This window comes from Algoriphagus alkaliphilus (assembly GCF_900103735.1).
GTDB classification, from domain to species: domain Bacteria; phylum Bacteroidota; class Bacteroidia; order Cytophagales; family Cyclobacteriaceae; genus Algoriphagus; species Algoriphagus alkaliphilus.
The window spans coordinates 1-54,023 of sequence record NZ_FMXE01000011.1; the positions used below are offsets into that span (position 1 = coordinate 1).

62 protein-coding genes and 1 tRNA gene are annotated in these 54,023 nt (G+C 43.1%); 33 read left to right on the forward strand and 30 right to left on the reverse strand.

The window, feature by feature from the left end; genetic code table 11:
* On the forward strand, positions 1-305 hold a 305-nt coding region (locus BLQ81_RS09015; RefSeq protein WP_139183600.1), incomplete at its 5' end, for a transposase.
* Between the two features lie 130 nt (positions 306-435).
* Here BLQ81_RS09015 and BLQ81_RS22940 read toward each other — a convergent pair.
* From BLQ81_RS22940 to BLQ81_RS09025, 3 genes are all read right to left on the reverse strand, one after another.
* A complete protein-coding gene (locus BLQ81_RS22940) occupies positions 436-570 on the reverse strand; it encodes a hypothetical protein (RefSeq protein WP_262481048.1) in 135 nt (44 codons plus the stop codon).
* Positions 571-661: 91 nt separating this feature from the next.
* Positions 662-1,552: a Fic family protein gene (locus BLQ81_RS09020; protein WP_092729630.1), complete on the reverse strand. Its 891-nt coding sequence runs from the start codon at positions 1,550-1,552 to the stop codon at positions 662-664.
* A gap of 139 nt (positions 1,553-1,691) precedes the next feature.
* The gene (locus tag BLQ81_RS09025) at positions 1,692-1,955 is read right to left on the reverse strand and encodes a hypothetical protein (RefSeq protein WP_317042025.1); all 264 of its coding nucleotides are present in this window, start codon (positions 1,953-1,955) and stop codon (positions 1,692-1,694) included.
* A gap of 213 nt (positions 1,956-2,168) precedes the next feature.
* Between BLQ81_RS09025 and BLQ81_RS09030 the strand changes: the two genes are divergently transcribed.
* The 4 genes from BLQ81_RS09030 (at position 2,169) to BLQ81_RS09055 (ending at position 4,933) form a co-directional block, all read left to right on the forward strand.
* Positions 2,169-3,080 carry an ATP-binding cassette domain-containing protein gene (locus tag BLQ81_RS09030; protein WP_092729631.1) on the forward strand — a complete coding sequence of 304 codons (912 nt, stop codon included), beginning with the start codon at positions 2,169-2,171 and terminating at the stop codon, positions 3,078-3,080.
* Positions 3,068-3,325 carry an HTH domain-containing protein gene (locus BLQ81_RS09035; RefSeq protein ID WP_092729632.1) on the forward strand — a complete coding sequence of 86 codons (258 nt, stop codon included), beginning with the start codon at positions 3,068-3,070 and terminating at the stop codon, positions 3,323-3,325. The genes BLQ81_RS09030 and BLQ81_RS09035 overlap by 13 nt, the downstream gene beginning before the upstream one ends.
* Before the next feature lie 271 nt (positions 3,326-3,596).
* Positions 3,597-4,028 (forward strand): hypothetical protein, encoded by a 432-nt coding sequence (locus BLQ81_RS09045; protein ID WP_092729634.1) that lies wholly within the window; start codon positions 3,597-3,599, stop codon positions 4,026-4,028.
* Positions 4,029-4,414: 386 nt separating this feature from the next.
* Positions 4,415-4,933 carry a hypothetical protein gene (locus BLQ81_RS09055; protein WP_139183601.1) on the forward strand — a complete coding sequence of 173 codons (519 nt, stop codon included), beginning with the start codon at positions 4,415-4,417 and terminating at the stop codon, positions 4,931-4,933.
* A gap of 160 nt (positions 4,934-5,093) precedes the next feature.
* Here BLQ81_RS09055 and BLQ81_RS09060 read toward each other — a convergent pair whose 3' ends face one another.
* Positions 5,094-6,218, reverse strand: coding sequence for a sugar phosphate isomerase/epimerase family protein (locus BLQ81_RS09060; protein ID WP_092729637.1), 1,125 nt, complete (start codon positions 6,216-6,218; stop codon positions 5,094-5,096).
* A gap of 123 nt (positions 6,219-6,341) precedes the next feature.
* On the opposite strand from BLQ81_RS09060, the gene BLQ81_RS09065 reads away from it, so the two are divergent.
* Positions 6,342-6,557, forward strand: a complete 216-nt coding sequence (locus BLQ81_RS09065) for a hypothetical protein (RefSeq protein ID WP_092729638.1) — start codon at positions 6,342-6,344, stop codon at positions 6,555-6,557.
* A 1-nt stretch (position 6,558) separates the two neighbouring features.
* Positions 6,559-6,867, forward strand: a complete 309-nt coding sequence (locus BLQ81_RS23095) for a type II toxin-antitoxin system RelE/ParE family toxin (protein ID WP_092729639.1) — start codon at positions 6,559-6,561, stop codon at positions 6,865-6,867.
* Position 6,868: 1 nt separating this feature from the next.
* Here the strand turns inward: BLQ81_RS23095 and BLQ81_RS09075 are convergent, their stop codons facing one another.
* From BLQ81_RS09075 to yihA, 3 genes are read right to left on the reverse strand one after another with little or no spacing between them, the layout of a single operon-like run.
* The gene (locus BLQ81_RS09075) at positions 6,869-7,174 is read right to left on the reverse strand and encodes a hypothetical protein (RefSeq protein WP_092729640.1); all 306 of its coding nucleotides are present in this window, start codon (positions 7,172-7,174) and stop codon (positions 6,869-6,871) included.
* 38 nt (positions 7,175-7,212) lie between these two features.
* On the reverse strand, positions 7,213-7,665 hold the full coding sequence (locus BLQ81_RS09080) for a DUF5606 family protein (RefSeq protein WP_092729641.1): 453 nt from the start codon (positions 7,663-7,665) through the stop codon (positions 7,213-7,215).
* A gap of 40 nt (positions 7,666-7,705) precedes the next feature.
* Positions 7,706-8,317, reverse strand: a complete 612-nt coding sequence (gene yihA, locus BLQ81_RS09085) for a ribosome biogenesis GTP-binding protein YihA/YsxC (protein ID WP_092729642.1) — start codon at positions 8,315-8,317, stop codon at positions 7,706-7,708.
* A 122-nt stretch (positions 8,318-8,439) separates the two neighbouring features.
* On the opposite strand from yihA, the gene ubiE reads away from it, so the two are divergent.
* The 9 genes from ubiE (at position 8,440) to BLQ81_RS09130 (ending at position 16,061) form a co-directional block, all read left to right on the forward strand.
* A complete protein-coding gene (ubiE, locus tag BLQ81_RS09090; RefSeq protein ID WP_092729643.1) occupies positions 8,440-9,162 on the forward strand; it encodes a bifunctional demethylmenaquinone methyltransferase/2-methoxy-6-polyprenyl-1,4-benzoquinol methylase UbiE in 723 nt (240 codons plus the stop codon).
* Positions 9,111-9,911 carry a type IX secretion/gliding motility protein PorT/SprT gene (gene porT, locus BLQ81_RS09095; RefSeq protein WP_092729644.1) on the forward strand — a complete coding sequence of 267 codons (801 nt, stop codon included), beginning with the start codon at positions 9,111-9,113 and terminating at the stop codon, positions 9,909-9,911. Before ubiE ends, porT begins: the two co-directional genes overlap by 52 nt.
* A 169-nt stretch (positions 9,912-10,080) precedes the next feature.
* Positions 10,081-10,293: a hypothetical protein gene (locus tag BLQ81_RS09100; RefSeq protein ID WP_092729645.1), complete on the forward strand. Its 213-nt coding sequence runs from the start codon at positions 10,081-10,083 to the stop codon at positions 10,291-10,293.
* Entirely contained in the window at positions 10,290-11,702 is a 1,413-nt protein-coding gene (locus BLQ81_RS09105) for a sodium:solute symporter family protein (RefSeq protein ID WP_092729646.1), read from the forward strand. Before BLQ81_RS09100 ends, BLQ81_RS09105 begins: the two co-directional genes overlap by 4 nt.
* On the forward strand, positions 11,692-13,071 hold the full coding sequence (locus BLQ81_RS09110; RefSeq protein WP_092729647.1) for a glycoside hydrolase family 88 protein: 1,380 nt from the start codon (positions 11,692-11,694) through the stop codon (positions 13,069-13,071). Before BLQ81_RS09105 ends, BLQ81_RS09110 begins: the two co-directional genes overlap by 11 nt.
* The gene (locus BLQ81_RS09115; RefSeq protein WP_092729648.1) at positions 13,068-14,510 is read left to right on the forward strand and encodes an oxidoreductase; all 1,443 of its coding nucleotides are present in this window, start codon (positions 13,068-13,070) and stop codon (positions 14,508-14,510) included. The genes BLQ81_RS09110 and BLQ81_RS09115 overlap by 4 nt, the downstream gene beginning before the upstream one ends.
* A 90-nt stretch (positions 14,511-14,600) precedes the next feature.
* Positions 14,601-15,371, forward strand: coding sequence for a 3-ketoacyl-ACP reductase (locus BLQ81_RS09120; protein ID WP_092729649.1), 771 nt, complete (start codon positions 14,601-14,603; stop codon positions 15,369-15,371).
* Positions 15,372-15,513: 142 nt separating this feature from the next.
* A complete protein-coding gene (locus tag BLQ81_RS09125; RefSeq protein ID WP_092729650.1) occupies positions 15,514-15,750 on the forward strand; it encodes a hypothetical protein in 237 nt (78 codons plus the stop codon).
* Positions 15,750-16,061: a PIN domain-containing protein gene (locus BLQ81_RS09130; RefSeq protein ID WP_245693223.1), complete on the forward strand. Its 312-nt coding sequence runs from the start codon at positions 15,750-15,752 to the stop codon at positions 16,059-16,061. Before BLQ81_RS09125 ends, BLQ81_RS09130 begins: the two co-directional genes overlap by 1 nt.
* 154 nt (positions 16,062-16,215) lie before the next feature.
* On the opposite strand, the gene BLQ81_RS09135 is transcribed toward BLQ81_RS09130, so the two are convergent.
* A complete protein-coding gene (locus tag BLQ81_RS09135; protein ID WP_092729651.1) occupies positions 16,216-17,358 on the reverse strand; it encodes an acyl-CoA dehydrogenase family protein in 1,143 nt (380 codons plus the stop codon).
* A 238-nt stretch (positions 17,359-17,596) separates the two neighbouring features.
* Between BLQ81_RS09135 and BLQ81_RS09140 the strand changes: the two genes are divergently transcribed.
* The 7 genes from BLQ81_RS09140 (at position 17,597) to BLQ81_RS09170 (ending at position 27,109) form a co-directional block, all read left to right on the forward strand.
* Positions 17,597-19,537 carry a tetratricopeptide repeat-containing sensor histidine kinase gene (locus BLQ81_RS09140; RefSeq protein WP_092729652.1) on the forward strand — a complete coding sequence of 647 codons (1,941 nt, stop codon included), beginning with the start codon at positions 17,597-17,599 and terminating at the stop codon, positions 19,535-19,537.
* Between the two features lie 223 nt (positions 19,538-19,760).
* Positions 19,761-20,072, forward strand: a complete 312-nt coding sequence (locus BLQ81_RS09145; RefSeq protein ID WP_092729653.1) for a hypothetical protein — start codon at positions 19,761-19,763, stop codon at positions 20,070-20,072.
* 40 nt (positions 20,073-20,112) lie between these two features.
* Entirely contained in the window at positions 20,113-20,781 is a 669-nt protein-coding gene (locus BLQ81_RS09150) for a competence protein CoiA family protein (RefSeq protein WP_092729654.1), read from the forward strand.
* A gap of 75 nt (positions 20,782-20,856) precedes the next feature.
* A complete protein-coding gene (locus BLQ81_RS09155) occupies positions 20,857-22,491 on the forward strand; it encodes a type I restriction-modification system subunit M (protein WP_092729655.1) in 1,635 nt (544 codons plus the stop codon).
* A gap of 3 nt (positions 22,492-22,494) precedes the next feature.
* On the forward strand, positions 22,495-22,839 hold the full coding sequence (locus BLQ81_RS09160; RefSeq protein WP_092729656.1) for a hypothetical protein: 345 nt from the start codon (positions 22,495-22,497) through the stop codon (positions 22,837-22,839).
* Entirely contained in the window at positions 22,839-24,110 is a 1,272-nt protein-coding gene (locus BLQ81_RS09165; protein WP_139183602.1) for a restriction endonuclease subunit S, read from the forward strand. The genes BLQ81_RS09160 and BLQ81_RS09165 overlap by 1 nt, the downstream gene beginning before the upstream one ends.
* On the forward strand, positions 24,107-27,109 hold the full coding sequence (locus tag BLQ81_RS09170; protein ID WP_092729658.1) for a type I restriction endonuclease subunit R: 3,003 nt from the start codon (positions 24,107-24,109) through the stop codon (positions 27,107-27,109). Before BLQ81_RS09165 ends, BLQ81_RS09170 begins: the two co-directional genes overlap by 4 nt.
* A gap of 31 nt (positions 27,110-27,140) precedes the next feature.
* On the opposite strand, the gene BLQ81_RS09175 is transcribed toward BLQ81_RS09170, so the two are convergent.
* From BLQ81_RS09175 to BLQ81_RS09185, 3 genes are read right to left on the reverse strand one after another with little or no spacing between them, the layout of a single operon-like run.
* Positions 27,141-27,569: a protein-export chaperone SecB gene (locus tag BLQ81_RS09175; protein ID WP_092729659.1), complete on the reverse strand. Its 429-nt coding sequence runs from the start codon at positions 27,567-27,569 to the stop codon at positions 27,141-27,143.
* Positions 27,541-27,813 (reverse strand): hypothetical protein, encoded by a 273-nt coding sequence (locus BLQ81_RS22230; RefSeq protein ID WP_092729660.1) that lies wholly within the window; start codon positions 27,811-27,813, stop codon positions 27,541-27,543. The genes BLQ81_RS09175 and BLQ81_RS22230 overlap by 29 nt, the downstream gene beginning before the upstream one ends.
* An 11-nt stretch (positions 27,814-27,824) precedes the next feature.
* Positions 27,825-28,397: a hypothetical protein gene (locus tag BLQ81_RS09185; protein WP_092729661.1), complete on the reverse strand. Its 573-nt coding sequence runs from the start codon at positions 28,395-28,397 to the stop codon at positions 27,825-27,827.
* 205 nt (positions 28,398-28,602) lie between these two features.
* On the opposite strand from BLQ81_RS09185, the gene BLQ81_RS09190 reads away from it, so the two are divergent.
* Positions 28,603-29,232 carry a hypothetical protein gene (locus BLQ81_RS09190; RefSeq protein WP_092729662.1) on the forward strand — a complete coding sequence of 210 codons (630 nt, stop codon included), beginning with the start codon at positions 28,603-28,605 and terminating at the stop codon, positions 29,230-29,232.
* A 29-nt stretch (positions 29,233-29,261) separates the two neighbouring features.
* Here BLQ81_RS09190 and BLQ81_RS09195 read toward each other — a convergent pair whose 3' ends face one another.
* From BLQ81_RS09195 to BLQ81_RS09220, 6 genes are all read right to left on the reverse strand, one after another.
* On the reverse strand, positions 29,262-30,572 hold the full coding sequence (locus tag BLQ81_RS09195) for a DEAD/DEAH box helicase (RefSeq protein WP_092729663.1): 1,311 nt from the start codon (positions 30,570-30,572) through the stop codon (positions 29,262-29,264).
* 353 nt (positions 30,573-30,925) lie between these two features.
* Entirely contained in the window at positions 30,926-31,801 is an 876-nt protein-coding gene (locus BLQ81_RS09200; RefSeq protein ID WP_092729664.1) for a glycoside hydrolase family 16 protein, read from the reverse strand.
* A 33-nt stretch (positions 31,802-31,834) separates the two neighbouring features.
* Entirely contained in the window at positions 31,835-33,952 is a 2,118-nt protein-coding gene (locus BLQ81_RS09205; RefSeq protein ID WP_092729750.1) for an outer membrane protein assembly factor BamB family protein, read from the reverse strand.
* Positions 33,953-34,195: 243 nt separating this feature from the next.
* Positions 34,196-34,567, reverse strand: coding sequence for a PIN domain-containing protein (locus BLQ81_RS09210; protein ID WP_092729665.1), 372 nt, complete (start codon positions 34,565-34,567; stop codon positions 34,196-34,198).
* Positions 34,568-34,774: a DUF2191 domain-containing protein gene (locus BLQ81_RS09215; protein WP_092729666.1), complete on the reverse strand. Its 207-nt coding sequence runs from the start codon at positions 34,772-34,774 to the stop codon at positions 34,568-34,570. It lies immediately after the preceding gene.
* 221 nt (positions 34,775-34,995) lie between these two features.
* Positions 34,996-35,796 carry a sterol desaturase family protein gene (locus BLQ81_RS09220; RefSeq protein WP_245693224.1) on the reverse strand — a complete coding sequence of 267 codons (801 nt, stop codon included), beginning with the start codon at positions 35,794-35,796 and terminating at the stop codon, positions 34,996-34,998.
* Between the two features lie 163 nt (positions 35,797-35,959).
* On the opposite strand from BLQ81_RS09220, the gene BLQ81_RS09225 reads away from it, so the two are divergent.
* Entirely contained in the window at positions 35,960-36,625 is a 666-nt protein-coding gene (locus BLQ81_RS09225; protein ID WP_092729752.1) for a heme exporter protein CcmB, read from the forward strand.
* A gap of 189 nt (positions 36,626-36,814) precedes the next feature.
* Here BLQ81_RS09225 and BLQ81_RS09230 read toward each other — a convergent pair whose 3' ends face one another.
* Entirely contained in the window at positions 36,815-37,960 is a 1,146-nt protein-coding gene (locus BLQ81_RS09230; protein WP_175454200.1) for a DUF4221 family protein, read from the reverse strand.
* Positions 37,961-38,019: 59 nt separating this feature from the next.
* Entirely contained in the window at positions 38,020-38,214 is a 195-nt protein-coding gene (locus BLQ81_RS21975; RefSeq protein WP_139183603.1) for a hypothetical protein, read from the reverse strand.
* A gap of 579 nt (positions 38,215-38,793) precedes the next feature.
* Between BLQ81_RS21975 and BLQ81_RS09235 the strand changes: the two genes are divergently transcribed.
* The 5 genes from BLQ81_RS09235 to BLQ81_RS09255 all read left to right on the forward strand — a co-directional run bounded on the left by BLQ81_RS09235 (position 38,794) and on the right by BLQ81_RS09255 (position 43,035).
* Positions 38,794-39,555, forward strand: coding sequence for an SDR family NAD(P)-dependent oxidoreductase (locus BLQ81_RS09235; protein ID WP_092729753.1), 762 nt, complete (start codon positions 38,794-38,796; stop codon positions 39,553-39,555).
* On the forward strand, positions 39,555-40,304 hold the full coding sequence (locus BLQ81_RS09240) for a M15 family metallopeptidase (RefSeq protein ID WP_092729668.1): 750 nt from the start codon (positions 39,555-39,557) through the stop codon (positions 40,302-40,304). Before BLQ81_RS09235 ends, BLQ81_RS09240 begins: the two co-directional genes overlap by 1 nt.
* A 243-nt stretch (positions 40,305-40,547) precedes the next feature.
* Complete coding sequence (locus tag BLQ81_RS09245) at positions 40,548-41,291, forward strand: ThuA domain-containing protein (RefSeq protein WP_092729669.1); 744 nt, start codon at positions 40,548-40,550, stop codon at positions 41,289-41,291.
* 73 nt (positions 41,292-41,364) lie between these two features.
* Positions 41,365-41,946: a NifU family protein gene (locus BLQ81_RS09250; RefSeq protein WP_092729670.1), complete on the forward strand. Its 582-nt coding sequence runs from the start codon at positions 41,365-41,367 to the stop codon at positions 41,944-41,946.
* 12 nt (positions 41,947-41,958) lie between these two features.
* Entirely contained in the window at positions 41,959-43,035 is a 1,077-nt protein-coding gene (locus BLQ81_RS09255) for a DUF3810 domain-containing protein (protein ID WP_092729671.1), read from the forward strand.
* Positions 43,036-43,325: 290 nt separating this feature from the next.
* Here the strand turns inward: BLQ81_RS09255 and BLQ81_RS09260 are convergent, their stop codons facing one another.
* The 4 genes from BLQ81_RS09260 to BLQ81_RS22235 all read right to left on the reverse strand — a co-directional run bounded on the left by BLQ81_RS09260 (position 43,326) and on the right by BLQ81_RS22235 (position 46,625).
* Positions 43,326-45,032: an amidohydrolase gene (locus BLQ81_RS09260; RefSeq protein ID WP_092729672.1), complete on the reverse strand. Its 1,707-nt coding sequence runs from the start codon at positions 45,030-45,032 to the stop codon at positions 43,326-43,328.
* A 219-nt stretch (positions 45,033-45,251) separates the two neighbouring features.
* The gene (locus tag BLQ81_RS09265; RefSeq protein WP_092729673.1) at positions 45,252-46,082 is read right to left on the reverse strand and encodes a TonB-dependent receptor; all 831 of its coding nucleotides are present in this window, start codon (positions 46,080-46,082) and stop codon (positions 45,252-45,254) included.
* The gene (locus BLQ81_RS09270; RefSeq protein WP_245693225.1) at positions 46,075-46,242 is read right to left on the reverse strand and encodes a hypothetical protein; all 168 of its coding nucleotides are present in this window, start codon (positions 46,240-46,242) and stop codon (positions 46,075-46,077) included. Before BLQ81_RS09270 ends, BLQ81_RS09265 begins: the two co-directional genes overlap by 8 nt.
* The gene (locus BLQ81_RS22235; RefSeq protein WP_175454199.1) at positions 46,212-46,625 is read right to left on the reverse strand and encodes a hypothetical protein; all 414 of its coding nucleotides are present in this window, start codon (positions 46,623-46,625) and stop codon (positions 46,212-46,214) included. The genes BLQ81_RS09270 and BLQ81_RS22235 overlap by 31 nt, the downstream gene beginning before the upstream one ends.
* A 266-nt stretch (positions 46,626-46,891) precedes the next feature.
* On the opposite strand from BLQ81_RS22235, the gene BLQ81_RS09275 reads away from it, so the two are divergent.
* Positions 46,892-47,140, forward strand: coding sequence for a type II toxin-antitoxin system ParD family antitoxin (locus BLQ81_RS09275; RefSeq protein WP_092729675.1), 249 nt, complete (start codon positions 46,892-46,894; stop codon positions 47,138-47,140).
* 68 nt (positions 47,141-47,208) lie between these two features.
* On the opposite strand, the gene BLQ81_RS09280 is transcribed toward BLQ81_RS09275, so the two are convergent.
* Positions 47,209-49,293, reverse strand: coding sequence for a T9SS type A sorting domain-containing protein (locus tag BLQ81_RS09280; RefSeq protein ID WP_092729676.1), 2,085 nt, complete (start codon positions 49,291-49,293; stop codon positions 47,209-47,211).
* A 92-nt stretch (positions 49,294-49,385) separates the two neighbouring features.
* Here BLQ81_RS09280 and BLQ81_RS09285 point away from each other — a divergent pair, with 92 nt between their 5' ends.
* Positions 49,386-50,681, forward strand: coding sequence for a UDP-N-acetylmuramoyl-tripeptide--D-alanyl-D-alanine ligase (locus BLQ81_RS09285; RefSeq protein WP_092729677.1), 1,296 nt, complete (start codon positions 49,386-49,388; stop codon positions 50,679-50,681).
* Here BLQ81_RS09285 and BLQ81_RS09290 read toward each other — a convergent pair.
* Positions 50,674-51,093 carry a type II toxin-antitoxin system VapC family toxin gene (locus tag BLQ81_RS09290; RefSeq protein ID WP_092729678.1) on the reverse strand — a complete coding sequence of 140 codons (420 nt, stop codon included), beginning with the start codon at positions 51,091-51,093 and terminating at the stop codon, positions 50,674-50,676. The genes BLQ81_RS09285 and BLQ81_RS09290 overlap by 8 nt on opposite strands.
* Positions 51,083-51,349 (reverse strand): DUF6364 family protein, encoded by a 267-nt coding sequence (locus BLQ81_RS09295; protein ID WP_092729679.1) that lies wholly within the window; start codon positions 51,347-51,349, stop codon positions 51,083-51,085. The genes BLQ81_RS09290 and BLQ81_RS09295 overlap by 11 nt, the downstream gene beginning before the upstream one ends.
* Before the next feature lie 168 nt (positions 51,350-51,517).
* On the opposite strand from BLQ81_RS09295, the gene BLQ81_RS09300 reads away from it, so the two are divergent.
* The gene (locus BLQ81_RS09300; protein ID WP_092729680.1) at positions 51,518-52,195 is read left to right on the forward strand and encodes a DUF2461 domain-containing protein; all 678 of its coding nucleotides are present in this window, start codon (positions 51,518-51,520) and stop codon (positions 52,193-52,195) included.
* Between the two features lie 23 nt (positions 52,196-52,218).
* Here the strand turns inward: BLQ81_RS09300 and BLQ81_RS09305 are convergent, their stop codons facing one another.
* The 4 genes from BLQ81_RS09305 to BLQ81_RS09320 form a co-directional block, all read right to left on the reverse strand.
* Positions 52,219-53,043, reverse strand: a complete 825-nt coding sequence (locus BLQ81_RS09305; RefSeq protein ID WP_092729681.1) for a Cof-type HAD-IIB family hydrolase — start codon at positions 53,041-53,043, stop codon at positions 52,219-52,221.
* Between the two features lie 51 nt (positions 53,044-53,094).
* On the reverse strand, positions 53,095-53,520 hold the full coding sequence (locus tag BLQ81_RS09310; RefSeq protein ID WP_139183604.1) for a hypothetical protein: 426 nt from the start codon (positions 53,518-53,520) through the stop codon (positions 53,095-53,097).
* A 118-nt stretch (positions 53,521-53,638) separates the two neighbouring features.
* Positions 53,639-53,890: a GIY-YIG nuclease family protein gene (locus BLQ81_RS09315; protein ID WP_092729683.1), complete on the reverse strand. Its 252-nt coding sequence runs from the start codon at positions 53,888-53,890 to the stop codon at positions 53,639-53,641.
* A 50-nt stretch (positions 53,891-53,940) separates the two neighbouring features.
* Positions 53,941-54,014, reverse strand: a tRNA-Ala gene (locus BLQ81_RS09320).
* Between the last annotated feature and the right edge of the window lie 9 nt (positions 54,015-54,023).

A 54,023-nucleotide genomic window follows, 5' to 3' on the forward strand; every position in this document is an offset into this window, starting at 1 on the left:
TTCGAGAAAACTTCAAAGACCTTTTCGGTATATCCGACCTGTTTGCAACTTCATCCTTATATAAATGGATAACCAATGCCTACGGCAGAAAGATCGCTGAAATAGATAAGGTGGTAGATATGTTCAAAAACCATATAAGTGGCGTTTTAAACGCTTTAACCCAGCGACTCTCAAATGCCATGGCCGAACGGCTTAATGGTAAGATCCAAGAACTTAAAACAGTGGGAAGAGGATATAGAACATTCGCCAACTTTAGAAGTGCTATTTTATTCTTTAACGGTGGATTAGACCTATATCCCCACTAACTTAAGGGTAGAACCAGAAATTTTTTATTGACAATAAAAAATCTCAAGATTCTTGAACTTGACGGATCAACTTTGCAATCGATTTAAATGTAAACGCTAGTTGTAAAATAATTAGCGTTTTTTTTGTCTATTAGTAGGGATTTCGTCCTGATTCATAAGCGAAGTCAGAAATATCATCCATCGTAACCATTGGAATGTCCTTTTTGCTCAAATCCTGAAGCTCATGATATTCCGAAACTGGATAAGTCCAGCCTTCGTCAGTCAATTCCCAAAGCAGTGGTGCTAGGTTTTGAACTGCAGCTTTTCAGCCTTGTACGATAGCGCCCATTTTTTTCCAATGTATTCTAACCTGATTTTCAATTTTCACTTGGATTATATTCTTGAGCAATCATCCATTTTTCTCGGAGGCGAAAGGCAGGAATGGTTTGCCTTTTGGCTTTATTAGCGGCGACGTTTGGTTTGATGCCATTTTGCGAAGCCCATATGGAAAGCGGAATTATTTTTTTTGCCGTCAGAAGGGTTATTCGTTTGTGCAAAGTTTCTTGCAAGAGCAAGGCCAATAAACCGGTAAAGCCTCCAAATTTCAATGTTGACTGGTATTGGGTAAATAGCGGGTAATATTCGGTGAGCTTGCTTTTATTTTGAATGATAATAGGCGGCAAACCCATGTTCATTAACTGCAAGTTGATAAGCACTCTGCCCATTCTTCCATTGCCGTCAACAAAAGGGTGAATGGTTTCAAACTCTGCGTGAAAGTGTGCGATAGCATCCAAAAAATAGGGGATTTTTTTTTGATTGTATTGATCCACCAACTCTTGCACAAGTGCTGCCACAAACTGTGGATTTGCTCCCAAGTGATTACCCACGCGTACCCATTCTTTACCACTTCGAAAACGACCTGCAATGTTATCGTCAATATCGGAGAGCAAGGTTTTGTGCAAATTTAAAATGATTTTGACGCTGAGTTTTGATTCGGTTTTTTCTAATAAGGTTTCTGTGATTTTTGCCAAATTCTTGGCTTCGTAGACCTCTCGGATAGTTACTTTGCGTTCTAAACTACCTCCCGATAAAATCTTTTCGGTGTCTTCTAAGGAAAGTGTGGAGTTTTCGATGGCATTTGAGTTGTAAACCATCTCAGGAATTTCGGCAAGGGCTATTTCCTTCAGCAAAGGCTCATTGCCCTTTGCTAAGTTGATGTACTGGTTGCACAATGACTCAATTCTATCTTTTGTAGTTTGGTTAATCATTTTCCGACTTCATACTTACCGTGAAAACATGTATAAATATATGATTTTTCACGATAAGTTGGTACTAACGCCGACTTTGGTAAAGTTGAATCTGGTACGAATAGCTGCCTGTATATTCTGGCTTCGGAGCGTTTCCTTTTTATAGAAGTGTATCTATAGAAACCTCTGAAGGAGCTTTTCTGTTAAATTCCCAGAGTGCGTGGTATTCTGCTGAGGGATAAGTCCAGCCTTCCTCTGTCAATTCCCAAAGCAAAGGAGCCAAGTTTTGGACAGCAGCTTTGCAACCTTGGACAATTGCGCCCATTTTCCCGGTTTGCTTGGAGAGCTTGGCTTCATTTTCGATTTCGAAGGGGCCGCTGAATCCTCTTTCTTTAAGAATAGAACAGAATGCTCTCCAGTCCATGGAGTATCTCCCCTAAGCGTAGATTGGATCTACGCTTTTTTATTTTTTGGGAATTTATAATTCCCCCACTAGGCCGAGCCCCCCTAACTGGGAGTAGAAATGTCAGTTAGGACTGGGTGGAATTTGCAATTCCACCCTCGTATCCAAACCAATTTGTAATTGGTTTTTTTTGAAAAATATACCGGGATATAAGAGATTCTGTCCCTGATTCAGGTGGGGAGCTCGATTATTCCCGCAGTAGCAGGACTGGTTGTCGCCAATATCCAACTACAGGAAGCGAAGGTGGCTTTTGACCGGATGCATGAAGTAGCGGGATTGCCTGTGGAGGAGAATCCTCAAAAAGACGAGTCAATAATTTCCTCTTCTTCGACTCTTTTAGCTGTACGAAATCTCGCCTTCCGCTATCCAGGTCGTAGTCCGATCTTAAAAGACATTAGTTTCGAGCTAAACCCCAGAGAAAGTCTGGGACTGTTTGCTCCTGTGGGAACCGGGAAAAGTACCTTGGTGGATCTGATCCAGAAATTCTACACTCCAGAATCAGGAGAAGTCCAATTGCCATTCTTAGATAATCCAAATCCTAATTTATCCGAATGGCGGGCACAACTGGCCGTAGTCCATCAGAAAGAAAAGATATTTAACAATACCGTTCTGGACAATATCGTCCTCAGCAGCGATCCTAAAGAAATCGAAGCCAAGGTTAACCTCATGCAGGCAATGGGCTGTCTTCCACTTTTTCAGGACCTGAGTCAAAGACTACTCACCCTTTGCGGAGAAGAGGGAAGAAATCTCTCCGGGGGACAGCGGCAACTGGTCGGCTTGGTTCGGGCTCTTGTCCAGCAACCCAAGATTCTCATCCTCGATGAAGCCACGGCCGCTATGGACTACCGCATGGAGCGGGCGGTGATGGACTTGATCCGAAACTACCTTCATCTAACCGGCGCGGGGCTACTGCTAATCACCCACCAACCTACGCTGGCAAGTACCCTTGATCGCATCTTAATTCTTGAGCAAGGAAAGATTAGTGCTTCCGGAACCCCAGCCCAACTGCTGGCAACAGAAAACCCCTTCTCAGCAGCCTATCGCTACATCCTCCAACCTAAACCCAACACATCATGGCAGGTCTGAAGTACTACGAGCGCACCAAGCTACTGATCGAGCTGATTGAAAAGAGGAAGACGGGGAGTCCGGGAGAACTGGCGAATAGACTTGGAGTAAAGGAAAGAATGGTCTATCGAATCATGGATGATCTCCGCTTAATGGTGGAGGAAGAGATCATTTATTGCAAAGAATTTAAGAGCTATATTTTTCAAAAAAAATTTGCTGACTGTAATGAAATGTCAGTGACTCGAATTTATGTTTGGGTATTCTAAATCAAACTTCTAACTTTAAAACAACACGATTATGAAGGAATTAAGTATCGAACAAATGGAATCCACAAAGGGTGGTTGTTCATTCACCGAGATGATGTTTTATGCAACTGCCCAATTGTATCATATAGGCCAATTGGACTCTTCTAGTGATTATTTTTCGTATCACGCAGCTGGAGCAGGCTTCTATACAATGAAGCTCTTTGCATGTATGTGATTTTTGTGGCGGTCAAATTATTTTTGACCGCCGTTTGTTGTTTAAAAAATAAACCTAATGAAAAGCAAAATCAGTTTTCTCTTAATAATTCTATCAATTTTTCTTTCCATTAATAATGATTGCTTTCCCCAAAAAAAAGAATTGGACTTAAAAATTGTTGGGAAATGGGAGCTTCTCTTTTCTAAAGATATAGAAGGTAAATTGGTTAAAAATGAATTTTCAGGCAAGGGATATATAGAAACCTTTACAAAAAGTGGGCAATTTATGATTGATCCTAATTATTTGAGAGATGATATGAAACGTAATGGTATAAATGAACCCCTGGATTATGCATCAATACCTACCTTTTCTTGGAAGTCAATAAGTGATGGGGTATTGGAGATTCAAACAGGCCAAGGGAATCAACAAATCCGATATGGTTTCTCTGGAGACACACTTGTTTTTGGGTATCCGAATGGAAATACTAAATATTTGCTAAAGCGAAAATGATGGTAAGGTTTCGGGAAATCAATTTTAGGTTCAAATCATTTTACCAATGATGACAATCAGTAGAAAATCATTTTCACTTTTCTGTTTGTTGTGTTCTAGTATCTCTATCTCTCTCCACGCTCAAACAAGTCAAAATTCCCATACCTATTTCCCTAGAAAATACTCAGAGCAGCCAATTATTACATTCAAAGAATGCTTTTTCAATAAAACTACCTATTATCTAGATGGAGAAAAAACAAATCCAAAAGAAGTAAGAGCATTGCTAAATTCGATGCAATACGAGGATTTTGAATTCCTGCCAATTCACAGAAAAAAGAGTTGGGGAGCTGGGATTATGCTCACAGGACTGGCGGTAAACCTCGGCTCGATAGCCTATCTTTTTACCAATGAAATTACACCGGCTATTACCTTGGTATTTAGCAACATTGGGAGGTGGTATTATGCAATTTACCGGAAATAGCTTAATCCGAAATGCGGATAGAAGAATCCAACTTACGCTTAATGATTTCAATGCCTATCATTTCTCCGGAGGGACAAATGCCTATTTGAGTATGGATGTAAGTGATAAATTTCTAGGGCCACAAATCGACTTCTACGAAGGCCCGATGCTCCTCCAAAAGCATCAAGTATTATCACGCTTTCAGGCTAATGATGAAGCCTTTCAGTTATTTGAGCGTGTCCTGAAAAGGCAAAAAGTAAGTACTGTAACCAATATTGTTAATTCAGCCCTTGGATTCGGTGTTATGTTTGTTGCTGTTGGATTTGAGCGACAATCTTCCAGTCAAAATAATCTTCTCATTCCAATGACCTTAACAGGAATTGGGCTCAATATTTTCTCAGGTAATTACGAAAGGAGAACCAGAAACCTTACTAGAGAGGCTCTTTACCGCTATAATTATCAATGACATTTGATAAAAAGGATGGATGGAATAGTTAGCCACGCTGCAATGACCCGAGCATTAGAGATGGCCTAATCAATAATAGTTGGAAAGGACGAAGGGTCCTTAAATCAAGGAGGGCAAGCAGCTCAATGTGACAAATAGATTCATCAATGAATCTATTTTTTCATAAAATATCATCCATAGTTACCAGAGAAATGGCTTTCCTATCAAACTCCTGTAGGGGGTGATGTTCCCGAGTTGGGTAGCACCAACCTTCATCTGTCAATTCCCAAAGCAATGGCGCTAAGTTTTGGACAGCTGCTTTACAACCTTGTACGATCGCTCCCATTTTTCCGGTTTGCTTGGAGAGCTTGGCTTCATTTTCGATTTCGAAGGGGCCGCTGAATCCTCTTTCTTTAAGAATAGAACAGAATGCTCTCCAATCCATCGAGTCTCCCAATCCGAAACCCGGCAAAGTCGCTTCATACTGATGCCGATCCCATGAATTGGTGCTGGAGTGGATGCGAAGCTTCTCGGCCCATTCCGCAGGGATTTGCTGCATGGGATACATATTTCCCCAGAATGGATCAGGATTATTTCGGGTCGATTTGACGTGAATTCGCTTTAAGCGGCTTATATCCGTGTTTTTGATGACTTCCACAGGATCGGTGTGCTGCCAGACATCATGGGATGGATCGTAGATTTCCCCGTGATTTCTCTCTGGGACGAGTTCATACATGATTTTTCTGGCGGCTAGAACTCCTGTCAGATTGTTATAGGTGCCGGTGAATCCCGAACTCCTCCAGCCTTCCATCGGGCAGTTTTCATAGAGAACTGTCACTCCGAGATCATTGGCATAGCGGATAATCGGGCCGAAGATCCGCTGGTATTCCAGTAGATTTTTTTCAAAGCCACCTTCTTCATTGCCCAGTTCGTGGTTGTATCCGACAAAGGTTCCGACTTTGACATCATTTTCATCTCCACCGAGAAGATAAGCCATTCGGATCAGCTTGAGCAGATGATTTTGATTTTTGAGCCGGTGCATTGGGTCTCCACCGATAAGGTTTTCGAAAGCCCCGATAGAAAGCCGAAGCTGCGCGCCATTGAATTTCTCAATCAAGGCTTTGGCCTGATCCGGGCCGAAGCTTTCATAGTCCAGATGGGTGGCGACAAAATCATCCCGCGTTCCATCCTTTCTGAAGACACAGAGATCCAGTCCCTGCACGCCGATTTCTGTCGCTTTTTCGATAGTTTGATCCAAATTCAATTGGTCAAATGCCGAAGTCATGATCCAAATTGGGTTTGCCATGGTTTATTGGGTTTGGGTTAAAAATAGGGAAAGGTGAGGATTGAAAAAATGAGATTGGGATTAGTGGTTAACTTTTCTAATGGGTTTAATTCCATTATATTTAGGAAGCTAATATTGTGAAAAATGAATATTCAAAACCGGAAACTTGAACTTATTAAAAGCCTTATTTCGATTGAAGATGAGGAATCCATTGATTTTTTAGAAGCTTATTTGAAAGCCAAACCGTATCGGCTAACGAAAAGTGAGCTTTTAAATAGAGCTGATTTGGCATCCGAAAATATTGTTTCCGGAAAATATCAGAACCAAGATGATTTAGAAAAAGAATCTGAAAGTTGGTAAAATGAAGGTTTATTGGACTGATTTTGCTAAGCAAAGCTTAAAAGAAGTCTATCATTTTTATAGAAAAAATGCGAGCGAAAAAGTCGCAAAAAGAATAAAGGCTCAAATCTTTTTCAAAACAAAGTTGCTTGAGCAACAATCTAAAGTGGGTCAAATTGAGCCATTTTTGGAGGAAATAGGGTTGGATCATCGATATATACTCTCAGGTAATTTCAAGATTATTTACCTGATCCAAGGCGAGTCAATTTTTATTACTGACTTGTTTGATACCAGACAAAATCCTGAAAAAATAAACGATCCCACTAGATAACCTACCCCTCAGAATACCTTCTCCTGATCTCTACTTTTTGCTTTTGTCGCTCCCAAAGCGCTTTTGCCAAATCGGCAGCCACAGAGTCAGGCTCAGATTCATGGAGGATTTGTTTCAGTTTATTTTCAGCCAAATCGATCCGATAGCAGACTTGAAGCAGTCGTTCCAGATTTCTGTCCATCAGCTGGCTAATTGCTTTAGTTAGGACAGCCAAGGCCTTTACCTCAGAAAAATCTTCCTTGATTTCAGGAAGCTGAAAGTCTTTGGTGATCATACTGAAGGTTTCTTCCGGAAGGGTTTGGCTCATTGGTTTAAAATGAAAAAGCCCCGTTTGGGGCCAATGAATTATGCTTCTTTTTCTTCGGATTCTTCAGATTTGCTTTCCTTTTCTTCTGCGGTGCTTTCCTGCAAAACTTCGGGAGCAACAGTTCGAATGAGTTTGTACCAAGACACCAGCTTCTTGATATCTGAAGTATAAACTCTTGCAGTATCAAATTCGGGAAGTACGGATTTCAAAAATGCCCGTAACTCGCTATCATCAGCATTGGAATCCAAGCCCAAATCGCCTTGGTATTCGGCTTCGATCTTTTTCATTACAGATTCCAAAGGCTCCGCACCTTCTTCAGTCAAGGTATAAATGGAAATGTCGCTAAGGACAGAAACCCGTTGAGCCATGCCGGCAATCAGCTTGGCTTTTTTCTCGTCCATAGATTCCAATACTACTCCCGAGCGAGTCGGCTTCAAAATTTTATACAAACCCGGCTTACCGGCTACAGTGGCGATGTCTTTGAAATTCATTAGTTGTTATTTTTTCAGGCTGCAAATATAGAACTATCAATCAATTTGTCCGCTCGGATTCGTATTCAGCGACCAATTCGTCGAGGAACTTCAGTACTTCGTCTTTTCCACCTTGCTTTTCTGCAGAGGTGACAAAGTAATCCGGGTATTCTCCGAAGATCTCTTCCATTTTATTCAGAAATGCCTTCACATTTTTGTCGGTCTGTGATTTGGATTGCTTGTCAGCTTTGGTAAAAGCCAATACAAAAGGGACATTTTGCTCTCCGCACCAATTCACAAATTCCAAGTCGATCGTCTGAGGTTCCAATCGGCTGTCGATCAACACAAATACCCCACAGAGATTTGATCTGCTGGTCAAGTAAGTACTGATCATTTTCTCCCATTTTACCTTGCGATCCTTGCTGACTTTGGCAAATCCATAGCCTGGTAAATCGACCAGATACCAACGGTCATTGATCATGAAATGATTGACCAATTGGGTTTTTCCGGGTTTTTGGGAGGTTTTTGCAAGTTCTTTGACTCCGGTCAGCATATTGATCAAGGAGCTTTTGCCTACATTGGATCTACCGATGAATGCAATTTCTGCCCGATCTGGTTTTGGGCACTTGGTAGGGTCGGTGTTGCTGACAACAAATTCTGCTTTTTTGATCATGACTTTTCTGTTCGCTGCAAAAATACGTTTTTATTTCAAAAGCACTTTGGAGTCATACCTGTCAACAATTTTCGATTCCTCGGGTTTGTGTAGTATTATTGTACCCTCAACGAAGATTTCTGATGTCAGTAGTTCCATATAAAGACAAACAAGACTCCAAAAAAGATCAGGTAGCTGAGATGTTCAACAACATCAGCCCTAAATATGATTTGCTCAATCATGTGCTAAGTTTGGGGATTGATATCATCTGGAGAAAGAAAGCGATCAAATACCTCAAAAAGGATCAGCCTAAGTTGATTTTAGATATTGCCACAGGTACCGGTGATTTTGCTATTGAGGCTCTTGTCCTGAATCCTGAAAAAATTATCGGAGTGGATATTTCTGAAGGGATGCTCGCTGAAGGGAGAAAAAAAATAATCAAGCGAGGGCTTCAGGATAAAATCGAGATGCATCTTGGAGATTCGGAAGGATTATTGTTTGAGGATAATAAGTTTGATGCGGTCATCGTTTCTTTTGGTGTCAGAAACTTTGAGAATCTGGAGAAAGGATTGGCAGACATGTACCGGGTTCTTAGACCGGGAGGGAAAACAGTAATTTTGGAATTCAGTAAACCCAAGGGCTTTCCCATGAAGCAGGCCTATTCGTTTTATTCCAATAAGATCCTTCCGCAGGTCGGTAAACTAGTATCCAGAGACAATTCTGCCTATACTTATCTTCCCGAATCAGTTCAGGCCTTTCCGGATGGAGAGGATTTTCTGGCAGTATTGAAAAAAGTAGGATTTCACAGCACAGTATGCAAGCCACTCACATTCGGAATCAGTTCCATCTATATAGGTCAAAAATAGGATTCCTGATTCTGCTATTTTTAGGATTTAGTTCTTCAGGCCAGGCGCAAGGCTTGTTTGGTTTGACCAGTACCTCCGGTTCAGATGACAAAGTGTTGTCTTACGGCTTTTTCCTTGCGGGGCATACTGCCACTTACCAGATCAAATATTCGGAGGCATTTTTTGACCCAACCAATGCTGCGAATAACCAAGTGCACTCCATTTTTCCCAAATATACTCCGGGATTTTCCCTCGGCTTTATTGGTATTTTGAAATTTCATGATCAGGTAAACCTGCTTTTCATGCCTAAGATTTCATTTTACGAGTATCGGACAGATGTAAATTATTTTGTGCCTCCCACCCAGAATGTGCCTGGGAATGACAACAATCCGGGCAATTATCTAGGCTATCGCACTGAAGAGTTGATCAATGAGGTGACAATGGTTGAGCTTCCGCTCTTGTTCAAGTATCGTTCCCAGCGCTTCAACAATACACGGATGTATTTTATCGGAGGAGGAAGCTATCAGTTTAGGACAAAAGGTCAGGATGAGGCCAACTTGGATCCGATCGTAACTAGAGGTCAGGACTTCACCCTTGAGATGGGAATGGGCTTTGAGATTTATTTTAAGTATTTCAAGTTAGCACCCGAAATCAGGTTTTCGCATGGCTTGAACAATATTTATTATCCTGAAAAAACGCCTGCGGAAATCCGCGATGTGATTTCTTCGGTCAAACGTAAAGGAATCACCATTTACTTTAATTTTCAATAATTCCGGTCGGAAATCCCACCCGAAATTGTTTCCGTAAATTCTTGGGCTGAATCAGTGCCCTTTGGGTCAAGCTTGGTAGCAAAGCAGAAGTTTATTCCTATTTTAACTCGGCCATCAAGTTTTCTTCATGGTTTTTTGATTTCTGCCCAAATAACCCCAAGCTAATCTCATGAAGTACAAAATCTGGAATATTCTGGTTTTTATTGTTCTGATCCTCACAGTTGGATCATTTCTTATTCTTTTCAGAGTAAATAAAGTTGATCCAACCCTCGCCAATGTTCCTTATGTCTTTTGGACAGGGTTTTTGGTGACTGTTGTGATTGTGGTTTTGACCTTTTTAGCTTCCCGGTTTTTCCCACACCAAGAATCTAAAAAACAATGACAGGCTGGCTGATTTTCTTTTTCGCACTCTTTTTGGCCTCGCTTGGCTATGCCTCTTATAAATCGTACAACAAAAACAGAAGCTCGGATGAGTTTATGTTGGCCGGATCCAACATTGGAACCATACTCGGGTTTTTGACCTTTTCGGCAGCTTTGTTCAGTGCATTTACCTTCATGGGAATGCCGGATTTTTTTCGGACTCATGGTGTAGGAGCATGGGTATTTTTGGCCTTTTCGGATGCCTTGATGGTTTTTTTTCTTATTTGGTTTGGATACAAGCTTCGCAAAAGGGCATCAGAGGTTGGGTATAAAGGTGTGGCTGGTTTTATCCAAAGTTGCTTTCGAAACAAATGGGCAGGGTACCTGATTTTCATAAGCTCTTTCCTTTTCCTTATTCCTTATGTCGCCATTCAAATCCGGGGCATTTCCATATTCCTCAACGCAGCATTTCCAGACCTGATTCCCTATTGGGGTTGGTCGGCAATTTTGGTTGTGATTATGCTGATTTACTCTGAAATCGGAGGCTTGAAGGCTATCATGTACAGCGATGCAATCCAGGGAGTGATTTTGTTGGTTGTGATTTGGATTATCGGTGTGACCTGCCTGAAGATGGCAGGAGGCTTGGATTCAGCTTTGGAAAGAGTAGCTGAAAGTAATGCAGGCTTACTGTCACTTCCCGGGCCCAAAGGATTATTCAGCAGTCCGTTTTTGATTGCTTCTGCGATTGCTATTGTGATGATTCCTGTTTCCCAGCCGCAGTTTACCACCAGATTGGTGGTCATGAAAAACCTGAAATCCGTCCATAAAATGGCCTATGCCGTAGGGATATTTGCCATTTTGGTGATTCTCCCGACTGCATTTATCGGGCTTTACGGAGCAGTAAAATACCCGGACAGCACGACAGCAGATTTTCTATCTGCAGCATTGTTGTTTGACCAGGCGAATCCGGTTGCAGCATTGGCTGTGGTCGGACTTTTTGCTGCTTGCCTTTCTACTACCAATGCTCAGATTTTTGCTTTAGGTACGGAATTACGCTCCTTATTGACAGGTTCTGACAAGCAAAATATGCGAATTACCCAAATTGCAATTTTGGTGTTTTCAATGATCGTGCTCGTATTTTCCACTTATATGAGTGATGAATTGGTGCTTTTGGCTAGAGTGAGTTTTGCAGGTACATCCATGATCGCTCCGGTGGTATTGGGAGCTGTGATTTTCAAAAATCCCCCTAAGTCTTTGCTTGTTATCTCTGCAATTGCCTTGAGTTATTTCGTTTTGTCTTTGCTTGAGGTGGTTCCGGCGGGATTTTCCGGTTTGCCTACCGACGCAGCGATGTATTGTATTCTGATTCCGGTGACGGCCATACTCATGATCGCTCACTATTTTACCCAAAAAACTACACATGAAGATTGATTCGCACTTTTCAATTTCTGATTTAAAATCTCCTTTGGAGCGATTTTGGAACCTTTCCGGACAGAAAATCCGCTCAATTGAAGATTCATTTGACACCAAAAATGGAGCACCCGTATTTACCGAAAATGGTAAATACGTCACCCGGGGCTGGACCGAGTGGACGCAAGGCTTCCAGTTTGGATCCGCTTTACTCCAATTTGATGCTACTGGAGAAACAGAATTTCTCGAAATCGGCCGAAAAAATACGGTTCAAAAAATGGCTCCGCACCTGACCCATATCGGGGTGCATGATCACGGCTTCAACAATGTCAGCACCTACGGAAATCTACTGCGCCTGATCAACGAAAGCAAAATTCAGAGCTCAGAATGGGAAAAAGAATTCTATAAACTGGCATTGAAAGTAACCGGTGCAGTACAAGCCACCCGATGGACATCTATTCCAAACGGTGGATTTATCTATTCATTCAATGGCCCCCATTCGCTTTTTGTAGATACCATCCGCAGCTGCCGGGCATTGGTTGTCTCGCACCAATTGGGGCATGTGCTTCAAGGGGAAAATGACAGGAGAATCTCGTTGATTCAGCGGGCTATCCAGCACATTTTGAGCACGGTTCGATTTTCGATTTTCTACGGTAAAGGAAGGGATAGCTACGATGTGGCAGGAAGGACAGCTCACGAAATCATCTTCAATACCAATGACGGGAACTATCGCTGCCCCAATTCCCAGCAAGGCTATACCGGATTTAGCACCTGGACGAGAGGATTGGCTTGGGCCATTTGCGGCTTGGGTGAGACTTTGGAAATTCTTGACCAGATTTCTGAATCGGATTACGCTGAAGTTATTTCTAAAAAAGATCTGATCGCCGAGCTTAATGAAGCGGCTATTGCGACATCGGAATTTTATCTGGCAAACACGCCCACCGATGGAATTCCCTATTGGGATACCGGAGCCCCAAGTTTGCATAAAATGGGGGATTACCTCAACAGACCCTCTGAGCCTTTCAATGCCTTTGAACCGGTGGACAGTTCCGCCGCATGTATCACAGCGCAAGGTCTGATTCGCATCGGGAATTGGCTTAAAAATAGTGACCCTAATCGTGCAGAAAAATATCATAAAGCCGGAATTCAGATTGCTGGAGCACTTTTCTCCCAGCCTTACCTTTCTACTGACCCAGCGCATCAGGGTCTGATTTTGCACTCGATCTATCATCAGCCAAATGGTTGGGATTATGTGCCTCAAGCAGGAAAAGTCGCTCATGGAGAATCCAGCATGTGGGGAGATTATCATGCGCGTGAGTTGGCATTACTGGTGCATCGGATGATGAAAAATGAGCCGTATTATTCTTATCTAAACTGTGTGCCAGCATGAGCGGAAAATACAAACCACAGTTTCCTCGGGTTGCCCAGCTAAAAACTGCTGAGCTTTTCAGTGCTCATCTGGAAAAAGAAAGAATCGAACTGGATTTTGATCAGGAGTTGATTTCGGGATCTGATTCACCCTTTGCAGTATCCCATACGCTTCGCTCCAGCCGGAAAATCGGGAATGCGATGTGTATTTTGCCTATGGAGGGCTGGGATGGAACGGAAGACGGCCGTCCTACCGAACTGACCAAAAGGCGTTGGAAAAACTTTGCCATCAGCGGAGCCAAACTACTTTGGGGGTGTGAAGCGGTCGCTGTCCGACCTGAAGGCCGAGCGAATCCAAACCAGTTGATGCTGAATCAACAGACTTTTCAGGACTTCGTCGATCTTTTCCAACTCTTACAAACGACCCATCAGGAGCATTTTGGGGACACTTCCGATTTACTGATTGGACTGCAGCTCACTCACTCCGGTCGCTTCTGCAAGCCCAATGATAAGAAGCGGATGGAGCCAAAGATCCTTTACCCACATCCTGTTCTGAACAGGAAATTTGGTTTGGCGGAAGATTATCCGATTATGTCCGATGAGGAAATTGACTCAATTATCAAAGATTATGTGAATGCCGCTATTTTGGCTCAAAATGCAGGGTTCCATTTCGTGGATATTAAACATTGTCACGGCTATCTGGGGCATGAATTTTTAAGTGCATACGACAGAGAGGGAAAATATGGAGGAAGTTTTGAAAACCGTACCCGCTTTCTTCGGGACATAGTAGCGGGCATCCGGGAAGCTGCACCGGGTCTGGAAATTGGGGTGAGGATGAGCATTTTCGACTGGGTACCCTTCCAAAAAGGTCCCGAGGAAACCGGAATTCCTGCGCAAAATGATTCCTATCGGTATGCTTTTGGAGGAGATGAAAGTGGTACAATCACCGATTTGAGTGAGCCTTTTCTTTTTCTTCAGGAACTGGAAAAACTCGATATCGAGCTCCTCTGTACCACCGCCGGAAGTCCTTATTACAATCCACACATTCAGCGCCCGGCATTATTCCCGCCTTCTGATGGGTATCAGCCCCCTGAAGATCCACTGCATGGGGTAGCGAGACAGATTCAAGCTACAGCTGAAATCAAAAAGGCTTTTCCGGGATTGTATGTCATAGGATCAGCCTATTCCTACCTGCAGGAGTGGCTGCCAAATGTGGGGCAAAATGTCCTGAAAAGTAAAAAGGCCGACTCGATCGGTTTTGGTCGAATGGTGCTAAGCTATCCGGATATGCCTGCAGATATTCTTTCTGGCGAAGGACTTAAAAGGGCAAAAATCTGCCGTACCTTCTCCGACTGCACCACAGCACCGAGAAACGGGATGATTTCAGGTTGCTTTCCACTGGACCCGCTCTACAAGAAAATGCCGGAATACGATCAACTTAAATCCTTGAAAGGAGAATGAAATCAAGCATGACCCCGAGCGACACACAGAAAGATGAATATAATTCATGCGAAGATTCCATGTGGCCTTTAAAAATCAATTTATAAACACATGAAAAACGTAGCTTTGATCACAGGAGGAACCCGAGGAATCGGGCTTGGAATTGCCAAAAAGCTGGCCCATGAAGGTATTGATTTGGCTTTGAATGGAGTTAGGCCGGGATCGGAGGTAAAGGATGTCTTGAAAGAACTTCGCCAAAGTGGAGTTCGGGTGGAATATTTTCAAGGAAATATTGCTGAAAAAGCCGACAGAGAAAACGTTGTAAATGAAGTAAAAGAGAAATTTGGAACGATCAATTTTTTGGTCAATAATGCCGGAGTAGCACCGAGGGTCCGGGCAGATGTCTTGGAAGTGGCAGAGGCCGATTTTGATCACCTGATGGATATCAATCTGAAAGGGACTTTTTTCCTGAGTCAGGCTTTTGCCAATTGGATGGCAGAAATCCGGAGGTCTAATGCCAATACGCCGCTTTCCATCGTCAATATCACTTCAGTCTCAGCAGTACTCGCCTCTACCAACCGTGCGGTTTATTGCATGGCCAAGGCGGGGCTTTCGATGATGTCGAAAGTTTTGGCAGTAAGACTGGCTGAATTTGATATTCCGGTCTATGAAATCCAGCCGGGAGTGATCGAAACGGACATGACCGAAAAAGTGAAATTGGTCTATGAGGAGCGGATCGAAAATGGCCTGACTTTGGAAAAAAGAATGGGTCAGCCGGAAGATATCGGCAAAGTGGTTGCGGCTTTGCTGCGGGGAGACTTGCCTTACGCCACTGGGCAGATTCTTAGAATTGAGGGGGGTATGATGGTGGGGAGGTTGTAAACAGAGGTTTGGAAATTCCGTATATTTGAAAGCAATTGTTTGAAAATGAAATACCCTAAAGAAAAGCTTTTCAAACAGAGGAATGCCCCGAGCTATCGGGGCCGGGCATTCGAAGTGACCATAAAAAATCAATTATAAACAGATGAAAGCAGAAACTGAATTGGTTGAATCCTATTGGAGTATGTTGAGATTTCTAAGCGATAAGATGAAAATGGCTTTGGTAGAGAAATTGCAAAAATCAATCTCAAAACCTAAGTCTGAAGAAAAGGACCGTTTGAAACACTCATTTGGTTCTTGGGTAGGCCCGGAATCTGCGGAGGAAATTATTGATTCAATTTCCGGGTCAAGAAATTTTAGTCGAAAAGTTGAGGAGTTTTAATGTTTCTATTTGATACTAACATTTGTATTTACTACATCAAGGGCAAATATTTTTTGCAAGATAAATTTGAAAGAGTGGCTCGGGAATCACGATTTATCTCTGAGATAACATTAGCAGAATTGAAGTTTGGAATCCACAACAGTCAGAATCCATCGGCAAACGCGAAAGTTCTAAACGATTTTTTATCGGGGGTTAACATACTTCCAATCTCTCCTACACTTGATTTTTATGCCGAAGAAAAAGCTAGACTTAGAAAACTCGGAACTCCTATTGATGAGTTTGATTTACTAATTGGCGCTTGTGCATTTTAAATGATCTTTGTTTGGTGACTAATAATGAGAGCCACTTTTCAAGAATAAAAGGAATTAAAATTGAGAATTGGGTAAAATAATCTCCTCTTTCACTCATTTAAAAATAAAAAGCCGGATGCAAATAGAGAATTTCATGCACCCGGCTTTCTAAATATTATTTTAAAATCTCCCTCGAAATTACCAATTTCTGGATTTCCGAAGTTCCCTCTCCGATGGTGCAAAGCTTGGAGTCACGGTAGAATTTTTCCACCGGGTAATCTTTGGTAAAGCCATAGCCACCAAAAATCTGTACCGCCTCATTGGAAATCGAAACGCAGACTTCCGAAGCGTACAATTTAGCCTGAGCACCGGCAAGGGTTACCTTTTCTCCTCTGTTTTTCAAATCAGCAGCCTTAAAAGTCAACAGTTTTGCCGCTTCCAATTGAGTAGCCATGTCGGCTAGTTTGAAAGAAATGCCCTGAAAACTTGAAATAGGCTTGTTGAACTGATGACGTTCTTTGGAGTATTGGATGGATGCTTCGAGGGCTCCTTCGGCAATCCCCAAAGAAAGCGCCGCAATAGAGATTCTGCCTCCGTCCAAGATCTTCATGGACTGGATAAATCCATCCCCGACTTTGCCCAAAACCTGACTTTCATGGACTTTGCAGTCCTCAAAGATCATTTCAGCGGTCTCGGAAGCACGCATTCCAAGTTTATCCTCTTTTCTGCCACCCTTGAATCCTGGAGTTCCTCTTTCGATGATGAATGCAGTCATGCCGTGACTGTCGCCAACTTCACCGGTTCGGGCGATCACTACTGCCACATCTCCGGATATTCCGTGAGTGATGAAGTTTTTTGCTCCATTCAAAATGTAATATTCACCTTCTTTTACAGCAACTGTGCGCATATTTCCGGCATCGGAACCAGTATTGGGTTCTGTCAGGCCCCAAGCGCCAAGCCATTCGCAGGAAGCAAGTTTTGGAAGGTATTTGCGCTTTTGATCCTCAGTACCAAACATCATGATGTGCCCGGTACAAAGTGAATTGTGTGCTGCCATGGAAAGACCGATCGAAGGATCCATTTTGGTCAATTCCAAAATCGCAGTCACATATTCATTGTATCCAAAACCGGATCCGCCGTATTCAGTAGGCACCAAGACGCCCATCAGGCCAAGCTCACCCAGTTTTTTAAAGACTTCGATTGGGAAATGTGAATTGTCATCCCATTCCTTGCGGAAAGGTGTAATCTCTTTGGCACCGAAATTACGGACCATTTCAGCAATTAGTTGCTGATTTTCATTCAGGTTAAAATCAAACATAGGGTATTCTTGGGTTTATATTCACTATTAATACTCTAAGGTTTATAATAAGTTTTACTTCTCCAAATCGGCCAAAACGATCTTTTATTTTGAATTTTGAGTAAATTGTGAGGTGAAGTTTTGAGTTTCTAAAAAGACTTTCCCAAGTCAAGCCTATAAAGCCAAATTTCCGATAATTCCTAATTTTAATGCCAATAGACTGATTTTTAACTTATTTCCCCAGAATGATTACCAGCTCATGAAAACCCGTCTTTTTCCGATTTTAATCGTATTCCTTTTTTTCGCATTTACCAATACTTTTGCACAAAGTCCCCGCTTTATTATAGACAGCCTGAAACTTCGCGTTCAGGAGTCACTTCCATCAGACCAACTTGCAAATATGTACGGGGAATTGAGTTGGCAATTCGCCGCGATCAGTATTGATTCGGCGATTTACTATGGACAAATAGCGGTAAAAAAAGCTGAAGAGGCCTCAGATCCTAAGATTTTGGCTCAAGCCTATTCTGATTTAGGCAGTGGGATTTTGCAAAAAGGCGACTTGAATGAATCTAAAATATTGTATCAAAAATCCCTTGAGATTCGCCGGGAAATCGGTGATTCTCTTGGGATGGCTAAGTCCTACAATGCTTTGGGGTTTATTTATCAGCGGAAATATGAGACCGACACTGCCTTGGATTATTTCTTAAAGGCGCTTCCGATTTTTCAAAAATTCGATGCTCAGCTCAATGCCCCAGCAGTGCTGAATAATCTTGGAGTGATCTACCAAAACCTGCCTGATTACGAAAAAGCAGAAAAAGCCTACAAAGAAGCTATTGCTATTCGGGAACAGCTTGGGGATTTTCGATCAGCAATTGGGTCTTACAATAATTTAGGGACTATATATAAGTATCTGGGTGATTTCGATAAAGCAGAACCTTATTTTAAGAAGGCTATTTCTAAATCTTTAGAACTCGATGACCCGATGAATCAGGCGATTTCCTACCGAATTTATTCTATGTTTCTCATGGAAAAAGGCGAAATGGAGCAATTGGAAGATGTGGCTAGAAAGGGTTTGGAGGTGGCAAATCGGGTGAACACGCAATATGAAATAGCTTCGTTAGAAACAGCATTGGGGACTTCTCTTAACGCTCAAGGGAAGTTCCGGCAGGCAAAGCCTTATCTTCTCTCAGCTGCAAAAAACTTTCAAAGTCAAGGTTCTGAGGAGGATGTTTTATTCCCCTATTTTGAATTGATTTCGGTATATGCTGCTATTGGAATGGGGGACAGCTCCCGCTTTTATTCCAATCTCTATCAACAAACCCTCCGAAACAAAGTAGAAAAAGAGTCCAAGGAAATAGTAGCCGAACTGGAGACCAAATACCAAACTGAATTGAAAGACCTCCAGATCGCTGAGCAACAACTCGCCATACGAAGCAAAAACATCTTGCTTTTTGGCTCCTTAGTGATTGCTCTTTCCTTGGGAATTGTAGGGTATTTGCTCTACAATCAGCAAAAACTGAAAAATCGCCAACTCCAGCAAGAAGGTGAATTGAAGTCGGCTTTGGCGCAAATCGAAACTCAAAACAAACTTCAGGAGCAACGCCTGCTGATATCGAGAGACCTTCACGACAATATCGGTGCGCAATTGACTTTCATTATTTCCGCCATCGAAAATCTGAAATATTTTGAGCCCATCAAGGATCAACTCACACAGCGCTACGATACCATTGCAAATTTTACCAGGCAGACGATCACTGAATTGCGGGATACGATTTGGGCGATGAATCGAGGTTCAGTCACTTGGGAAGAGCTTTCAATCCGAATTAAGGAATATGTGCAAAAAGCAGGACAATCGGCTTCTACTATCACTTTTGATTATGAAATCCATGATCGTATAAATCCTGAAACTACGATGACTTCGGCCGAAAGCATCCAGATTCTCAGAATCGTCCAGGAAGCCATCCAAAATGCCATCAAATATTCGGAAGCCGATCGGGTAGAGATCAAAATTGACTCCACCGGAAAGGAGCTTTTGGTGAATATTCATGACAACGGAAAGGGATTTGTCGAATCTGAGATCAAGCCCGGTAATGGGCTTTACAACATGCGAAAGCGTGCGGAAGAACTCGGAGGAAACCTTGAGATTCACTCCGATCCGGGATCAGGAACTTCCATTTTACTGATTTGGCCAGCAGGTTAGAATCAAGAACTTTCAATAAAGATACTTTTTGGCTGAAGCACAATCTCTGAGAAAATTGGTGAGTAAAATCGCTCCTATGAATAGGAATGTGGCTTTAGCCCATTCCATCGAGAATAGAAATGTTAATCAGGCTTTAGCCAAAGTGTCTCTAAAAATGTAGGCCGTTTGTCGTATTTTCTTTGAAGTATCTCAGCGGTAGTTTTGATCTAATTAGGGACATACTATGCTGGGATTACTTGTGGAAAATGGTTTTTTGGGATTACTCGCCATTTTGGTATTGGGAAGCCTGATTTTGCTCCATTATTTACTTTTCAAAGAATATGCCCGACAGGAAAAAATCCAGATCCAACGACTCAAAGACTTTGAAAAACTGGTGAATCTGGAGATCAACCGATCTCAATCGCTTTCAAACTCAGTGCACAAACTGCAGGAGATGAAAGAAAAAACCGATGAAAAGCTGGAGGTACTTAAGCTTCAGGTGGAGGGGATACGGTTACTTGATAGAGACATTGAAAAAAAAGTAAAATTGAGTTGATTTTTATTTTGTCGACCTGATTTTTAATAAATTGACCATTATGGAGATTAAACTTCCATATGGATTAAAGGATGGCGAGATTGTAACAATAAACGATGTAGCCAGCGGGTTAGCCTGTGGGTGCGTTTGCCCTGCCTGCAAAAAAGCATTGGTGGCCAGAAAAGGTAAAATCAAAGTACATCATTTTGCCCATTATCAAGCAGACGATTGTGGAGGAGGTCTTGAGACAGCACTTCATTTGATGGCTAAGGAGGTAATTGCTCAAAGTGAAACTTTCACTACTCCAGAAGTTTACATTCTTAAAAACAGGTATAGGATTAAGGACGCGACCGAAATTCAGATCGAAAGGGTTACTCTAGAAAGCCGTATGGGAGAACTCATACCAGATATTGTTATTGAAACAAATGGGAAAAAGCTTCTAATTGAAATCGTGGTCACCAATCGAGTATCTAATTCAAAGTGGCAAAGAATCCAATCGGAAAATCTTCCTACCCTCGTTTTTTATGTGAAGAAGCTTTTTCTAGATGTCGAAGACTGCCCTTTGGAAAAGCAGTTCTGGAAAGCGGGAAGAAATCAAGGAAGGCCTCATGCGAAAATTAAAGAGGACTGTAGAAAATGTCCTTATTGTATCGAGGAAAATTTATCGAAGGTATTTTGCGTAGCTTATTTAAAAAATGATTTGAGAAAGCTTATCCCAAAGTTGGTTTGATTTGGGTAAAGTAATTTTAAAATCAAAAAAGGAAGATTTTAACTATCTTCAATTTTTTAACATTTATCCTGACCAATGGCAAAAGCCGATATCGACTTTGAAAAAGAACTCTGGGATGCTGCCAACGAACTCCGTGGTGCAGTATCTGAGAACAACTATAAAAACTACATCCTCCCCCTCGTATTTGTCAAGCATCTGAGTGAGCGCTATGAGCAAGTCCATTCTGAACTGGAGCAGCTGGTACACGATCCCAGCTCGGACTACTTCACCGCCGACCCTGACGAAATCGACTACGTCCTCGAAGACCGGGACGAATACCGCTCACGAAATACCTTCGTCATTCCCCATGCCGCTTCCTGGCAATATCTCAAAGACAACGCTGAGCAGGACGACATCAAAGTCAAAGTGGATGATGCCTTTGATGTTATTCAGGACTTGCTCACCACATACAATCCTCAGCTCGTAAATCTGCTTCCGCGGATTTTTGTGAAAAGCGAACTTTCCGCCAAGCAAACTGGAGGGATCATCAACCTGCTTTCCCATCCCAAGTTTTCTGAAAAGGAAAATCCCGAAAGTGATATTCTGGGCCGGATTTACGAATACTACATCGGCCGATTTGCCATGGCGGAAGGCTCCGGAGCGGGGCAGTTTTTCACGCCGGGAAGTATCGTAAGATTGCTCGTGGAGCTACTCGAACCCTACAAAGGACGGATCTTTGATCCCGCCTGTGGCAGTGGGGGTATGTTTGTCCAAAGTCTCAAATTCATCAAGGAGCATGGGGGCAATAAAAGCGACATATCGGTCTATGGACAGGAGATGACTGCTCAGACCCTGCGTCTCTGCCTGATGAATCTGATGCTGCGCAACCTCAGCTTCGATATCAAGCTGGGTAATTCCCTGCTCGATGATAAATTCCCAAATCTCAAGGCGGACTTTGTGATTGCCAATCCGCCCTTCAATGTGAGTAACTGGCACCCGGAAGACCTGCCCGAGGGCGACCCGCGACTCTTTGGTCCTCGGGAGGAATTCACCACCGACGGCAGTGCCAACTACATGTGGATGCAGACCTTCTGGCATCACCTAAGCGATACGGGCACAGCCGGGATCGTGATGGCAAACGGTGCCATGACCTCCAATACCAAAGGTGAGCGCAATGTCCGTCAGTACATGGTGGATCAGGGAATGGTCGATGCCATCGTCCGCTTGCCCGACAAGCTTTTCCTGACCACAGGGATTCCCGCCTGCCTCTTTATCCTGAGCAAAAACCGGGACGGCAAGGACGGAACCCACCGGGAGCGAAGAAACGAAATCCTCTTTATCGACGCTTCCAAACTCGGCACCATGGTCAGCCGCAAGCTTCGGGTGTTTTCGGACGAAGATATCCGCCGTATTGCCGACACTTACCATACCTGGCGCACCGTCCCAGCGGGAGATCCCGTCATTGCGAGCGACGCAGGAGCGAAGCAATCTCAACAAAAGCAATCCCCCTACCAGGACATCGACGGCTTCTGCAAGTCCGCCACGCGGACCGAAGTCCAAAAGCAGGACTACAAACTCACCCCCGGCATCTATGTCGGTACGGAAGCCGAAGAAGCAGACGGGATTCCTTTCGAAGAAAAAGTGGAAGGTCTCAAATCCACCTTGCTGGCCCAGTTTGAGAAAGCAGAGGAACTGAAAAAACGAATACTTGAAAATTTTGATAAAATCTAGAATGTGAAAACAATTGCTAAAATCCAGTTTTTGAGAACTGATATCTTCGATCAATTCTTTAACGGTGACCATTATTTTCTTAATAACTTAAATTTAGTCCACTCCATTGGGGATAACTGGCTGGCCTTGAAAGATCATGTTATAAATAATGATGAATCAACCGCAAGGCTAAACATTTTAAATCATGTAAAGGATAATATAGGAACATCTGATCTAATTGAAGGAAAAGAACCTCAAATAAAGTATGATATAGATTTTCAGCCAGTTAGTCTCAATGTAGATTTAGAAAACTCAGATGATATTATCATTTGTAGAATAATCGAAATATCCCAAACCGAAGAGGAGTAGTGCAAGAAAATTGGATAACATATAACTTTTCGGAGCTTTTTGACATTTCATCAGGGCTTTCAAAATCTCGTGACCAATTCGGGTTTGGACACCCTTTTGTCACATTTAAGAATGTTTTTTACAACTTTTTTCTACCTAATCAACTTGGAGAATTAGCAAACACTAATGAAAAGGAACGGATTTCCGGATCAGTTTTAAAAGGGGATATTTTTCTTACCAGGACAAGTGAAACACTTCATGAGCTTGGTATGAGTTCGGTTGCTTTAAAGGATTATCCCAATGCAACTTTTAATGGCTTCTGTAAAAGACTGAGACTAAAAAAAGATGCTCCGATCCAAGTTGATCCTGTATTTATCGGGTATTTTTTAAGAAGTCATTTCTTTAGAAATGAAGTTACCAAGCACGCAACTATGACCACACGTGCAAGCTTAAATAGTACAGCGATAAAAACCCTTCAAGTCACTTTACCTCCATATGAAGAGCAATGCGCGATTGGCCAAGTTCTAAAACCCCTAGACGACAAAATCGAACTCAATCTCCAGATGAATAAAACCCTGGAGGAAATGGCGATGACACTCTACAAGCATTGGTTTGTGGACTTTGGGCCTTTCCAAGACGGGAACTTTGTCGAATCGGAATTGGGACTGATCCCGGAAGGGTGGGAGGTGAAGAGGTTGGATGAGTTTTATAAAAATTCTCAGTATGGCTATACTCAGAGTTCTTCTTTAGAAAAAATTGGGCCAAAATTTTTGAGGATAACTGATATTCAAGGTGGGAATGTCCAGTGGGAAAATGTTCCATATTGTATATCCAGCGACAAGGATTTTGAAAAATATAGAATTGTCAAAGGGGATTTGTTCGTTGCTCGAACAGGAAATAGCACAGGAGAAAATGTTTACATCCTTAACGCTCCGGAAGCAGTATTTGCAAGCTATTTAATAAGGTTTCAGTTTGATGAACTCTTCAAATCTTTTTACGTGGCAAAAAATTTTAGAAGTAAAAGGTTTTTCGATTATGTAGAAGGAGCCAAAGTAGGATCAGCTCAGCCTGGAATAAGTGCCAGTACCTTAGGAGAGTTTCTACTCGTAATTCCTCCAGCAAAATTTCTTGTGGACTACTTTGAAAAAGCTTTCTCGTTTGAGGAGAGAAAAGAAGAAAATCTAATCGAAAACCAAACCCTTACCACCCTCCGTGACACCCTTTTGCCCAAGCTGATCAGCGGAGAAGTGCGGGTCAGAGATGTGGAAAAACAGCTAAGCGAGGTGCTATGAGCGATTTTTTGGAACATACCGTACAGCATGCCGCCATCGAATGGCTTCAGGAGCTCGGCTATACTCATCAGACAGGAAACAGTCTGACCCGGGATCTGAAGAAAGTCGTCCTGGAAGAGGAGCTTCGGAAGTTTATGAAAATCACCTATCCCGAGCTGCCCGAGACCGTACTGACGGAAGCCCTCGCGGCCTTGGTTCAGCAGCCTAGTATGGACGTGGATTACCGCAATCGGGACTTTCACTGCAAGCTGACGCAGGGCATCTCCATCGCCTGGAAGGATGCCCATGGGAAGGAATTTGCGAAGCATATCTACCCGATCAACTACGCCGAACCGGAAAAGAACAGCTTCGTCTGCGTGGATGAGCTCACCATCGTCGGCAAGAATACCCGCCGCACGGATCTCCTGATCTACATCAACGGGCTTCCGCTTGTGCTTTTTGAGTTTAAAAACATGTTTGACGCCACCGTAGGCATCGACAATGCACACGGTCAGATTGGCCATTACCTGCTGGATATTCCCCAGCTCTTTGATTACAATGCACTCACCATCGTCTCCGACGGGATGGAAGCCCTGCATGGCATGTATGGGGCGGATCTGGAGTGGTTTGCCCCTTGGAAAAGTCTCGACGGCACCGAAACCGAACAGGCGCGGGAACTCCAGTTGGAAACGCTGATCAAGGGGCTTTTCCCCAAAGAAACCCTGCTGAATTACTTGCAGCATTTCATTTTTCACGAAGATCACAACGGTAAGCTGATCAAGAAAGGCGCGAAGTACCATCAGTATTGGGGCATCGACACGGCTGTGAAATCTGCTTTGTCCAATATCAAACCCCATGGCGATGGCCGAATCGGGGTGATCTGGCATACGCAGGGTTCGGGCAAAAGCATCTCCATGGCAATCCTGACGGGGATTTTGCGACAGCTGCCCGAGATGCGCAATCCGACGATCGTGATCCAGGTGGACCGAAACGATCTGGACTTGCAGCTTTACGAAAACTTTGTGCTTGCCAAGGATCTGGTGGGAGACGTGCAGCATGCGGATACGACCGATGAACTGCGGGCCTTGCTGAGTTCGGACGGAGGTGGAGTGATCTTCACCACGATCGAGAAGTTTCGGCTCAAGGATCTGGAGGAAGGCAAAGAAAAACTCCATCCGGTGCTCTCCGAGCGGTACAATCTGATCGTGATGGCGGATGAAGCACACCGAACGCAATACGGTTTTAAGGACGGAGGTTTTGCGCAGAATATCCGCAGGGCTTTGCCCAATGCGTCTTTTATCGGATTTACCGGTACGCCCGTGGACAGCAAGGATGCCGATACGGGATTGGTTTTTGGCAAGACCATCCATACCTACGACATCAAGCAGGCGGTGGAAGACGGAGCGACTGTGCCGATCTACTACGAGCCGAGGATGGTGCCTCTGAATATCAAGGCGGAGTTTGCACAGGAACTCGAGGAAGTGGAAGAAGAAGCAGAGGAGGCGACCAATGCGGTGTGGGCAGCCATCGAAGATGCCGCCGGGGCGACTGACCGCGTTCGAAGGGTGGCGGAGGATATTTTGACGCACTTCCATGCCCGCACCCAAACGCTGGAAGGCAAGGCGATGATCGTCTGCATGAGCCGCCGCAACTGCGTCAAACTATATGATGCGCTCACCGCTTTGCCGGATTGCCCGGAAGTTGCCGTGATCATGACGAGTAATGTGGGAAAAGATCCCAAATCCTGGAATCCCCATGTACGGACAAAGGACAGTATGGAAGCGATCAAAAAACGGTTTAAAAAGGCGGACGATCCGTTGAAAATCGTGATTGTCCGAGATATGTGGTTGACGGGTTTCGATGCGCCCTGCGCCCATACCCTCTATGTGGACAAAGTGATGAAAGGTCATAGCCTGATGCAGGCTATCGCCCGTGTCAATCGTGTATTCAAAGACAAACCCAATGGCGTGGTGGTGGATTACATCGGGATTTCGGGATTTTTGGCCGAAGCCACCAAGAAATATACTGCCGGTGGAGGCGAAGGAAAGCCGACTCTGGACATGGCAGCAGCTGTGTCCCTGTGTCTGGAACAGTACGAGAAAGTCAAAAATCAAATCGGCGGTCTCGATGTGGAAAGCCTCAGCAACATGACTTCCGCCCAAAAACTCAGCTGGTCCAATCAGCTCGTGAATAGCTTACTGGCCTCAGATGAGGTGACTGATTCCTTTTTACATGAAGAGCGAAAGCTTACTGAACTGATCGCTATGACGAGTTCGGACGAGCGAATCTGGGATATTCAGGAAGGTGTCGGCATCATTCAGAAAATCAGGGAAGCCATCCGCAAGATTAAAATCCCTCCCGGACCGCAGCGGGAAAAGAATGACAAGATCAAGGACCTGATCAGCAAATCGCTGGAATCACAAAAGATCGTGGATTTGGCTGCGATGTACGATTTGGACAAGATTGACATAGCCATCATCGATGATCGATTTCAGGCCATGGTGAAGGAAAAAGGGAGCGAAAACATCAAGATCGAACTTCTCCGACGCATCATCAACGATGAGCTGAAAGTACGGATGAACAAGAATTTCAAGCGAAACCGCAAATTAAAGGATGAACTGGACCGCGTGCTAAGTGACTACCACAAAAATAGCTTGGACTCCATGGCAGCGATAAAGCATATGCTCGACATTGCCAATGAGTTTCGCAACGATGATAAACGAACCAAGCAATTGGGATTGACCGAGGATGAGTTGGCTTTTTATGATTTACTCTCATCCAATGAAAAGATCCTGAACCAAGCCGGCCCGATTCAGGACTTGGTGCACAAAGTCGTGGCATCAGTTAAGAAAAACCTTCAGCTCGATTGGACAAAGAAAGAAGAGGCGAAGGCTGCCATCCGACTTGCTGTCAAAAAGGAATTGAAAGGGAAAGTGCCATTCTCAGAACTGGACGAACTCCTCAAAGAAGTCATTCTTTATGCCGAAGGGCAGTACAAAGACTGGCCGATGGTGGGGTAATCTGTTTTTTTTAAAAAAATTGAAGCTTTTTTTAAGCAATCTCGACAGTATTTTTTCTTAGTGGCTCTTCCAGATCACTTAAGTTCAAAATTGGTAAAATGATTGGTTTCACATTCGCTTGAAGTGTCAAGTTGCTAATAAAAGCCCTCAGGTAAGGAAAGATAATTGCGATACTATTTCGATAAAAATATGGAGGAACATCGCCAAGATTTAAGTTCGCTTCAAATTGAAATTCAGTGAACAAAGATGCTGTGATCACATTGAAATTATTTTCTCCTTCAGTTAAAAAAGCCTTGAAATTAAATTTCACTTCAAAGATTCCTGTGCTTTTAGAAAAAGTGCCTGAAGGGTCGAAATCAATGGAAAGGGAATCGATTTTTGGGTTTACGGGTTCAGTGTAGGTAAAACTTTTTACCTGATACCCTTTGAAGCTAAATGCTGCTTTTTTGACCTCGCTCATACTGCGATATTACAAAAAAAAAAGACCCCGAAAAATTCGGGGTCATGTTTGATTTAACTTCAATTTCTTCAAAAGCACAGGGGCTAATTTCAGCCGAATAATGCCTGCGGAGAAACTCTACATATTCCAGAGCATTTGGTCCTTGAAGTTTTAACGCTTCAATTTCGGCCCATTCTTGCTTTAGTTTGGCTTTATCTTCATTTTTCAAATGATGACGAAGCTCTTCGATCCATGAATTTTCCATAAAAATATTAGTTAAGCATATGCACTGTCTACGTAATTATCCGGGAAAACGATAAGGTAATCTCTTAGAGATAAACTTCTTTTCTCAAATAAGCACAATTGTATTGCGGGTCGCAAATCTAAGAAAGTTTTGTTGGTTTCAATAAATTTAAGCCTAAAAACCAGTCCTTTGATACTTTGGTTCGGCGAAAAACTACCAACACCGAGAGCCCGGATGGCACTGTATGGAAACTTGCCGGTTTTTCTCAAAAATGCTATTACGTTAGGAACAAACAAAGTTTCAGATTTAGCAATTCCTTGATTTACCATTTCTTCACACACTTTTTCAAATTCTAATCTATGATTTCCGTTTCCATGCAAATCCCAACAAGTTTCGTCTAATATCCCGTAAGCTCGACAGATTACATAACCTTTTTTTAGGTAGTTGGTTTCACCCCACCAATGACCCAATTCAATGTGAGTGTCCCAAAAATAGTATCCTTCACTTAACCATGCGCCTTTGTGTCGACAGAGAAAAGGGCCTTCTGCTTCAATTTTCTCCGGATTTTCGCGATCCTCTAAAGTTTGGTAAAGGGTTATTTCCATTGCTCTAAACTAAGAAAAAAAATATTTTTAGTAGGATTCAAATTTGGGTTACTCTAGACAAATATAGAAGTTCTACAAAAATAGAACAGGGCAAAACTGAGTTCGGATTTTTTTAGTCTCATTGACACGAGAACCTAAACTTCACAAGGATCTTGGCTGTCTTTTTGCCATTCAGTTATCATACCATTTTCAATTTCCCCATTCCATGAAGCAATTCCTGCTTATCATTTTTATAACCCTCTCCATCGGATTTTCTGCAAGCGCTCAATTCGCCGAAAACAATAGCCTTTATCTTGGTTTTGGGCCCACGGTTGGGAATTACAGTGGACTTGACCTGAATTTTAATTATGCCCTACAACGAAAATGGTCTGCTCAAATCGGGATAAAATCAGGAATTCGAGGTGCAAAAAACAAACCCGATGATTTTTCAGGCGGAATTTTGGGCATACTTTCCAGAGGACTCACCAATCCTAAAGATGAGATTACCAGCTACCAATTTTTAGTGGGGAAGATGATCCTATTGGATGGGGAAGAAGGAAATTTTAGATTAAATCTGTTGACTGGTCCTTCGATCAACAAATTCAGAAACGCTGTCAATTTTCAGCGAAGCACTGAAAATGGAGTAATCTTTGGCACCTACACTTTTGAAATGGAAAAGGACTCTGGGATAGGTTGGATGCTCAAACCAACCTTTGAGATTCCCCTTGGGAAAGTGATAGGCTTTGGTGTCAGCCCGTATGCCAACTTCAATTCTAAGAACATGGCCTATGGATTGGATTTACAAGTTCTGATCGGAATCCTTCAGCCTTCGAGGCAATCCAAATCCAGGTATTAGAACGCTGGCTAGTTAAAATTGCCGGTTTTCTAAATCACCGTCACCCGTACCTTCTTTTCCTTTAATTTCATGTTGTTGACTTTGGGGAGAAGTTTCTCCAATGTCGTCGTTTTTACTCCCACAAAGGCACAATCGGTTTTCAATTCAATCACGCCCAACTGATCTTTTTCGAGATTTCCCTGCTTGAAAAACAGTCCAGCTACATCGCCTTTGGAGATTTTGTCTTTTCGACCGCCCGACACGAACAAGGTGCTCCACTCCGAAGGCGGAGGAAGTTTTGACTTGGTGAGTTTTTCGATGGGAAGATTTCCGATAAAATCCGGCAGAGGATCCCGTTCGTAATGAAGGACATAGGCTGTTCCGTCACTGTTCATCCGTGCTGTTCGGCCATTTCGATGGATAAACTCCTCGCTTCGCAGGGGAAGATGATAGTGTATGATAAATTTGATTTCCGGTACGTCAATTCCTCTTGCTGCAAGATCGGTTGCCAAGAGAATCTGATGAGTCCCATTTCGGAATTTGATCAATGACCTTTCCCGATCAGTCTGTTCCATTCCTCCGGAGAAAATCCCATGAGAAATGCCATGCTCTTCTAAGCACTCGCTTACCCGTTGGATTGAATCTTTAAAATTGCAGAAGATGATCCCGTTTTGATTTCCCAAGTGACTGATCAGTTCTACGAGAGTCTCCAGTTTGTCCTTTGTTGGAGACAAGACCTTTTTGATCTGAAGCTGTGTGATTTTATCCTCTAAAAAGTCAACGGTGACTGGTGATTTTAAGCCGACAAATCGTGGGATTTCCACGCCTTGTGTAGCAGAGGTCAAGAGCATCTTTTTTACTTTGGGCAACAAGTGAAGAATATCTTTCATTTCACTTTCAAAGCCGATTTCAAGCGATTTATCGAATTCATCAAGGACAAGCGTCCGGATAAAAGAAGTGTCAAATGCATCCCTTCTCAAGTGGTCTGACACTCGGCCCGGCGTACCAACCAATACCGCCGGTCGGTGTTTGATTTCAATTCGATCCTTGGAACCTGCCCGACCTCCATAAACGGCATTTACTTTGAATCCTGTTCCCATTTCCCGCATGACCTGCTCAATCTGAATCGCCAATTCCCGGGAAGGCACGATGACCACCTGTTGAATTTCCTCACAAGTAGCATCAAGTTCCTGGATCAAAGGAAGCAAGAAAGCAAGGGTTTTACCAGTTCCGGTTGGGGAGAGTAAAATGATCTCGTTGGAAGATTTGATTGCATTTTGTGCGGCAAGCTGCATGGGGTTTAATTGTGAAATTCCCAGTTTGGAGAGAATTTCTTCTTGGCTTTTTTGCGGGGTAGACATGCGACAAAGGTAGGGGAAATGAAATTTGAAATTAGCTGGTAGCAGAAACTGATTGAATAACGGGTTTTCTTAGGTCCCCTTCGATGTTCTTTATTTGCGATTCGAGGTTCGGAATTTTTTTAAAATTGAAATACTTTTTATCAGTTGAATAAAAAGCTCCCGCTGATTTACGCTGAAAAAAGTCGCAGAAATTCGCTGATTTTTTTAAATGATGGAGATGAACCTAGTTGATAAAGATGAAATTCAGATTTGACATAATCTTAAATCTCAAATTCTCAAATCTCGAACACCGAATGATGAATATCGAATGATGAATATCGAATCGAGATTGCTGAACTTCTAATGTCGAATATTTAAAACGCCCGATACCCCAGCCAATCCACCTCCAATTCAAATCGTTCCTTGGGTTTTTCCAGAGATTTTGAATTGGTCTCCACAGACCAGTTGTTTGTATGCCAGAAGTTCATCCGGTATTTGCTGGGATGCTGAGGAATTCCCCGTTCTCCTTTATAATCCCAAAGCACTACGGTATCGGCCGTAGTCGGATGAAGCATCCACCAGCGAATCCTGTCCGGCTGCCAGTCAAATCCATAGGTGTGAAACTGTGCCGAGGCGTCAAACCCTTCGATGGCTTCGATTAATTCGGGAAAGTTTTGGCTGCTACCGGTAAGCTTTTCTCTGGTTTTGGTATGATCCTCCCGATACTCAGTCGCGTAGATAATTCCTTTTGCCAAATTGATTGTCCTGCCAACCCGCTTCAGTTTACCGGATTCACCAGTCCAGGTGCCCATGTAGACCACTTCGGGATCGGCCAATAGCCACTCAAAGTCTATTTCGCTCAGTCCCTTTTCTTTGTCCATATGATAAGTGAAATACCCAACCACCGCACCGACATTCGGTTGGATTTCTCTTGGGTCAGGGACCTTCAGCCTTGCTGAATAGCTGCCAAAATGGGTGAATTTGCGAGAAATGATCTCAGGGCCTTTGCCGGCTCCTGCTTCTTCTTTGGGATGGATTTTGAAGGAGAGTACCTTTGAATCGGCGGTTTCTGAAGAGGTTTTGCCTGAATTCCATTTCCATCCTACCTTTTTTCCAGTCGATCCATAGTGGAAAAACTCGGATTTTCGACCTTGAAAATTCTCTAGAAAATCGTCGTGCAAGTCTACCTCTTGCGAGTCAGATTGGAGAAATATGGAGGATAAAATAATGGAAATCAAGAATATTCTCATGCAGCTAAAGCTAGGAAAAAGTAATTCAGAAACTCAATCGGGCAAGGCAAAAGCGACATAAGCATCACCGCTTTTCGTTCCTTTTCCTCCTCCGCAGGCAATGACCAAAAACTGCTTTCCATTTTTCTCATAGACCGCAGGTGTCGCATGTCCGGCGGCGGGGAGTTTTGCTTCCCAGAGAATTTTACCGGTTTCTTTATCAAAAGCTCTGATTTTTTCATCCTTGGTCGCTGCAATGAAAATCACTCCACCGGCTGTGGCAACTGGTCCTCCATAATTTTCGGTTCCAGTTGGAGCAAATCCCTGCGTACTGAGTGAATCAATTTCACCCAAGGTTACCTGCCATTTTTTCTTGCCGGTATTCATGTCAATAGCGGTAAGTAGTCCCCACGGTGGATTGGAACCGTAAAGTCCTTCCTTTGTGACCAGCTTTTTATACCCATTCATGTAATATTGAGGATAGAGTTTGGAGCTTTTGGCTTCCAGCTCCTGCTTGTCACCTGCATCCGCTTTTCCCATTAAGTAATCGATGAGAATCAATCGCTCTTCTTTGGTAATATGTCCAAAAGCAGGCATTGCTCCACGTCCCATTCTGAGAAGTTGGTCCAGGGAATCAGGCGTGTATTTATCTTTCAGCCCGATCAAGCTTGGCATAGCGGGCAGGTTTCCTTTTCGGTCTAAGCCGTGACAATTGCCGCAGTAGTTGGTGTAGATCGACTGGCCCACGTTTCCAAAACTTGCATTCGGCGTCATTTCAATCACCCAGGGAATTTGATTGGCATTGATGTACATCGTCTGAGTCCCGGGATCAAAAGATGCTCCACCCCATTCTGCACCACCGTCCATGCCGGGGAAAAGCACGATGGGTTTCTCAGGATGTGGAGGTGCCCATGTGTCCCCAAAGATTGCATTTGCGAGCTGAGAGCGGATGTCCGACTCCCACTCCGGCTTGAGATTGAGGATGTCTTTTTCCTCAAATACCATCTTCATAAATGGCTCAGGTAAACTTGGAATGGGCTGGGTTGGAGAAGTTTTTTCCCCACCCAATACAGATTGTGTGACCGGAGTTTCCACTATAGGCCAAATTGGTTTGCCGCTTTCACGGTCGAACACATAGGTCATCCCCTGCTTGGAGATCTGGGCTACTGCATCGATCCATTTGCCGTCTTTTTGGATGCGAATAAGATTGGGTGGAGCTGGGAAATCCCGATCCCAGACGTCATGATGAACGGCCTGAAAATGCCAGATTCGCTCTCCGGTTTTCGCATTCAGTGCTAAAAGTGAATTGGCGTAAATGTTATCCCCATGCCGATAGCCTCCCCAGAAATCATAGGTTGCCGAACCGGTTGGTACAAAGACGATTCCTCGATCTTGGTCGACGACCATTCCGGCCCAGTTATTTGCGGCTCCGATTTGCTTGACGTATTTGGGATCCCAAGTTTCATAGCCGGGTTCACCCTCATGAGGAATGGTATGAAAAATCCATTCCCGCTTTCCCGTTTTAATATTGTAAGCTCGAACATGTCCCGGTGCAGCATCCAAACCTTCCGAGAGGCGCATTCCCATAATCAGCAGGTCTTGATATACTACTCCTGGCGTGTTACTGACAATCAGGAAATCCTCCAAATCCGTATCCAAATCCTTTCGCATATCCACTTTTCCCTGATCACCAAAACTTAAAATTGGCTCTCCGGTCAGTGCATTGACAGCCATCAACCAATTTCCTGCTGAAAATAGGATTCGCTTGTCTTCCCCAGATTCCCAATAAGTGACTCCCCGGTTAGTTCCTGCCCAGGAATTTTCCCCGCCCAAAACCTGAAAAGGATCAAATCTCCAAACTTCTTCTCCAGTGGCAGCATCCAAGGCAAAGACATTCAGTTTGGGTGTGGAGCCATACAGCAAGCCATTGACCACGATTGGTTGGCATTGAATCTGACTTCGTTCCGTGGCGTCGCCAGTGTTGTAAATCCACGCAACTTGGAGTTGAGCTACGTTTTCGGCTGTGATTTGGCTGAGAGAAGAATATCGGGAACCGTCCTGAGGGCCTCCATAATTTGACCAGTCGGTATAGTCGATTTCAGAGGTTGATTTTCCGCAGGAAAGAAGTAGAAAAACTAAGCAAAGGCAGAAAAGCCAATTTTTGAAGGTCATTTGGGTGGTGGGTTTCGGAATGATAATATCGGATGATTTTTGAATCCTTACAAAATTTATATTCCTCGTAAGGACTTGGGTCACCCAAAGGAAGTTTTTTACCTCTTTGGCAAAATGATATCTCGCAAAGTCGGGAAGCCGCAAAGGGGGATTAAAAATTTGAAACTTGACCCTTTTGACAATGTTTTTAATGAATCTCGTAAAAAAGCTTAGCGTCTTGGCGAGAGAGCAAAATGCCGGATTTTAGAATGATGTTGAAGCCAAAAACCCATTGATCTTCTTATCAAGCGTCCAGATCTTTTTTTGGTTTTGGATGGCTGCGAAAATGATGATGGAGTCAATCAAACCGATGCCTTTGTTGAATAATTCGTTTTTTTGGGAAAAAACTCCAGCTTCAAAAATTTGGTTTGGCGCATCTAACTTGGGTAAGTTACGGTAGTAAAGTTCGATCATCTCCAATTCTCGCTTCCCTTTGGCTCCCTGCATCAATTCCGCAAAAATCACCTCCAAGGTACAGACAGACCCAGAGACTAAGAGCTGTTGACAAGGCTCGAAATACTCCGGGTTTCCTTTGAAATACTCGATCCAGATAGACGTGTCAAAGATTACCTCCATCTAGGATTGATTTTTACTCCGAAGCTGCTCAGCGGTATAATAAAACTCAAGAGGCTCGGAGACAAGAGACTCAGATGCCCGTTTGATTTTTTCAATTGCGATGTATTGGGCAAGTGCCGTTTTCAATGCATCGGTGATGGTTGCAGCACGAGATAGCTCCATTGCTTCTTTGATCATTTCTTCTGGTATTAAAGCCGTTATCTTCATTTTGGATTTTTGATACCAATATACGATAGATCATCGTATTCAGACAGCCTTGAAAGGTGTATTTGAAAATCTGTGTAAGAATGATGTTTGTACACAACTTTTACCTAATCTGAATTAAACTAAACACTGGAAGTAGTCTCGAGATAATTTCTCTTAAAATAGGGGTTGGATCTTCTTATCCAGGTTGAAATCAATCCTTCTTCAATATCGATAGCAGGAAATCAGGCCATGTGCTTCATCGAGTTTTCTTGCTTTGAGGAGGTTTTACTTTGAGTTACCTCTTCGAATTTATTTTCATAATCCTCTCGCAGTGTTCCGAAAATCCGATCCCAAATCAACGTGTACAATCCGTAGTTGCCATGGAAATACTGATGGTGCTGGTTGTGTGCCGTGCCGGTATTGATCCATCGGCCGATCCAAGTGCGCTGAAAGTTTTTGGGATAAAGTTCATAGCCGAGATGTCCGTACACATTGTAGGAGAACTGGAAAAGCATAAATAATCCGAATGCAGCCTGATGAACCGGCAGAACAAAACCCAAAACCAAGATAATTCCTGCCTCAATCACTGCTTCAAAAGGGTGAAATGCATACGCCGTCCAAGGAGAGGGATTGGTGGAATAATGGTGGACTTTATGAATAGCCTTGAAAAGTCGGGGATGATGCATCAGTCGATGTGCCCAATAGAAATAGGCATCATGAATCAAAAACATCAGGGGAAAACTGAGGTAGAAATACCCCCAACCGAATTTTTCAACGTCACGGTAGTACAGCGTGTATGGGGATAACAATACAAATACGACCGCTGCCATCGTGGCAAAGATTAGAATCGTAATGAGCGAATAGGTAATATCTCGGGAGTAATCCTTCAGTTTTGGAAACTTAGCCTGCATTTTACGACTGGCCAAAATCCCATTAAGTATGAAGTAAAACAGGAAAAATACGGTGCCTGCTATCAGGAAGTAACGGAAGGTTACATTCCCTGCGATTCTTGTCCATCTAAAGAAGAAGTCTTCCCAAATCATAGTTTTGGTGTATAAAGCCTCTCAATTTAGGAAAAGAAGTTCTTTGTCCCAAAAACTGGTTACCTTATTGAAAAGGGGTTCCAAGCTTTGTAAATTCTTAAACTTTTTAGCGCCTTTGTGCCTTTGTGGCAAATCTTTGAAGGCCAATTTTTACCTTTGGGCCATGTGGAAAGAAATCTCCGTCCTGATCCATAAGGAAATCACGCTGGAATGGCGTCAGAAATACGCCTTGAATGGGATTTTATTGTATGTGGTTTCGGCGGTTTTTATCACTTATCTCAGCGTAGGTGCCAAGATGGGGAACCTTTCCATCCCCACCTGGAATGCGCTGTACTGGATCATTATTCTTTTTTCGGCAGTCAATGCCGTTGCCAAGAGCTTTGTGCAGGAGCATCAAGGCAGACAACTTTATTACTACATGATCGCCTCGCCTGAGTCGATTATTCTTTCAAAAATCATCTATAACACCGGATTGACCTTGATTTTGGCCTTGCTTGGCTACGGAGTGTTTTCAGTGATATTGGGAAATCCCGTTCAGGATCAAGGATTGTTTCTGACCAATCTGATTTTGGGATCAGTGGGATTTTCTGCCAGTTTGACCATGGTGAGTGGGATTGCATCCAAAGCTGGAAATAACGCAACACTGATGGCGATTTTGAGTTTCCCGGTGATTATTCCAATTCTGCTGATGGCGATTCGGATTTCCAAAAATGCCCTAGACGGGCTGGATTGGAGTGTAAGTGCGGATAAGCTGCTCAGCCTTTTGGCCATCAATGCGATTGTGGGTGTGACAGCGTATATTTTGTTTCCTTATCTGTGGAGAAGCTGATAGGGAAGTACGAGGTTTGAAATACGAAGTACGAGGTGCAAAGAAGTTTCAAGCTTGAAGTATCCCATTTGGCGACTTTGCAATCTTCCAACTTTTCAACTTTTCTATCCTTCAACTCCCTCCTTTGTGAGGCAGGTCCTCAGTGTGACAGTAATTTTCCAATTTTTCAATCTTCAAATCTTACAATTCTCACTTCAACTCGCTAAAATCAAAGGTATGAATCACCATTTCATTCTCATTGAATTCAGGATTATCCGGGTGCATTGGGAAGAGATTTAGTCCTTTTTCATCAACGAAGTAGCAGTGCGCATAATATGAATTGCGAGGCATTGGGAACTCACCCAGTAACTCAAAGTTTCCACCATCATAAATGCTAAGCACAAAATAAGGAGGAGTAGCACTGAACTGCATTGGGTCTGTATTTTCGGGAATCTCTTCCCCCGGCCAGCCAAACCTGTAGAGTAGCTCACGATGAGGGTCATAAGTCAATCCGAAATTCTCAGCATTTTTGTAAAGCGCCCTCATGTTATCTTCAATAGAAAAGGAATTTTTGTCCCGTAAAAAATACTCGTTTGAATAATTTTTGGTGAAGTTAGTCTTTAGAATATGCTCTTTTATTTTTGTTTTTTGTGGCTCAATCTCATACATGATATCACTAAATGCGTGAAGTAAAAAAATTGATTTAGAGGAATTCGTCCCCGAAAAAGTAATTTTATTATTCTTTTCGATAACTGTTTTTGTTAGGGTATGTGGTAAGGCACTTAGCGTTCCGGAAGAATAATTTAAAGCTAGAAGAGGGGGATATTGATTCAGAACTGATTCATCGAGTTGATTTGGCTTTAGCATGCTCAAGGTCGAAAGCTGAGCAATCAATTGATCGTCAAATTCAAAAAACATATTTGAATATCTCGTCATAGAAGCGAGGGTCATGCCAAGAGGAGATAATTCATTGTAATCAAAGTTGCCGATGATTTTCCCTGAGCTATTGAGAAGTTTCACTTCATACACCATCGTGGGGATATAAATGCTATCAGGGGTGTGAACAAAAAATCCCAAAGGCCGCCCCATACCATTCGGTCCTTCACGCTCTAGTTTAATCGTGTTGATTAACTTTTTGGATTTTAAGTCAAAAACTCCGATGGTTTCCCTGTCTGAATTCCACCAGTATAATTTACCGCCAAGCAACTGAATAGCTCTTGTAAATGGCTCTGTTTTTCTGTCGATTTCTATTGTAGTAGTATCTGATATGTAGTCGAGCGGATTTTCAGAAAGAACCTTTGGTTGGGAACATGAAAAAAGTAATGCAATTAAGAGTATAAATGGAGATCTATTCATAAGAAGGAATAATACCATCCCTTTCAATAACAAAAGAGAAAGGGATGGAAAATTAAAATTTACTCGACTACAGGAACATCACAATTTGTTCCCGAAACAGCACATAAACCATCGTTTGCAGTCCAATTACATTCCATGTTTCGCTCATCCCACTTACACCAATTTGCAGCCTGGGCTGAAACAACTGCTGTCGATCCAAAGAAAACTACAACTAGGCCACATGCAGCCAAAAGAGATTTCATCTTGTTTTTCATATGTTTATAATAGTTTTAAGCGGCCATATGGAATCTTCGCATGTTTGATAATCATCCCTCTGTGTGACACCGAAGGGTCATGCTTGATTTCATAAAATTTGTTTTTAAAAGTTAAACATTAAATATAGTTGAAAAGTATTAACTGAATTTCAAGTTTAAAATAAAACTTACACCCCCTCCCAATATTTGGTTTGAATGGATTTAATTTAGTTTCTGTGGGAAATATGAATAGTGTGAAGTTGATGGTAGTGAAAAAAATCCTTTGATCTGGGTGGTGCGCACTTTGCAACCTATCAACTTTGCAACCTTTCCACTTACCAACTTCCCAAACCTAATTTTTCAACTCTTCGACTCCCTCCCTTCGCGAGGCAGGTGCTCAGACTGACAGTAATTTTCCAATCTTCCTATTTTTCAACTCTTCGACTCCGCTCAGAGTGACAGTAATTTTCCAATTTTTCAATTTTCCAATCTTTCAATTTTATATTTAGCTCATGAAATCGAGAATTACGATATCTTCTCACACTGGGGAATATCCAAATGCGAGATTCCATATGGCCGCTGAAAAAACATTATGATCATATGAAAAACAAAATCGCCCTGATCACCGGAGCTACGTCCGGGATCGGAAAAGCCTGTGCGTTGACCCTTGCCAAAATGGGTTTTGATATCATCGGAACCGGCCGAAGAGCTGATAGACTGGATGAGTTAGCAAAGGAATTGGAATCTGGAATTCGCTTTTTGCCCCTAGTTTTTGATGTGCGTGAGCGTGAAAAAGTCGGTGAAATCCTCGGAAATCTCCCCTCAGACTGGTCAGCGGTAGATATTCTGATCAACAATGCCGGAAATGCCCACGGTATGGATCCAATTCAAACTGGCAGCCTGGACGATTGGGATGCGATGATGGATATCAATGTGAAGGGATTACTCTATGTGTCCAAAGCGATCATTCCCGGCATGACTGAGCGCAATTCGGGGATGATTATCAATATTGGCTCCATCGCCGGCAAGGAAGTTTACCCTAATGGAAATGTCTATTGCGGTTCCAAGTTTGCTGTGGATGCGATCACCAAAGGCATGCGGATCGATTTGAATCCTTTCGGGATCAAAGTAATCGGAATTCATCCGGGTCTGGTGGAGACGGAGTTTTCTTTGGTGCGCTTTAAGGGAGATGAAACCCGTGCCGAATCGATTTATAAAGGCTTCGAACCACTTTATGCTCAAGATATTGCGGAGATAGTTGAGTTTGTGGTGAATCGACCTGCTCACGTGGTCTTGGCGGATATTGTGGTGCTGCCGACTGCTCAGGCTTCCGCTACTTTGGTCAAGAAAAATCTAGTGTGATGCGCAAATCCATTGCCTTAATTCTGGGTTTAAGTTTTGCCTGCGCTCCTCCTCAGAAAAGTGACCAGGAATTGTTCACGGAACAGCAACGCGAAGCGATCGAATCTCCACTGGAGGTGATTGAACAGGCGGAGCTACCAGAGTTGGAGAAAACATTGATCGCTCAGGGTTTGGTAGATATTGAAACCGTCATTCCAGGGGTTCGAGTGGAATTGAAGTATTCTACCGAAGATAATTTTTTCGGAAAAGATGTTTACGAAGACCATGTGCGATGCTACCTCCAGCCTGTGGTAGCTGAGATGCTCAGAAAGGCACAGGAGAGTTTGCAGCGGGATTATCCCAATTTGACCTTATTGGTTTATGATGGGGTGCGCCCTTTGAGCGTGCAACAGATTCTCTGGGATGATTTGGACAAACCGGACAGCATTAAGCCACTCTATGTGGCTGATCCCAAAATCGGTGGCTTGCACAATTATGGTGTTGCGGTGGATCTGACCATTTTCGATAAGGAATCTGGTAAGCCTTTGGATATGGGTACGGCCTATGATTACTTTGGGTATCCTGCCTATCCTGATCGGGAAAAACAGATGCTTGCAGAGGGAAAAATCACCAAAACCCATGTTTCCAACCGGGAAATCCTCAGAAAAGTGATGATCGGGGCAGGCTTTACAGGAATCGGTAGCGAATGGTGGCATTTCAATGCATTTTCACGGAAGCAAGCTGGAGAGAAATTTAAGCTTATAAAATAAGACGTTAGTATTAAGACGCAAGTATCAAGACTGAAACAATGGTCAATTACCAATGGACAATGACCAATGATCAATTACCAATGGACAATGATCAATTACCAATGATCAATGACCAATAATCAATGACCAATAATCAAATTCAATTTTCAATTTTTGAATAAACCAATAACTCAATGGTCAATGATCAATTACCAATGGACAATGATCAATTACCAATAACCAATAACCATTAACCCAAAACCTATGAATCTCAAACCCACATTTCTTACCCTTGCGCTGGTATTCACTTTCGCTTTAGGAGCTTTTGCGCAGCAAAATCCAAACATCAGAGCCCTGGTTTTCTCCAAGACGGCAGGCTTTCGTCATCAATCCATTCCGGAGGGTGTTGCTGCTTTGAAAAAACTGGGTCAAACCCATGTCTTCAATGTCTACACTACTGAAGATGCCAACCATTTCACGGATGAAAATTTGGCCAAGTATGATGTCATCATCCTGATGAGTACTACTGGAACAATCTTCAATGATGCGCAGAAAGCCGCTTTTCAGAAATTTGTCCGGAGCGGAAAGGGTGTGGTAGGAATCCATTCTGCCACGGATACGGAATACGAATGGCCTTGGTACAATCAGATGATTGGTGCTTATTTCTTGGCGCATCCGAGACAGCAGACTCTTCGACTTCAAGTTGTAGATCAAAATCACCCATCTACTTGGCATCTTCCAAAAAACTGGCTTTGGACAGACGAATTGTATGAATTCAGAAATGTTAATCCAAACATCAAAGTCTTAATCAACGCTGACGAAACAACCTACGAACCAGCAAAGGCGATGGGGGCCAATCACCCGATGGCTTGGTATCATGAGTTTGACGGAGGAAGAGTATTTTACACAGCACTTGGACATGTTGAGTCCGCATTTTTGGATGCAGATTTCCTTAAGCATTTATATGGTGGAATTTGGTATGCCGCCAAAGGACATCTGCCGAAGTGATTTTTCCAAAATTTAGAGGCTTCGGAACTTCCGAGGCCTTTTTTGGTTTGTACCTTATTATAACTTCATTCCCATGCTGAAAGCTCAAGCCCGACCCGTACACCTCTACATGGAGGCCAATCCCAATCCAAATTCACTCAAGTTTGTCGCCAACTTCATGCTGGTGGAGGATGGTGTAAGTTTTGATTACCCGGATGCCGAAAGCGCCCAAAACAGTCAGCTTGCCCGTGAACTTTTCAACTTTGCTGCCGTACAGCGGGTGTTCATCGCTTCTAACTTTGTTACGGTTACAAAAACTGAGACGGTGGAGTGGATGGAAATCCAAACTATTATCCGGGATCATATTAAGCAGTATTTAGAGTCAGGCCAAAAGGCTGTAACCGCGAGTTTTGAAAAAGATCCGCTATTTGATGAAAATGACTCTGAAGTCGTCAAAAAAATCAAAGGAATTCTCGACGAGTACATCCGGCCCGCGGTGGAGCAGGACGGTGGTGCCATAGTATTCCATTCTTTTGAGGACGGTATCGTCAAAGTGCAGCTTCAAGGCTCCTGTTCAGGATGCCCAAGCAGTACCGTAACACTCAAAGCCGGTATTCAAAACCTGTTGACCCGAATGCTTCCTGAGGTTAAGGAAGTGCAGGCAGAAGGTATTTAATTCTAACAATTCATGGGAAAAAGGGATTGGTCCTGGGCTATACTAGGTGTTGTTGCTCTGGTCATCCGCTATTTCGCGATTCAAAATCCGGAGGCAACAGATGAGATTTATTCCAGGATATTTTTTCCCGGAATCAGAAATGTCATTGACCTGACTCTCGGGAATTTGCCTTTTCCCAGTGTTTACCTTTTTATTGCTACAGTATTTTTTGTAATCGGATTATTCATCTTCAGATTTTTAAAGAGAGCAGGCTGGAAAGCAAAATCAATGTACACCCTGCAAGCCCTGACAAATGGACTGGGTGCTTTGGTGTTTTTCTTTCTGGTGCTTTGGGGTTTCAATTATCATCGAACACCAATATTCAAACAGCTTTCACTGAATCCAAAAGCACTCAATCTCGAGCAATTAAAGTCGGAGATCGAAATTACCCGAAGGCTAACGATTCAGTATCGGGCCAGAATTTCCAGCGATAGTTTGGCTATCAATTCAATTATGGATTATCCTGATTTGGAGCGATTGGTGCGGGCTAATATGTATGAAAATCTGGAAATATTAGGGCTGAATTTCACAGGAAAACCCAGGACGAAGCTGTTTCCCCCGCCGGGATTCATGCGTAAAATGGGCATTTTAGGGATTTATTTTCCTTTCACAGGGGAAAGTTACATCGACCCAACCCTTCATCCCCTGGAGCAGCCCTTTACCGTGGCACATGAAATGGCCCACAGCTATGGGGTTACAGATGAAGGGGAGGCCAACTTTATCGCCTGGGTGATCTGTACCAATTCGGAAGACCCAATTCTCCGCTATTCCGGACACATTCGGCTCTTACAATATCAGATGCGGGATCTCTATAGGATGACACCGAATGAATACAAGGAGTGGGTAAGTAGACTTCCTGTGGGGATCCGAAATGACCTGAATGCCCTCCGGGAATCCAGTCAGGCGATTAAGGCTTATTCTCTTGAATTGAGCCAAAAGTCAAATGATATTTTTCTGAAAAGTCAGGGGGTGAAAGCAGGCGTCAATTCCTATCAGCAACTTCCCATGCTTGCGTATTCCTGGCGAAAAAGAATGAATTTGGAGGATTAATTCATCTGTTTCTAACTAGTTAGAAAATAATTGATCCAGCCTAAGATTTTACCGATTGGCTTGGTTAAAAAAAATGCAGAAGACCGGGAATCTTGCCCCTCGACAATTAGTGGGGGATATTATAAAAAACAAGACCTGTCAGGATTTCGAATCCTGACAGGTCTATGATACTTTCAGCCTAACTACTGTAGGTAAACTATCTGACTTTAGCGCTCTAACCTTAGATTAAGACTGCTTCGTGCCTCACAGTGTCGCAACTACCTACTGTGACTGCCCACTGCGAGCGGAGTTTACTGCCTACTGAACACTACCTTTCCCCCCACCACAGTCATCTCCACTTTCGCATTGAGGATCTCATTTTCAGGGATTTCCATGATGTCTTTGTCAAAGACGGTGAAGTCAGCGGCTTTTCCCACAACGATCGAGCCCTTAAAATCTTCCTCAAACTCTGCATAGGCACCGTCCAAGGTGTAAGACTTAAGCGCTTGGACACGGGTCATCTTTTGCTCGGCCTCGTAGCCGCCTTCGGGAAGTCCCTGAAGGGTTTTGCGGGTAACGGAAGCAAAGAAAGAGGGAATCGGATCCACGGGCTCGACTGGGGCATCGGTTCCGTTGGTGACTACAGCACCCGTTTGCATCAGCGTCTGCCATACATAAGCACCGTCGATTATGCGCTTTTCTCCCAAGCGATCAATTGCCCAAGGCCGATCCGAACTCAAATGAATCGCCTGCATTGCTGCAATTACACCCAACTGACCAAATCTCGGAATATCATCCGGATGCAGATGCTGGGCATGCTCGATGCGGAACCGGTGATCTTTCGCTTCGGGATTCTTGGCCAAAGCTGCCTCAAATCGGTCCAAAATCTCCTGATTGGCACGGTCACCTATGGCATGTGCACAAACTTGGAAACCGAGGGGAAGTGCTTTTTCAGAAACCTCCGTTACGACAGACATCGGCAAAGTCTCATGACCTCGGTGTCCCGGTTTGTCGGAATAATCCTCCAGCAACCAAGCCCCCCAAGGCCCCAAGGCGCCGTCGCAATTGAGTTTTATGGATCGTACGGTCACAAAATGATCTGGGTCGATCATTGGACCTTTCTTGTACCACGCTTCCAAAAGTTCCGGTTGACGACCTGTCAGCATCACATACTGACGGGCTGTAAGTTTGCCTTCGGTTTTGAATTTTTGCAAAAGATCAATCACATCCTGACCCGAACCGGCATCATGGAATGACGTGATCCCCTTCTCCGCGAGTTCTTTCAGTGCCAAAGTCAGGGCTTCCTCGGCCCGCTCTGGAGTTTCTTTTGGGATCAATTTACTTACCAAAGAAGATGCTCTTTCCACCAAAACTCCTGTGGGATTTCCCAGCTCGTCGCGGAGCACTTCCCCTCCTTCGACTTCTTGAGTAGGTTTTTCGCTGCGCAAAGGCGTGATGCCGGCGAGTTCCATCGCTTTTTTGTTGACAAACGAAGCATGTCCGGAAGCATGAGCCAAGTACACAGGATTATTGGGTGTGACAGCACTTAGGGCATCGTGAGTTTGGAAGCCTTTGACGGTTTTATCCGGCATTTGCAGCCACTTGTCCTGATGCCATCCCCGACCGGTGATCCAGTCCCCCGGCTGGGCTTTGGCAGCTGCTTCAGCTATTTTTTCGATCAATTCGTCATAGGTTTTGACATACATCAGGTCGATTTCCAGCTTGTTGTAGCCGATTCCCATAAGGTGAGCGTGTGATTCGATGAACCCGGGAGTCATGGTTTTGCCTTGCAAGTCGATCACTTCAGTGGACTCGCCTACATAGGCTTGAATTTCTTCAGTGCTGCCGACGGCAAGGATCAGTCCGTCTTTTACAGCGACAGCTTCAGCTTTGGGATTGGCTTCGTCCACAGTATAGACGATTCCATTGATAAAGACTTGGTCGGCGGGATTTTCAGGGCCGGATTTGCAAGCCCAGGCAAAAATCGCCAGGAAAAGGAGGTGGTAGATGTTCTTCATGGATTTATAATTCTAAACCGAAGCTAGATGTTTTAAGGGATGTGAGCAAATGGGATTATTTGGAAAGTAGGCAACTAAAGTTAGAAGATTAAAAAATGCCCTCCCCTAAATAGTATTGGCTTTTAGCCTCAACATTCGTTTTAAAATTCCTTCGCGTAACAATAAGCCAGAGGTTCTTCTATTGAGCAATTGAGAATCACTCATTTAATTCGATCCTTCTTATTCCTTTCCTGTAAAACGATAAGAAATGCCAAATTGAACTGCTAGATTTCTATATCGAATTTCATCCTGAATTTCATACAAGATGGATGCGGCAAGGGTATTGGTCCAATAGTCATGAGGATGGTCAGAACGAAGATAGGTGGCTGCAAGGTTCATATTGAGCTTTTGAGATAGTGAGTAGGTCAGTTTGGTTTCTAATCCATAAGCAAATTCCCTGAGATTAGTCGGTACAGGCCCGTTAACAGGAAATGGCCTTAGAGGAATAGACGTGGTCTCGGAGATCTGATAGGTCCAGGAATAAAAAGGAAACTCCAGGTTATTCATCCCTGCTAATCCAGTAAACCGAACTTCCAGGCGATTAATAGGCAAACGATACCCTACTCCTATGTAAAAAAGACTAGCGCGATAAGGGTCACTTTCCAATCTTCCCGGAACTTCAAATGGGACTCCATTTAAATCGATTTCGGATTTAAAATTGGCGTCGTAATAGATTTGTTGTGGATGGGTATCTATGGTATGCTGAGTTTTAAGATAATTTAGGCTTATAAAAACCGAAGGAGTGAGATGATAGGTCAGGTTTAGTCCTAGGCTGTAGCCCAATTCTGCTTGCCCTCCTTCATTTTTGAGAAATCCCTGAAATCTCTCAGGAATAGAGCCCGGTGGGACAGGTTCTAAGGATGGAGCTATAGAAATTTCTTTAAAATGACCAACTGGTACAGCCAATCCTCCGGAAAAACCTAATTCGATTTTTTCGAAGATTTTTGTTTGAGAAAAAGCTTCTGAATTCAGTAATGAGAGGGATAGTATTAATATAAAAACCTTATTCATTTTTCATCAATCTAGATTCCAAAACTATATCCTCACCTATTCTTATTCTGACGAGGTATTCTCCCTTTGGAAGATTTTGAATGTCCACTTTTTCATCAGCAGTGATCTTAAATTCAAGAATTTTACTGCTCATAGATAGAGGAATGATCTCCAAATCCATGGATTCCTTATAGTCGCTATTAATGCTGATGGTAGAACTACTTGGGTTATTACATCCACATTCGAGAGGCTTTGACCGCAAACTTGGATATATTTATTTGAGTGTTGAAAATAATATCTGTCTGTAAAACCAGCAGATGAGGTGTAGGATGTTTTTACATTTACGATTCCGGGATTAATAGAATTCAAGGAGGAACCTTGGGTAAATCCATCTTCCCAATAGGCGGCTGCAAATCCATGGCAGATAAAATCTCCACAATTGGACGAAAGTCGTTCGGTGCCAAATTGGCTTCCAACTTTCCAAAATCCATCGTCCCCGCAGCTCTGTGAAATACCTTCTAATGCGAAGAAGAATAATAGGTAAAGTAAAAATAACTTCTTCATAAAATTGAATTTTCATTAAACTTAAAAATTGACTTTTAAATAGTCAAGTTTTTCACTAATTTTTAATAATTAAACTGATCCTTCTTTTGGTTTTTTCTTAGTGCCTTTGGTGTTCTGTGAGGGGATTCAATGGATTTTACTCGGGTGGATGGCAGGTTCATAGAAAATTTCGATCACTATAAGTAGAAAGAAGGCAGAAATCGAAAGTCAGAAAGCAGAACTAGTTTGGACTACCAATTTTTGGTAACTTAGAGAAAAAAGAAAAAATGGGATGCAACACATCAGTTTCATTGGGAGATTACTTTGAAAGTTTCGTGGACAGTAAAGTCTCGGAAGGAAGATTTTCGAGTGCCAGCGAGGTCATTCGTGCGGGCTTACGCTTGCTTGAGGAGGAGGAAAAAAAAATTCTTGTTCTTAAAAATGCGGTTCAAGAAGGAATAGAAAGTGGGGTTGCAAAAGATTTTGATCCTGAAAAACATCTTGAATCCTTGAAAGTTAAAAAAAGAAATGCCTAGCTATTTTTTAACTGAAAAATCTGTGCAAATCCGCGACTTTTTCAGCGCTCATCTGCGGGAAATAATATTTACCTCACCAGCACTTTTTTCACTACCACTTTACGATCCTCAGTTTCCAATTGCAAGAAGTAAACGCCAGGCTGAAGCGTTTGAGCTTGGATTTCAATTTCTCTATTTGCAGGTACCGTTATTTCTTCCAGTAAAACCTGTCCCAAAGAGCTGATCAAACGAGCTTTTGCTGCAGTATTGGAAATGACCTTGAACGATCCTGAGGTCGGATTGGGATAGGTTTTGACCAGAAGTTCACTGCCACCAGATGAGTCGGATTTAACTGATTTCAGGTATGTGATTCCTCCGCCACGACTTCCCAAAATCAAATCAATCTGATCATCAAAACCCGGATTGACTACCGAAATCCAAGTATTTCTTCCTTGCCGGAAAGGCAGATTTTGATCCCCGATTTTCACCAACACTTCCTCCCGAACGTCTGAGTTCATCATGTCTTTGATCAGAAAAATTCTTCCTGTCTGATCCACTGCATACAAATCCGGTTTCTCCTGAATTCGTACAGCCACACTGAGATTTCGATTGGCAGGATTGTCTTGGTACCCAAGGAAATTGGCAGTTTTGAGTGTAGCAGATTTAGCTTCTAAATCCACTTCATACAAGGTCAAACTTCCATTTTGCGAAGCGACTAAAAGAAGATCTTTTCCTTGATAGGGGAAAAATGTGAGCTGATCCCTAACCCGAAGTGAAAGCCCCGACATGGAGAATTCCGTCCAATTTCCACCCTCATTTCGAAGCAATACCTGTGAGGGAATGCCATTGGAAGTTCTGACTCCAGAAGCCAAAAGATAGGACTGGTTTTTTACACTTCCATATTCCAAAAGTTGGAGTTCAAGTAAATTAAGGGAGGAGGCAGTGAGATAATCGGAGTTCAGGAGATTAAACTGATTGCCGGAATAACTCATTCTGAAGGCTTGACCGATGATATTTTCTCCGGATTTGGCATTGGCAGTAAGCCAAAGTTCGCCTGCAAAAACATTTCCTTTGAAATAGGGTCGTGTATTTTCTCCCAGGTCAAAAAGTTGATTTTGCAGTACAGGACTTACTGGGCCCGTATTTCTTGTCAATTTCACTACCGAATTGGCAAAGTCGATCCGGAAAGGGGCAGCCGTTTCGTTGGTATTCAGAGAGATCACCAATTCCTCATCAATCAGCTGTCCCGCATGAAAGATCGGAAATTCAGGTAGTGCCCCGAATCCCGGAAGCGCTTTGGAAAATCCGGTAAACAGCGGTGCATCATTGGTTCCGAAGTTTTGCAGGTAGTAAAGTGTGCTGCATTCGTCTCGGCCCAGGATCAAATCAGCGATGCCATCTCCCGTGAAATCCCGGTAAAGAATGCTGTGGCCCCCGGCGTGCTGGATGCGGTTATTTTCACCGACATCGACACGGAAATTAATCGGTCTCCCGTCGCATCGCTTCCCAAAAGACATGGTATCACAGCCGCAAAACACAAAATTCCCCCAAAAATCCACCGAAGAGGCAAATCCATCGATATCGGGACTTCCCTTTCGCTCCATGGAGGTATTTTTGAAATACTCCAGAAAGTCTCCCTGAGCAAAATTGAATATTACCAGGTCCAAATCCCCGTCGCCATCCAGGTCCTGAAGTAGTGGAATGTCCAGATTGTTGGCGGGAATATTATTGGCTCCATCGAGGCGGAGGAAATTTTGAGCGACTGTCCAAGAGATTTGTGTGCCTTGAGAAGTATTTCGGTAAGCTTTGATTCCAAGGGGAGTGGATGTAAAGAGGTCTTTTTTTCCGTCTTTGTCAAAGTCTGCCAAGACAAAAAAACCATTGATGTCAGTTGGGAAAAAGTAGGCAAGTTCGGGAAGGAGGGCGAAGGCTTCTCCGTTTTTTGCAAAGACTTGAAGCGTCCGCGCGTTGATGTCCCAGACCACCCATTCTTCTTTGCCATCTCCTGTGAGGTCAACAGTTTGAATCTGAGCTGAGTTGATGCCCTGTGAAAAGGGAATGGGCACGTTTTGTCCATCTATTCGAAGTGATTTTTCCTGATCAAATTCAAAAACGGTCTGAGGAAATACTTGAAAGCTGATCAGGGCGAAAAGTGTAAGAATCGTTTTTTGCATGAAGAGGAAAATTCAAACTCTAAAATAAAACGAAAGAGCTTCCCCAAAGATGTGAACGATTGCGTTATTTTGGGAATTAATTCTTTCCAAAGATGAATCTTTCCATCCTCTACGAGCTATATCTCAAAAGTACCGGAGTCAGTACTGACACCCGAAGAATCGGTCCGGGCAATCTTTTTTTTGCACTGAAAGGGCCAAACTTCAATGCGAACGAGTTTGCGCCGAAAGCACTGGAAATGGGTGCCTCGGTCGTAGTGATCGATGATCCCAAGTACTGGGTGGAGGATGATGAGCGGTATTTTATCTGCGAAGATGTGCTGATGACCTTGCAAAAGCTTGCCAATCACCATCGGCATCAGTTGCAGATTCCCATTATAGGATTGACCGGTTCAAACGGAAAGACGACTTCCAAAGAACTTTTGAATGCCGTTTTGAAAGAGAAATTTAAAACGGTGGCGACTGTTGGGAATCTCAACAATCATATCGGCGTGCCATTGACATTACTTTCTATTGGAAAAGATGCTGAAATCGCGATCGTTGAAATGGGGGCCAACAAGCAGGGCGATATTAAAGAACTTTGTGATATTGCTGAGCCTACTCATGGCTTCATTACCAATATTGGCAAAGCCCACCTCGAAGGAATGGGTGGTCCCGAAGGCGTGCTTAAAACCAAAACCGAACTTTTTCAGCATTTGAGAGAGACCAAGGGCACGGTTTTCATCAATTCTCAGGATCCGATTTTGTCCAACATGGCCAGGCGTTTTGAAAATCCGGTGCTTTATCCGGCTAAAGGTGACTTCTGCGAAGTGAATTTTCTTGGTGCGGATCCATTTGTGAAGTTTTCGGTAGAGGGAGTAGAAGGCGAGTATCTTACTTCCATGATTGGCGCGTATAACTTTGGAAATATTGCCAATGCGCTAACTATTGGAAAGTTTTTTGGAGTGGAGATGGAAAAAGCGGTTGCAGGAATTGTCAACTACAAACCCGAAAACATGCGTTCCCAATTATTGGAAAAGCGTAGCAACCTAATTATTCTTGATGCTTACAATGCCAATCCATCGAGTATGGAAGTAGCCATCCGAACTTTTGGGCAGATGACCGGGAAAACGCACAAAATGATCATTCTCGGAGATATGTTTGAGCTTGGCGAGCATGCCGAAGCTGAGCATCGCAGGCTAGGAGAGATTGTGAGTGAATACCAGATTGATAAAGTTTGCTTTACTGGTAAGCTGATCGTGTCAGCATTGGAAAAAGCACCTAAAGCCTTGTATTTTCCTGATCCTTTTTCTCTCCGAAACTGGCTGGAAGACAGTAAGCTGGAGGATTATCTGATTTTGATTAAAGGAAGTCGGGGGATGAAATTGGAGGGATTGGTGGATTTTATTTGAAAGTAGAAAGGAAGCTTTCAGGTGAAAAAACAGGGATTTTGGACTTCTTATAATCTGATAGATTTCGGGTTATGATGCCTTTTATATCCGAATTTTGAATCGCGGTAAAATATTGTATTGCGTATTCAAAATCAGAAAATCCGCTTTTTATTGCGTCGAAGATTTCCTTTTCCGTTACCGGGAGGATTTGACAGAAACTTAACAATTCTGCGATTTTATTTAGAGCACCATCATTTCCATATTGTTTCCGAAGGAGATAATGGATGTTGGCAACAGTCAGGGAAGAAAAGAAAATCTGAATGTTCCTATTATAACCTTTTTCAAAAATCTCATCAGCAGAGAAATTAAATGGATTCCTATCTAGTAGAAAATCAAGAATCACATCTGAATCTAGAAAGAAACTAGAGACCATATTTTTCTTCCAAAGCCTTGGTCAGTTCTTCCTTATAATCAAACTCTCCTTCATGCTTAAGGCATCCTTTCAATTTTAAGAAGCTTTCTGGAAGCGGCTTTCTGTTTTTTTTCTTGGGGTCTTCTTTTTTCTCAAAAGTCAGTAGCTTGAAGTAATTTTCCACCAATGAAGAAAGACTCTGTCCCTGACGGGCTGCAAATTCTTTAGCTTTTTCAATTACCTCTTTTTCGAGTGTCAAGGTTAATTTCGTATTCATGATACGTGTAGCTTTTTGAAATTTAACACGTGTAAGTTAGACAAAAGTTCTAAACTGTTGAAATACTGAGAAGTAATTTCTTAAGTTCTAAACCCCAAGGAGGTTCCATTGGTTAATCCTCAAGATTTTTGCTTTTAGATTTCTAACTTTACCTTTCAACCTTTCTTCATGCGCCCCTACCTCGATTTCCTCACTGCCTTAGCTCAAAACAACCATAAAGATTGGATGGATTCCAATAAAAAATGGTATCTGGAGACCAAAGAGCGATTTCTGGAAGATGTGGCAGTTTTGCTGAAGGAAATGACTGAATTGGAGCCGGAGCTTTCTGCTTTCAAGCCTAAAGATTGTGTCTTTCGACAAAACAGAGATGTTCGCTTTTCGGCAAATAAGGATCCCTACAAGACCAACTTCGGAGCCTATTTTTCTCCCGGTGGGAAAAAGTCTCCGGGTCCGGGATATTACCTGCAGATCCAACCCGGAAATTCATTTCTTGCCGGAGGCATCTGGATGCCTGAAGCAGATACTTTGAAGAAAATCCGAAAAGAAATTGACTACAGTGGAGCAGAACTTCAGCGGATTGAAAATGATCCTGACTTCAAAAAATTGTTCAGCCAGATTGAGGGTGAAAAGCTAAAAACAAGCCCGAGAGATTACGATGCAGATCATCAATTTATCGAGTATCTCAAATTAAAAAGCTTTACAGTATCTCATCAGATTTCGGACAAAGCAGTGGAATCCGGGGCCTTTATCACCTTTGCCTTGGATGGATTTCAGCGAATGAAGCCCTTTAATGATTATTTAAGACAAGCAATCGAAGAGGTTGAGGACGGATCGGGGGTTTTGTGATTTCGGGTATTTGATTTCAAATCTCAAATCTTAAATCTCAATCCTCTAATTCGCTCCAGTGTGGCAGCTACCCCGCCTTCCTTGTGGTGAAGGGTGACTTCTTTTGCAACTGCCTTGACTTCTGGTCTCGCATTTTGGACAGCAACTCCCCAGCCTACGCTCTGAATTAGGTCGATGTCGTTGTAATTGTCCCCAAAGGCGATCACCTCATCCATACTGAAATCATAGCGGTTTTCCAGAACCAACTTTAATGCAGTTGCTTTGGAAATTTTTCGCGGCGCGATCTCGATGTAAGTGTCTTTGGATCGGTACAAATGTAAATCTGAAGAATGTGCAAGATGTAATTCTCCGAAAAGCCAGCTGATTTCATTGGAATCCCCCATGACCATGACTTTGTGTGCGCCTTTGTTGCCCTTGGCCCATAAATCCAAAACGGCTTCAGATGCCATCCAAGTTGGGTTTACTTTGGTGTTTTGTGCCTCACGCTTTGCCCAGTAATCTTCTTTTGACTCGTACCAGTTTTCGCCATGGTAGAGGCTGACGTGGATTTCAGTTTTCCGGGTCATTTCCAAAATCTTGGCGACAAGATTTATCGGAATTTCGACTGAATCCATTACGTTTCCTGCTTTGTCCAAGACAAATCCGCCATTGTAGGCAATGAGCGGCTCAATAGGTCTGCCCAAATCCCTAAGCAAATGACGCATCGCATCCGGCATTCGGGAACTTGCCAAGATCAGCGGAAATTCCTTTGGAAATTGGCTGATTACCGATTTCAGCCTGGGAGAAAGGTCCCGTTCGGAATTAAGAAGTGTTCCATCGATATCGGAACAAATTGCTCTGATGTTCATTGAATTGTCTCGGAGTCGGTGGAGAAAAGAAAAAAACTAAATGAAGTTGACCTAGAAATCAGCGATGTCAAATGTGTACTCCTGCATGGCGATATTTTCTGGATTTGAAGGATCAGACAGGATAAATTGAACCGTGATTTTTTGATAGTTGGCAGATTTTACAAAATCTCTGAGGTAGATTTCAGCACATTTTCGAGCTAAAATTTCAGGTTGATATCCTAAGATGGCCGGATCTCCGTTTTCCAATTTTAAATAAATGGTAGACTCAGTCGAATCTTCGACAGTTGACTGGCTTAGGTTTACGCTCATTCCCTGAAACTTACCCAAAGCCCTGATTTCCTCAGAAGGGATAAATCCTTTGCCCATTAGATTTTCCATACCGCTTAAAGCCAGCCGAGCTATGTCCTCTGGTTCGCAGGAGCAGGATCCGAGTGATAACAAAACTGTAAGGAAAAGGAATGATCTGGCAAATAGCATTAATTTCAATTTTTTGAAATTTAACCATTCCCTGAAAAAATAGAAAAATTAAATTCTCCAAAGATATTGAGAAGGCCTTTCAGATTTCGGAAACCTTTCCGCTAGCTAGCGGGACTCGCTAGTCAATAGAGCTTATCAACCATTCAAGGTATTTTCGGCTCTTTTTCTTTTTGATTTCAAGCTCCCGTTTCAATGCAGAAGTTCTGTCAGCTAATTTTTCTGTGTATTTGACTTCCCAAAGTGGAGTACCTGTTTTGGTAGAAGTTGTGGAACCGGAATTGTGGTGTTGTAATCTGCTCTCTAACTTATCGGTTGATCCAATGTAGAATTTGTTCGTTTTGGAGCTAAAAAGTATGTAGACGAAATACATAACCCAATGTAGCTAGAAATTAAAAAAGGCAAGTTAAAAACTTGCCCTAGTGGAGAATATCGGATTCGAACCGATGACCCCTACACTGCCAGCGTAGTGCTCTAGCCAACTGAGCTAATCCCCCTTTTATCTT

What these genes read in the sequence shown, in the direction of transcription:
- BLQ81_RS09020 (WP_092729630.1), bottom strand. Translation starts at nt 1,552, where the DNA reads ATGATTAACCAAACTACAAAAGATAGAATTGAGTCATTGTGCAACCAG.
- BLQ81_RS09025 (WP_317042025.1), bottom strand. Translation starts at nt 1,955, where the DNA reads ATGGACTGGAGAGCATTCTGTTCTATTCTTAAAGAAAGAGGATTCAGC.
- BLQ81_RS09035 (WP_092729632.1), top strand. Translation starts at nt 3,068, where the DNA reads ATGGCAGGTCTGAAGTACTACGAGCGCACCAAGCTACTGATCGAGCTG.
- BLQ81_RS09045 (WP_092729634.1), top strand. Translation starts at nt 3,597, where the DNA reads ATGAAAAGCAAAATCAGTTTTCTCTTAATAATTCTATCAATTTTTCTT.
- BLQ81_RS09055 (WP_139183601.1), top strand. Translation starts at nt 4,415, where the DNA reads ATGAAATTACACCGGCTATTACCTTGGTATTTAGCAACATTGGGAGGT.
- BLQ81_RS09060 (WP_092729637.1), bottom strand. Translation starts at nt 6,218, where the DNA reads ATGGCAAACCCAATTTGGATCATGACTTCGGCATTTGACCAATTGAAT.
- BLQ81_RS09065 (WP_092729638.1), top strand. Translation starts at nt 6,342, where the DNA reads ATGAATATTCAAAACCGGAAACTTGAACTTATTAAAAGCCTTATTTCG.
- BLQ81_RS23095 (WP_092729639.1), top strand. Translation starts at nt 6,559, where the DNA reads ATGAAGGTTTATTGGACTGATTTTGCTAAGCAAAGCTTAAAAGAAGTC.
- BLQ81_RS09075 (WP_092729640.1), bottom strand. Translation starts at nt 7,174, where the DNA reads ATGAGCCAAACCCTTCCGGAAGAAACCTTCAGTATGATCACCAAAGAC.
- BLQ81_RS09080 (WP_092729641.1), bottom strand. Translation starts at nt 7,665, where the DNA reads ATGAATTTCAAAGACATCGCCACTGTAGCCGGTAAGCCGGGTTTGTAT.
- yihA (WP_092729642.1), bottom strand. Translation starts at nt 8,317, where the DNA reads ATGATCAAAAAAGCAGAATTTGTTGTCAGCAACACCGACCCTACCAAG.
- ubiE (WP_092729643.1), top strand. Translation starts at nt 8,440, where the DNA reads ATGTCAGTAGTTCCATATAAAGACAAACAAGACTCCAAAAAAGATCAG.
- porT (WP_092729644.1), top strand. Translation starts at nt 9,111, where the DNA reads ATGCAAGCCACTCACATTCGGAATCAGTTCCATCTATATAGGTCAAAA.
- BLQ81_RS09100 (WP_092729645.1), top strand. Translation starts at nt 10,081, where the DNA reads ATGAAGTACAAAATCTGGAATATTCTGGTTTTTATTGTTCTGATCCTC.
- BLQ81_RS09105 (WP_092729646.1), top strand. Translation starts at nt 10,290, where the DNA reads ATGACAGGCTGGCTGATTTTCTTTTTCGCACTCTTTTTGGCCTCGCTT.
- BLQ81_RS09110 (WP_092729647.1), top strand. Translation starts at nt 11,692, where the DNA reads ATGAAGATTGATTCGCACTTTTCAATTTCTGATTTAAAATCTCCTTTG.
- BLQ81_RS09115 (WP_092729648.1), top strand. Translation starts at nt 13,068, where the DNA reads ATGAGCGGAAAATACAAACCACAGTTTCCTCGGGTTGCCCAGCTAAAA.
- BLQ81_RS09120 (WP_092729649.1), top strand. Translation starts at nt 14,601, where the DNA reads ATGAAAAACGTAGCTTTGATCACAGGAGGAACCCGAGGAATCGGGCTT.
- BLQ81_RS09125 (WP_092729650.1), top strand. Translation starts at nt 15,514, where the DNA reads ATGAAAGCAGAAACTGAATTGGTTGAATCCTATTGGAGTATGTTGAGA.
- BLQ81_RS09130 (WP_245693223.1), top strand. Translation starts at nt 15,750, where the DNA reads ATGTTTCTATTTGATACTAACATTTGTATTTACTACATCAAGGGCAAA.
- BLQ81_RS09135 (WP_092729651.1), bottom strand. Translation starts at nt 17,358, where the DNA reads ATGTTTGATTTTAACCTGAATGAAAATCAGCAACTAATTGCTGAAATG.
- BLQ81_RS09140 (WP_092729652.1), top strand. Translation starts at nt 17,597, where the DNA reads ATGAAAACCCGTCTTTTTCCGATTTTAATCGTATTCCTTTTTTTCGCA.
- BLQ81_RS09145 (WP_092729653.1), top strand. Translation starts at nt 19,761, where the DNA reads ATGCTGGGATTACTTGTGGAAAATGGTTTTTTGGGATTACTCGCCATT.
- BLQ81_RS09150 (WP_092729654.1), top strand. Translation starts at nt 20,113, where the DNA reads ATGGAGATTAAACTTCCATATGGATTAAAGGATGGCGAGATTGTAACA.
- BLQ81_RS09155 (WP_092729655.1), top strand. Translation starts at nt 20,857, where the DNA reads ATGGCAAAAGCCGATATCGACTTTGAAAAAGAACTCTGGGATGCTGCC.
- BLQ81_RS09170 (WP_092729658.1), top strand. Translation starts at nt 24,107, where the DNA reads ATGAGCGATTTTTTGGAACATACCGTACAGCATGCCGCCATCGAATGG.
- BLQ81_RS09175 (WP_092729659.1), bottom strand. Translation starts at nt 27,569, where the DNA reads ATGAGCGAGGTCAAAAAAGCAGCATTTAGCTTCAAAGGGTATCAGGTA.
- BLQ81_RS22230 (WP_092729660.1), bottom strand. Translation starts at nt 27,813, where the DNA reads ATGGAAAATTCATGGATCGAAGAGCTTCGTCATCATTTGAAAAATGAA.
- BLQ81_RS09185 (WP_092729661.1), bottom strand. Translation starts at nt 28,397, where the DNA reads ATGGAAATAACCCTTTACCAAACTTTAGAGGATCGCGAAAATCCGGAG.
- BLQ81_RS09190 (WP_092729662.1), top strand. Translation starts at nt 28,603, where the DNA reads ATGAAGCAATTCCTGCTTATCATTTTTATAACCCTCTCCATCGGATTT.
- BLQ81_RS09195 (WP_092729663.1), bottom strand. Translation starts at nt 30,572, where the DNA reads ATGTCTACCCCGCAAAAAAGCCAAGAAGAAATTCTCTCCAAACTGGGA.
- BLQ81_RS09200 (WP_092729664.1), bottom strand. Translation starts at nt 31,801, where the DNA reads ATGAGAATATTCTTGATTTCCATTATTTTATCCTCCATATTTCTCCAA.
- BLQ81_RS09205 (WP_092729750.1), bottom strand. Translation starts at nt 33,952, where the DNA reads ATGACCTTCAAAAATTGGCTTTTCTGCCTTTGCTTAGTTTTTCTACTT.
- BLQ81_RS09210 (WP_092729665.1), bottom strand. Translation starts at nt 34,567, where the DNA reads ATGGAGGTAATCTTTGACACGTCTATCTGGATCGAGTATTTCAAAGGA.
- BLQ81_RS09215 (WP_092729666.1), bottom strand. Translation starts at nt 34,774, where the DNA reads ATGAAGATAACGGCTTTAATACCAGAAGAAATGATCAAAGAAGCAATG.
- BLQ81_RS09220 (WP_245693224.1), bottom strand. Translation starts at nt 35,796, where the DNA reads ATGATTTGGGAAGACTTCTTCTTTAGATGGACAAGAATCGCAGGGAAT.
- BLQ81_RS09225 (WP_092729752.1), top strand. Translation starts at nt 35,960, where the DNA reads ATGTGGAAAGAAATCTCCGTCCTGATCCATAAGGAAATCACGCTGGAA.
- BLQ81_RS09230 (WP_175454200.1), bottom strand. Translation starts at nt 37,960, where the DNA reads ATGAATAGATCTCCATTTATACTCTTAATTGCATTACTTTTTTCATGT.
- BLQ81_RS21975 (WP_139183603.1), bottom strand. Translation starts at nt 38,214, where the DNA reads ATGAAAAACAAGATGAAATCTCTTTTGGCTGCATGTGGCCTAGTTGTA.
- BLQ81_RS09235 (WP_092729753.1), top strand. Translation starts at nt 38,794, where the DNA reads ATGAAAAACAAAATCGCCCTGATCACCGGAGCTACGTCCGGGATCGGA.
- BLQ81_RS09240 (WP_092729668.1), top strand. Translation starts at nt 39,555, where the DNA reads ATGCGCAAATCCATTGCCTTAATTCTGGGTTTAAGTTTTGCCTGCGCT.
- BLQ81_RS09245 (WP_092729669.1), top strand. Translation starts at nt 40,548, where the DNA reads ATGAATCTCAAACCCACATTTCTTACCCTTGCGCTGGTATTCACTTTC.
- BLQ81_RS09250 (WP_092729670.1), top strand. Translation starts at nt 41,365, where the DNA reads ATGCTGAAAGCTCAAGCCCGACCCGTACACCTCTACATGGAGGCCAAT.
- BLQ81_RS09255 (WP_092729671.1), top strand. Translation starts at nt 41,959, where the DNA reads ATGGGAAAAAGGGATTGGTCCTGGGCTATACTAGGTGTTGTTGCTCTG.
- BLQ81_RS09260 (WP_092729672.1), bottom strand. Translation starts at nt 45,032, where the DNA reads ATGAAGAACATCTACCACCTCCTTTTCCTGGCGATTTTTGCCTGGGCT.
- BLQ81_RS09265 (WP_092729673.1), bottom strand. Translation starts at nt 46,082, where the DNA reads ATGAATAAGGTTTTTATATTAATACTATCCCTCTCATTACTGAATTCA.
- BLQ81_RS09270 (WP_245693225.1), bottom strand. Translation starts at nt 46,242, where the DNA reads ATGGATTTGGAGATCATTCCTCTATCTATGAGCAGTAAAATTCTTGAA.
- BLQ81_RS22235 (WP_175454199.1), bottom strand. Translation starts at nt 46,625, where the DNA reads ATGAAGAAGTTATTTTTACTTTACCTATTATTCTTCTTCGCATTAGAA.
- BLQ81_RS09275 (WP_092729675.1), top strand. Translation starts at nt 46,892, where the DNA reads ATGGGATGCAACACATCAGTTTCATTGGGAGATTACTTTGAAAGTTTC.
- BLQ81_RS09280 (WP_092729676.1), bottom strand. Translation starts at nt 49,293, where the DNA reads ATGCAAAAAACGATTCTTACACTTTTCGCCCTGATCAGCTTTCAAGTA.
- BLQ81_RS09285 (WP_092729677.1), top strand. Translation starts at nt 49,386, where the DNA reads ATGAATCTTTCCATCCTCTACGAGCTATATCTCAAAAGTACCGGAGTC.
- BLQ81_RS09290 (WP_092729678.1), bottom strand. Translation starts at nt 51,093, where the DNA reads ATGGTCTCTAGTTTCTTTCTAGATTCAGATGTGATTCTTGATTTTCTA.
- BLQ81_RS09295 (WP_092729679.1), bottom strand. Translation starts at nt 51,349, where the DNA reads ATGAATACGAAATTAACCTTGACACTCGAAAAAGAGGTAATTGAAAAA.
- BLQ81_RS09300 (WP_092729680.1), top strand. Translation starts at nt 51,518, where the DNA reads ATGCGCCCCTACCTCGATTTCCTCACTGCCTTAGCTCAAAACAACCAT.
- BLQ81_RS09305 (WP_092729681.1), bottom strand. Translation starts at nt 53,043, where the DNA reads ATGAACATCAGAGCAATTTGTTCCGATATCGATGGAACACTTCTTAAT.
- BLQ81_RS09310 (WP_139183604.1), bottom strand. Translation starts at nt 53,520, where the DNA reads ATGCTATTTGCCAGATCATTCCTTTTCCTTACAGTTTTGTTATCACTC.
- BLQ81_RS09315 (WP_092729683.1), bottom strand. Translation starts at nt 53,890, where the DNA reads ATGTATTTCGTCTACATACTTTTTAGCTCCAAAACGAACAAATTCTAC.